The sequence below is a fragment of the Rhodococcus sovatensis genome, from assembly GCF_037327425.1.
Lineage (GTDB): Bacteria > Actinomycetota > Actinomycetes > Mycobacteriales > Mycobacteriaceae > Rhodococcoides > Rhodococcoides sovatense.
Genome location: NZ_CP147846.1, coordinates 1494645 through 1552315, shown reverse-complemented (window position 1 = coordinate 1552315; position 57671 = coordinate 1494645). Strand labels below are relative to the sequence as shown.

The 57671-nt window shown below is 63.4% G+C and carries 56 protein-coding genes and 1 riboswitch (2 of these 57 cut by a window edge); of the genes, 30 read left to right on the top strand and 26 right to left on the bottom strand.

What is annotated here, in order from left to right; all coding sequences use genetic code 11:
- Nucleotides 1-17 carry the beginning of a methylenetetrahydrofolate reductase gene (locus WDS16_RS07275; protein WP_338891619.1) on the bottom strand. It extends 952 nt beyond the left edge of the window, so the window shows 17 of its 969 coding nt (coding positions 1-17); it begins with the start codon at nucleotides 15-17; its stop codon lies off the left edge, out of view.
- Nucleotides 18-243: 226 nt separating this feature from the next.
- On the opposite strand from WDS16_RS07275, the gene WDS16_RS07270 reads away from it, so the two are divergent.
- The 4 genes from WDS16_RS07270 to WDS16_RS07255 all read left to right on the top strand — a co-directional run bounded on the left by WDS16_RS07270 (nucleotide 244) and on the right by WDS16_RS07255 (nucleotide 5646).
- Nucleotides 244-1281 (top strand): polyprenyl synthetase family protein, encoded by a 1038-nt coding sequence (locus WDS16_RS07270; protein WP_338893281.1) that lies wholly within the window; start codon nucleotides 244-246, stop codon nucleotides 1279-1281.
- A gap of 34 nt (nucleotides 1282-1315) precedes the next feature.
- Complete coding sequence (gene crtI, locus WDS16_RS07265) at nucleotides 1316-2881, top strand: phytoene desaturase family protein (protein ID WP_338893280.1); 1566 nt, start codon at nucleotides 1316-1318, stop codon at nucleotides 2879-2881.
- 136 nt (nucleotides 2882-3017) lie between these two features.
- Nucleotides 3018-4658 (top strand): alpha-(1->6)-mannopyranosyltransferase A, encoded by a 1641-nt coding sequence (locus tag WDS16_RS07260; protein WP_338891617.1) that lies wholly within the window; start codon nucleotides 3018-3020, stop codon nucleotides 4656-4658.
- Nucleotides 4651-5646 (top strand): phytoene/squalene synthase family protein, encoded by a 996-nt coding sequence (locus WDS16_RS07255; protein WP_338891616.1) that lies wholly within the window; start codon nucleotides 4651-4653, stop codon nucleotides 5644-5646. The genes WDS16_RS07260 and WDS16_RS07255 overlap by 8 nt, the downstream gene beginning before the upstream one ends.
- Here the strand turns inward: WDS16_RS07255 and WDS16_RS07250 are convergent.
- Nucleotides 5618-5989, bottom strand: coding sequence for an Rv2175c family DNA-binding protein (locus WDS16_RS07250; protein ID WP_338891615.1), 372 nt, complete (start codon nucleotides 5987-5989; stop codon nucleotides 5618-5620). The two genes, WDS16_RS07255 and WDS16_RS07250, sit on opposite strands and share 29 nt — an antisense overlap.
- 150 nt (nucleotides 5990-6139) lie before the next feature.
- Here WDS16_RS07250 and pknB point away from each other — a divergent pair, with 150 nt between their 5' ends.
- Nucleotides 6140-8143: a Stk1 family PASTA domain-containing Ser/Thr kinase gene (pknB, locus tag WDS16_RS07245; protein ID WP_422395765.1), complete on the top strand. Its 2004-nt coding sequence runs from the start codon at nucleotides 6140-6142 to the stop codon at nucleotides 8141-8143.
- 3 nt (nucleotides 8144-8146) lie between these two features.
- Here pknB and WDS16_RS07240 read toward each other — a convergent pair whose 3' ends face one another.
- The gene (locus WDS16_RS07240; RefSeq protein WP_338891612.1) at nucleotides 8147-9535 is read right to left on the bottom strand and encodes a class II 3-deoxy-7-phosphoheptulonate synthase; all 1389 of its coding nucleotides are present in this window, start codon (nucleotides 9533-9535) and stop codon (nucleotides 8147-8149) included.
- A gap of 61 nt (nucleotides 9536-9596) precedes the next feature.
- On the bottom strand, nucleotides 9597-10082 hold the full coding sequence (locus WDS16_RS07235) for a polyadenylate-specific 3'-exoribonuclease AS (RefSeq protein WP_338891610.1): 486 nt from the start codon (nucleotides 10080-10082) through the stop codon (nucleotides 9597-9599).
- Between the two features lie 86 nt (nucleotides 10083-10168).
- Here WDS16_RS07235 and WDS16_RS07230 point away from each other — a divergent pair, with 86 nt between their 5' ends.
- On the top strand, nucleotides 10169-11443 hold the full coding sequence (locus WDS16_RS07230; RefSeq protein ID WP_422395764.1) for a glycosyltransferase 87 family protein: 1275 nt from the start codon (nucleotides 10169-10171) through the stop codon (nucleotides 11441-11443).
- Nucleotides 11444-11449: 6 nt separating this feature from the next.
- Here the strand turns inward: WDS16_RS07230 and WDS16_RS07225 are convergent, their stop codons facing one another.
- The 6 genes from WDS16_RS07225 to WDS16_RS07200 form a co-directional block, all read right to left on the bottom strand.
- The gene (locus tag WDS16_RS07225; protein WP_338891608.1) at nucleotides 11450-12181 is read right to left on the bottom strand and encodes a lysophospholipid acyltransferase family protein; all 732 of its coding nucleotides are present in this window, start codon (nucleotides 12179-12181) and stop codon (nucleotides 11450-11452) included.
- A gap of 115 nt (nucleotides 12182-12296) precedes the next feature.
- On the bottom strand, nucleotides 12297-13271 hold the full coding sequence (locus WDS16_RS07220) for an ROK family protein (RefSeq protein WP_338891607.1): 975 nt from the start codon (nucleotides 13269-13271) through the stop codon (nucleotides 12297-12299).
- 78 nt (nucleotides 13272-13349) lie between these two features.
- On the bottom strand, nucleotides 13350-13811 hold the full coding sequence (locus WDS16_RS07215) for a hypothetical protein (protein WP_338891606.1): 462 nt from the start codon (nucleotides 13809-13811) through the stop codon (nucleotides 13350-13352).
- 15 nt (nucleotides 13812-13826) lie between these two features.
- Complete coding sequence (locus tag WDS16_RS07210) at nucleotides 13827-15041, bottom strand: ArsA family ATPase (protein WP_338893278.1); 1215 nt, start codon at nucleotides 15039-15041, stop codon at nucleotides 13827-13829.
- A gap of 35 nt (nucleotides 15042-15076) precedes the next feature.
- Nucleotides 15077-15514 (bottom strand): SRPBCC family protein, encoded by a 438-nt coding sequence (locus WDS16_RS07205; RefSeq protein ID WP_338891604.1) that lies wholly within the window; start codon nucleotides 15512-15514, stop codon nucleotides 15077-15079.
- A gap of 127 nt (nucleotides 15515-15641) precedes the next feature.
- Nucleotides 15642-16031, bottom strand: a complete 390-nt coding sequence (locus WDS16_RS07200; protein ID WP_338891602.1) for a polyketide cyclase / dehydrase and lipid transport — start codon at nucleotides 16029-16031, stop codon at nucleotides 15642-15644.
- A gap of 132 nt (nucleotides 16032-16163) precedes the next feature.
- Here WDS16_RS07200 and WDS16_RS07195 point away from each other — a divergent pair, with 132 nt between their 5' ends.
- Nucleotides 16164-17981, top strand: coding sequence for a long-chain fatty acid--CoA ligase (locus tag WDS16_RS07195; RefSeq protein ID WP_338891601.1), 1818 nt, complete (start codon nucleotides 16164-16166; stop codon nucleotides 17979-17981).
- 10 nt (nucleotides 17982-17991) lie between these two features.
- Here WDS16_RS07195 and WDS16_RS07190 read toward each other — a convergent pair whose 3' ends face one another.
- The 5 genes from WDS16_RS07190 to WDS16_RS07170 form a co-directional block, all read right to left on the bottom strand.
- Nucleotides 17992-19116, bottom strand: a complete 1125-nt coding sequence (locus tag WDS16_RS07190) for a glycosyltransferase family 4 protein (RefSeq protein ID WP_338891599.1) — start codon at nucleotides 19114-19116, stop codon at nucleotides 17992-17994.
- Nucleotides 19117-19130: 14 nt separating this feature from the next.
- Nucleotides 19131-20447: a hypothetical protein gene (locus WDS16_RS07185; RefSeq protein WP_338891598.1), complete on the bottom strand. Its 1317-nt coding sequence runs from the start codon at nucleotides 20445-20447 to the stop codon at nucleotides 19131-19133.
- Between the two features lie 27 nt (nucleotides 20448-20474).
- Entirely contained in the window at nucleotides 20475-21476 is a 1002-nt protein-coding gene (locus WDS16_RS07180) for a C40 family peptidase (protein WP_338893277.1), read from the bottom strand.
- A gap of 435 nt (nucleotides 21477-21911) precedes the next feature.
- On the bottom strand, nucleotides 21912-22445 hold the full coding sequence (locus WDS16_RS07175; RefSeq protein WP_338891596.1) for a C40 family peptidase: 534 nt from the start codon (nucleotides 22443-22445) through the stop codon (nucleotides 21912-21914).
- 43 nt (nucleotides 22446-22488) lie between these two features.
- Nucleotides 22489-22653: riboswitch (cyclic di-AMP (ydaO/yuaA leader) on the bottom strand.
- A 115-nt stretch (nucleotides 22654-22768) separates the two neighbouring features.
- Nucleotides 22769-23050, bottom strand: coding sequence for a hypothetical protein (locus WDS16_RS07170; protein WP_338891595.1), 282 nt, complete (start codon nucleotides 23048-23050; stop codon nucleotides 22769-22771).
- Nucleotides 23051-23198: 148 nt separating this feature from the next.
- Between WDS16_RS07170 and WDS16_RS07165 the strand changes: the two genes are divergently transcribed.
- Together WDS16_RS07165 and WDS16_RS07160 are read left to right on the top strand one after the other, a co-directional pair.
- Nucleotides 23199-24923 (top strand): DEDD exonuclease domain-containing protein, encoded by a 1725-nt coding sequence (locus WDS16_RS07165; protein ID WP_338891594.1) that lies wholly within the window; start codon nucleotides 23199-23201, stop codon nucleotides 24921-24923.
- A 56-nt stretch (nucleotides 24924-24979) separates the two neighbouring features.
- Nucleotides 24980-25255 carry an Lrp/AsnC ligand binding domain-containing protein gene (locus WDS16_RS07160; protein WP_338891593.1) on the top strand — a complete coding sequence of 92 codons (276 nt, stop codon included), beginning with the start codon at nucleotides 24980-24982 and terminating at the stop codon, nucleotides 25253-25255.
- A 5-nt stretch (nucleotides 25256-25260) separates the two neighbouring features.
- Here the strand turns inward: WDS16_RS07160 and trpD are convergent, their stop codons facing one another.
- Nucleotides 25261-26334 (bottom strand): anthranilate phosphoribosyltransferase, encoded by a 1074-nt coding sequence (gene trpD / locus WDS16_RS07155; protein ID WP_338891592.1) that lies wholly within the window; start codon nucleotides 26332-26334, stop codon nucleotides 25261-25263.
- Nucleotides 26335-26438: 104 nt separating this feature from the next.
- Nucleotides 26439-26912: a hypothetical protein gene (locus WDS16_RS07150; RefSeq protein ID WP_338891591.1), complete on the bottom strand. Its 474-nt coding sequence runs from the start codon at nucleotides 26910-26912 to the stop codon at nucleotides 26439-26441.
- A gap of 151 nt (nucleotides 26913-27063) precedes the next feature.
- Between WDS16_RS07150 and WDS16_RS07145 the strand changes: the two genes are divergently transcribed.
- The 5 genes from WDS16_RS07145 to WDS16_RS07125 all read left to right on the top strand — a co-directional run bounded on the left by WDS16_RS07145 (nucleotide 27064) and on the right by WDS16_RS07125 (nucleotide 32102).
- On the top strand, nucleotides 27064-27675 hold the full coding sequence (locus tag WDS16_RS07145) for a cytochrome c oxidase subunit 3 (RefSeq protein WP_068380990.1): 612 nt from the start codon (nucleotides 27064-27066) through the stop codon (nucleotides 27673-27675).
- A gap of 100 nt (nucleotides 27676-27775) precedes the next feature.
- A complete protein-coding gene (locus tag WDS16_RS07140; RefSeq protein WP_338891587.1) occupies nucleotides 27776-28639 on the top strand; it encodes a cytochrome c in 864 nt (287 codons plus the stop codon).
- Nucleotides 28636-29829 (top strand): ubiquinol-cytochrome c reductase iron-sulfur subunit, encoded by a 1194-nt coding sequence (locus WDS16_RS07135; RefSeq protein WP_422395763.1) that lies wholly within the window; start codon nucleotides 28636-28638, stop codon nucleotides 29827-29829. Before WDS16_RS07140 ends, WDS16_RS07135 begins: the two co-directional genes overlap by 4 nt.
- Nucleotides 29830-29831: 2 nt before the next feature.
- Nucleotides 29832-31544, top strand: coding sequence for a cytochrome bc complex cytochrome b subunit (locus tag WDS16_RS07130; RefSeq protein WP_338891583.1), 1713 nt, complete (start codon nucleotides 29832-29834; stop codon nucleotides 31542-31544).
- 291 nt (nucleotides 31545-31835) lie between these two features.
- A complete protein-coding gene (locus WDS16_RS07125) occupies nucleotides 31836-32102 on the top strand; it encodes a helix-turn-helix transcriptional regulator (protein WP_338891581.1) in 267 nt (88 codons plus the stop codon).
- Nucleotides 32103-32194: 92 nt separating this feature from the next.
- Here WDS16_RS07125 and WDS16_RS07120 read toward each other — a convergent pair whose 3' ends face one another.
- Complete coding sequence (locus tag WDS16_RS07120; protein ID WP_338891579.1) at nucleotides 32195-32611, bottom strand: cytochrome c oxidase subunit 4; 417 nt, start codon at nucleotides 32609-32611, stop codon at nucleotides 32195-32197.
- A gap of 18 nt (nucleotides 32612-32629) precedes the next feature.
- Nucleotides 32630-33709, bottom strand: coding sequence for a cytochrome c oxidase subunit II (locus WDS16_RS07115; RefSeq protein WP_338893276.1), 1080 nt, complete (start codon nucleotides 33707-33709; stop codon nucleotides 32630-32632).
- 224 nt (nucleotides 33710-33933) lie between these two features.
- On the opposite strand from WDS16_RS07115, the gene asnB reads away from it, so the two are divergent.
- Complete coding sequence (gene asnB / locus WDS16_RS07110; RefSeq protein ID WP_338893275.1) at nucleotides 33934-35859, top strand: asparagine synthase (glutamine-hydrolyzing); 1926 nt, start codon at nucleotides 33934-33936, stop codon at nucleotides 35857-35859.
- A 91-nt stretch (nucleotides 35860-35950) separates the two neighbouring features.
- Here asnB and WDS16_RS07105 read toward each other — a convergent pair whose 3' ends face one another.
- The 3 genes from WDS16_RS07105 to WDS16_RS07095 all read right to left on the bottom strand — a co-directional run bounded on the left by WDS16_RS07105 (nucleotide 35951) and on the right by WDS16_RS07095 (nucleotide 38627).
- Complete coding sequence (locus WDS16_RS07105) at nucleotides 35951-36925, bottom strand: carbohydrate kinase family protein (RefSeq protein WP_338891577.1); 975 nt, start codon at nucleotides 36923-36925, stop codon at nucleotides 35951-35953.
- A gap of 182 nt (nucleotides 36926-37107) precedes the next feature.
- Nucleotides 37108-37458, bottom strand: a complete 351-nt coding sequence (locus WDS16_RS07100) for a HesB/IscA family protein (protein WP_019665976.1) — start codon at nucleotides 37456-37458, stop codon at nucleotides 37108-37110.
- A 107-nt stretch (nucleotides 37459-37565) separates the two neighbouring features.
- Nucleotides 37566-38627, bottom strand: a complete 1062-nt coding sequence (locus WDS16_RS07095) for a glycerate kinase (RefSeq protein ID WP_338891569.1) — start codon at nucleotides 38625-38627, stop codon at nucleotides 37566-37568.
- Between the two features lie 111 nt (nucleotides 38628-38738).
- Here WDS16_RS07095 and WDS16_RS07090 point away from each other — a divergent pair, with 111 nt between their 5' ends.
- The 4 genes from WDS16_RS07090 to WDS16_RS07075 are packed head-to-tail and all read left to right on the top strand — an operon-like array spanning nucleotide 38739 to nucleotide 41860.
- Nucleotides 38739-39395, top strand: a complete 657-nt coding sequence (locus WDS16_RS07090) for a DUF3043 domain-containing protein (protein WP_338891567.1) — start codon at nucleotides 38739-38741, stop codon at nucleotides 39393-39395.
- A gap of 14 nt (nucleotides 39396-39409) precedes the next feature.
- Nucleotides 39410-39994, top strand: coding sequence for a bifunctional adenosylcobinamide kinase/adenosylcobinamide-phosphate guanylyltransferase (gene cobU / locus WDS16_RS07085; protein ID WP_338891565.1), 585 nt, complete (start codon nucleotides 39410-39412; stop codon nucleotides 39992-39994).
- Between the two features lie 40 nt (nucleotides 39995-40034).
- On the top strand, nucleotides 40035-41096 hold the full coding sequence (gene cobT / locus WDS16_RS07080) for a nicotinate-nucleotide--dimethylbenzimidazole phosphoribosyltransferase (protein ID WP_338893274.1): 1062 nt from the start codon (nucleotides 40035-40037) through the stop codon (nucleotides 41094-41096).
- Between the two features lie 2 nt (nucleotides 41097-41098).
- Entirely contained in the window at nucleotides 41099-41860 is a 762-nt protein-coding gene (locus tag WDS16_RS07075; protein WP_338891563.1) for an adenosylcobinamide-GDP ribazoletransferase, read from the top strand.
- Between the two features lie 5 nt (nucleotides 41861-41865).
- Here WDS16_RS07075 and WDS16_RS07070 read toward each other — a convergent pair whose 3' ends face one another.
- Both WDS16_RS07070 and gcvT read right to left on the bottom strand, forming a co-directional pair.
- On the bottom strand, nucleotides 41866-42969 hold the full coding sequence (locus WDS16_RS07070; RefSeq protein WP_338891561.1) for a branched-chain amino acid aminotransferase: 1104 nt from the start codon (nucleotides 42967-42969) through the stop codon (nucleotides 41866-41868).
- A gap of 33 nt (nucleotides 42970-43002) precedes the next feature.
- Nucleotides 43003-44103 carry a glycine cleavage system aminomethyltransferase GcvT gene (gene gcvT / locus WDS16_RS07065; RefSeq protein ID WP_338891559.1) on the bottom strand — a complete coding sequence of 367 codons (1101 nt, stop codon included), beginning with the start codon at nucleotides 44101-44103 and terminating at the stop codon, nucleotides 43003-43005.
- 97 nt (nucleotides 44104-44200) lie between these two features.
- Here gcvT and WDS16_RS07060 point away from each other — a divergent pair, with 97 nt between their 5' ends.
- The gene (locus tag WDS16_RS07060; protein ID WP_338891557.1) at nucleotides 44201-45715 is read left to right on the top strand and encodes a leucyl aminopeptidase; all 1515 of its coding nucleotides are present in this window, start codon (nucleotides 44201-44203) and stop codon (nucleotides 45713-45715) included.
- 116 nt (nucleotides 45716-45831) lie between these two features.
- On the opposite strand, the gene WDS16_RS07055 is transcribed toward WDS16_RS07060, so the two are convergent.
- On the bottom strand, nucleotides 45832-46161 hold the full coding sequence (locus WDS16_RS07055) for an oxidoreductase (RefSeq protein ID WP_068381032.1): 330 nt from the start codon (nucleotides 46159-46161) through the stop codon (nucleotides 45832-45834).
- 395 nt (nucleotides 46162-46556) lie between these two features.
- On the opposite strand from WDS16_RS07055, the gene sucB reads away from it, so the two are divergent.
- The 5 genes from sucB (at nucleotide 46557) to WDS16_RS07030 (ending at nucleotide 52036) form a co-directional block, all read left to right on the top strand.
- Entirely contained in the window at nucleotides 46557-48317 is a 1761-nt protein-coding gene (gene sucB / locus WDS16_RS07050; RefSeq protein ID WP_338891555.1) for a 2-oxoglutarate dehydrogenase, E2 component, dihydrolipoamide succinyltransferase, read from the top strand.
- Between the two features lie 149 nt (nucleotides 48318-48466).
- A complete protein-coding gene (locus tag WDS16_RS07045; protein WP_338891553.1) occupies nucleotides 48467-49357 on the top strand; it encodes a TIGR01777 family oxidoreductase in 891 nt (296 codons plus the stop codon).
- A 41-nt stretch (nucleotides 49358-49398) separates the two neighbouring features.
- On the top strand, nucleotides 49399-50163 hold the full coding sequence (gene lipB / locus WDS16_RS07040) for a lipoyl(octanoyl) transferase LipB (RefSeq protein WP_338891551.1): 765 nt from the start codon (nucleotides 49399-49401) through the stop codon (nucleotides 50161-50163).
- 10 nt (nucleotides 50164-50173) lie between these two features.
- Nucleotides 50174-51217 (top strand): lipoyl synthase, encoded by a 1044-nt coding sequence (lipA, locus tag WDS16_RS07035; protein ID WP_422395762.1) that lies wholly within the window; start codon nucleotides 50174-50176, stop codon nucleotides 51215-51217.
- Between the two features lie 54 nt (nucleotides 51218-51271).
- A complete protein-coding gene (locus tag WDS16_RS07030) occupies nucleotides 51272-52036 on the top strand; it encodes a DUF4191 domain-containing protein (protein ID WP_338891549.1) in 765 nt (254 codons plus the stop codon).
- Between the two features lie 30 nt (nucleotides 52037-52066).
- Here WDS16_RS07030 and WDS16_RS07025 read toward each other — a convergent pair whose 3' ends face one another.
- On the bottom strand, nucleotides 52067-52537 hold the full coding sequence (locus WDS16_RS07025) for an RDD family protein (RefSeq protein ID WP_338891547.1): 471 nt from the start codon (nucleotides 52535-52537) through the stop codon (nucleotides 52067-52069).
- 224 nt (nucleotides 52538-52761) lie between these two features.
- On the opposite strand from WDS16_RS07025, the gene glnA reads away from it, so the two are divergent.
- The 5 genes from glnA to WDS16_RS07000 all read left to right on the top strand — a co-directional run.
- Complete coding sequence (gene glnA / locus WDS16_RS07020; RefSeq protein WP_068381061.1) at nucleotides 52762-54198, top strand: type I glutamate--ammonia ligase; 1437 nt, start codon at nucleotides 52762-52764, stop codon at nucleotides 54196-54198.
- A 312-nt stretch (nucleotides 54199-54510) separates the two neighbouring features.
- Nucleotides 54511-55161: an ABC transporter permease gene (locus tag WDS16_RS07015; RefSeq protein ID WP_338891541.1), complete on the top strand. Its 651-nt coding sequence runs from the start codon at nucleotides 54511-54513 to the stop codon at nucleotides 55159-55161.
- Nucleotides 55154-56353, top strand: a complete 1200-nt coding sequence (locus WDS16_RS07010) for an ABC transporter ATP-binding protein (RefSeq protein WP_338891540.1) — start codon at nucleotides 55154-55156, stop codon at nucleotides 56351-56353. The genes WDS16_RS07015 and WDS16_RS07010 overlap by 8 nt, the downstream gene beginning before the upstream one ends.
- 53 nt (nucleotides 56354-56406) lie before the next feature.
- Complete coding sequence (locus WDS16_RS07005; RefSeq protein WP_338893272.1) at nucleotides 56407-57183, top strand: ABC transporter permease; 777 nt, start codon at nucleotides 56407-56409, stop codon at nucleotides 57181-57183.
- Nucleotides 57180-57671, top strand: partial view of a glycine betaine ABC transporter substrate-binding protein gene (locus WDS16_RS07000; protein ID WP_338891539.1) — the 5' end (the start) only. It continues 501 nt past the right edge of the window; the window shows 492 of its 993 coding nt (coding positions 1-492); it begins with the start codon at nucleotides 57180-57182; its stop codon lies beyond the right edge, outside the window. The genes WDS16_RS07005 and WDS16_RS07000 overlap by 4 nt, the downstream gene beginning before the upstream one ends.

Here is a 57671-nt window from a genome sequence, read left to right as displayed (position 1 = left end):
ACGGCATCGAATGTCACCGACTCATCATAGGTTCCCCTGCAGACACCGGCGACGAGGGCCCGGCACCGACGGTGCCGTGCGGCGCCGGACGCTAAAGTTGAACTGCATCTCGCACTTTCGGATCGACTGGAGGATCTCCTGTCCGGGAAACTGACCACGGCTCAATCCACTGACCAACGCGTCCGACTCCTCACCGCTGTCGCGGGTGGCACATCGACACCGCGAGAACTCGTCGAGTCGGCACTGAACGAGTTCTTCGAATCCAGAAGCGAACATGTTGCTGTGGTGGGTGGTGGCTACGCGTCAGCAGTCGAGGAGCTGACCGAATTCGTCCTCCGCGGCGGCAAACGCATCCGACCTGCCTTCGCCTGGACCGCGTGGCTCGGTGCAGGCGGTGACCCCGCGAGCGATCAGGCGGTTCCAGTGATCCGTGCGTGCTCGGCACTCGAACTGGTTCAGGCGTGCGCGCTGATTCACGACGACATCATCGATGCCTCGATCACCCGGCGCGGGTTTCCAACCATCCACATCGGCTTCGCCGACCGCCATCGTAATGCAGGGTGGTCCGGCTCCTCCGCCCGCTTCGGCGAATCCGCTGCGATTTTGCTGGGCGATCTCGCCTTGTGCTGGGCCGACGACATGCTGCGTGAGTCCGGGATCGACTCCGATGCAGCCGCGCGGGTCTCACCTGTGTGGTCGGCGATGCGAACCGAGGTACTCGGTGGTCAGCTGCTCGACATCGAGGCGGAGGCCGGTCTGGACGAGTCGGTGGACGCTGCGATGAGGGTGAACCGCTACAAGACCGCCGCATACACAGTGGAGCGCCCGCTACACCTCGGCGCAGTCCTTGCCGACGCATCCCCCGAGCTCATCTCCGCATACCGCTCGTTCGGCACGGACATCGGTCTCGCATTCCAGCTTCGAGACGATCTGCTCGGAGTGTTCGGCGACCCTACGGTCACCGGAAAGCCATCCGGTGACGACATCCGTGAGGGTAAGCGGACCGTCCTGATGGCGACGGGGATGTCCCGTGCGGACGAGGCCGATCCTCGATCCGCGACGCTGTTGCGGACAAGCCTCGGCGACGCGGACCTCGACGAGGACGGAATCGGCCGGGTACGGGCGGCCCTGACCGAGGTGGGAGCCGTCGACGATGTGGAGCAGCGCATCTCGCACCTGACCGACCGGGCGATGGCGACGCTGGAAGCCGGTGACGTGGAACCGCAGGCAGCGAGTCAGCTGCGCCACATGGCAATCGCCGCAACTCAGCGAACGTACTGACACTTTGACCGGCTCGAAACGACGAAAGGCCGACGTGCGCTCCCTCAGCGGACAGACCGACTCCATCGTGGTGGTAGGGGCGGGCCTCGCAGGGCTCTCGGCTGCCCTGCACCTCATCGGGGCGGGCAGAAAAGTCACCGTCCTCGAGCGGGAGGACACAGTCGGCGGACGAGTCGGGGTGTATCCCGTGCCCGACGACGAAGGTTCCGTCCTCTACGAGATCGACAACGGTGCAAGCGTTCTCACGATGCCCAATCTGATCGAATCGGCTCTCGCCGCCGTCGGAGAGTCCTTCGATACGGTCTCGCCGAAGATCTCGCTGAGTGCGCTGTCGCCGAGTTACCACACGCGTTACGCCGACGGCACCTCCATCGACGTCTATTCCGACCCCGACGCGATGGCCGAGGAAGTCGCAAAGAAGTGTGGCGCTGAAGAAGCAGAGGGATATCGATCGCTTCGGCAGTGGCTGGCATCGATCTTCGATGCGGAGTTCGATCGCTACATCGATTCCAACTTCGACTCTCCACTCGACCTCGTCTCTTCGCCTGCTGCTTTGCGCGACACTCTCACCCTCACCCGGCTCGGTGGTTTCGGCCGACTCGGTCCACGAGTGGAGACGTTCTTGAAGGACGAGCGGTTGCGCCGCGTCTTCACGTTTCAAGCGCTCTACGCAGGTATGGCCCCCGCCAAGGCACTTGCCGTCTATGGGGCGATCGCCCACATGGATACCTCGCTCGGGGTGTACTTCCCGGAAGGTGGCATGGCTTCCATTGCTGCAGCGATGGCCGATGCTGTGACCCGCAACGGTGGGACTGTGATCACCGGTGCATCCGTGTCCGACATTCGGGTCGAGGGAGGGAGAGCAACTGCAGTACGTACGAACGTTGGTGTCGACCACCTGTGCGACGCGGTTGTCCTGACTCCGGATCTACCGGTCGTCGACGCCTTGCTCGACGGTGCGGGTGTGTCGACTCGCGGTCGACGACGTGGATACGGAACCGTGTCACCCTCCGCCGTCGTGTTTCACGGAACGGTCCCCACTCGCATCACCGACACGTGGCCATCGAAATCGCATCACACGATCGACTTCGGTGCGGAATGGGCGTCGACGTTCGCGCGGATCACAGCTCGCCGGGGGCGGGGAGCCCTCATGGCAGATCCTTCGCTGCTGATCACTCGACCCGCAGTGTCCGACGCCTCGCTTCTTCTCGAACGTGGCGGCGAGCCCTGCGAGCCGGTGTCTGTACTGGCACCGTGCCCGAACCTAGGCAGTGCACCATTCGATTGGCCTCGACTGCAGGATCCGTACGTACGCGAACTTCAGCAGGAACTGGAGCGGCGTGGGTACCTCGACGTAACGACCATGACCGTGGATCGCGTGGACACCCCGCAGACGTGGGCCGACCGCGGAATGCTCCTCGGTAGCCCGTTCTCCTCGGCTCACGTCTTCCGCCAGACAGGCCCGTTCCGCAGACACAACATCGTTCCCGGTCTCGACAATGTGGTGCTGGCCGGATCGGCCACGACACCAGGGGTCGGCGTGCCGACCGTCCTCGTGTCGGGCAAACTGGCTGCGGAGCGCATCTGCGGCACACCGTGACATTCCGGCGGTCACCGGGATGGTTCGGATCCACGAGGTCTACCCACTAAACTGACTGCGGCCATCGACTGTGAACCTCCCGTTCATCCGTCGTACGCCATCACCGCGCGAGACCGAAAGGAGGATGAATACCGCGATGTCCTCGGTCCAGGGTCCTGCAGCATCCGGCACGGCCGGATCCGACCCGACTCGCGACACCGCGTCTCCCTCCACAGAACCGAGCAAGTCCTCCCTTCGGCATCTGTCCCTTTTCTTGCGCAGCCCTGAGGGGCACGCCGCGGTTCTGGGAATGGTCGGCGCCGCACTCATCACCTTCGGCGGCTTCGGCGCAGGCAGCGTGAGGCGTCAGGACCCGCTGCTCGAAGCCATGCATCTGTCCTGGCTTCGTTTCGGCCACGGTCTAATCCTGTCCAGCATCCTCGTCTGGCTCGGCGTCGTTCTGATGATCGTGGCCTGGGTCCGACTCGGGCGCGCGACCCTCGGCGGAAGAACCACCGTGCGGGAGATCGGATGGGTCGTACCTGCGTGGACAGCACCGCTCCTGTTGGCAGTTCCCATGTTCAGTCGTGATGCCTACTCTTACCTCGCACAGGGTGCACTGCTCCGCGACGGATTCGACCCGTACGCCGTGGGACCGGTTGCCAACCCCGGAATTCTCCTCGACAACGTCAGCAATGTCTGGACGACGACGACCGCACCGTACGGCCCCCTCTTTCTTCTTCTAGGTCGGGCGATCACGAGCATCACCGGAGACAACGTGATCGCCGGCACGATGCTGCTGCGCATCACCATGCTTCCCGGACTCGCGATGATGGTGTGGGCTGTGCCGAGGCTGGCATCACACATGGGCGGCAAACCCGCGATCGCATTGTGGCTGGCAGTGCTCAATCCGCTCGTCCTCATCCACCTCATCGGTGGAGTGCACAACGAACTGCTGATGGTCGGCCTCATGACCGCCGGGATCGTGCTGGTTCTCGAACGACGGCACGTCGGTGGCATCGCACTCGTGGCCGTCGCAGTCGCGATCAAGGCAACCGCTGGCCTGGCGCTTCCGTTCATGGTGTGGATCTGGATGATTCACGAACGCGACAAAGCCATCGCCGAGAACCGAAAGCCGATGTCGCCCATCCGGTCGTTCGCCAAGACAGCAGGGACCGGTGCGGGCGTGTTCGCCGCCGTGTTCGTGATCTCGTCACTGATCGCGGGAGTCGGAATCGGCTGGCTCACTGCACTGTCCGGGTCCGCCAAGATCATCAATTGGCTGTCGCTACCGACCATCCTGGCGCACCTGGTCACCGTCAGCACCTCGTGGTTCCTCGACTTGCGCCTCGGCCCTGTCCTCGAGGTGACTCGGATGTTGTGCGCGGTCGCACTGGCGATCATCATCGTCGCAACCTGGTGGCTCTACCGCAAAACCGAACGCGACGCGGTCAAAGGGATCGTCATCGCCCTGGTTGCGATCGTGGTCCTGTCGCCCGCTGCGCTGCCGTGGTACTACTCGTGGCCGCTGGCGCTGGCAGCGGGCTTCGCGCTGTCTACGAGGACACTGATGATCGTTGTCGGTCTGTCGACGTGGCTGATGCTCGTCTTCCGTCCAGACGGTTCCATCGGCCTCTATACGGTTGCCCACGTCGCACTGGCCACGTTCGCCGCGGTGGTGGCGGCCTTGTCGTTGACTCGGGTGGACCCGCTTCGACTGCGCGGGAAACCGTCGACGTCGGCCGAACACGACGAGCAACGCGCCGATCAGCGGAGGAGTACGTCCGACCGTGGGTGAACTCGACGCCATCGACCCGTCGCTGCACGGCGCGTACCAGCTGTGTCGCGACCTGAACGCCCGTCACGGAAAGACCTACTTCCTGGCCACCCGGCTTCTGCCGGTGGACAGGCGTGCCGGAGTTCATGCTCTGTACGGATTCGCCCGCATGGTGGACGACATCATCGACGTCGATGTCGACGGTTCGCTCACGGAGACACCCTCATCCGACGTCCATCTCGCCCCGGCCGATGAGCGCGCCGCCGCGGAGGTCGACGCGCTCGAGCAGCGTGTCCGGGCGGCGCTGAACGGCGAGGGCCTCGGAAGCAGTCCCTCCGACCAGGTATTGCGAGCATTCGTCGACACGGTCGAGCGCTATCGCATCCCGCACGAGTACTTCTACGCGTTCTTCCACTCGATGCGGATGGACATCCCAGGCACCGACGTCTTTCGCTCTCGCTACCGCACCATGTCGGAGCTATCCGAGTACATGTACGGATCTGCGGCGGTCATCGGTCTGGAAATGCTCCCGATCCTGGGAGCTACGAGTGTGGATGCCGAAGCGCCCGCAGCCGCACTGGGCGAGGCTTTCCAGCTGACCAACTTCATCCGCGACATGGGAGAAGATCTCGACCGGGATCGAATCTACTTGCCCACCGAGGAACTCGCCGCGTTCGGCGTCGACGAAGAACTTTTGCGGTCCTGCCGTCTTCGCTCCCGGACAGACCAGCGAGTGGACCGCGCCTTGGCACATCTGATCGCACACACTCGCGCGATCTACCGCACCGCCGAGCCCGGTATCGAACTTCTGGATCCACGAGTCCGACCGGGCATGCGCACCGCCCTATTACTGTACGGCGGCATTCTCCGCGAGGTCGAGGACGGCGGCTACCGTGTGTTGTTCGAGCGGGCGCGGGTCTCGCGCGTGCGACGAATGTCGGTGGCCGGTCCCGCTCTCGTAGCCACCGGATGGAACGCTCTCAGAACGCCATCGCTTGCGCGCGCCTGATCACCTCGCGCATGAGATCTCCGTGCATTGCGTCGATAGGCCTACCGGGCAGACTGTCGTCTGATTCGAACAGCCACTTCAGGATCTCTTCGTCTTCGAACCCTCCGTCGTGCAGAACGGCGAGCAGACCCGGAAGACCTTTGACGATCTGCCGGCCCGAGGCGTTCAAGAACACCTCGGGAACGCCGGGCACGCGATTGCGCTTGACGGCGAGCAGTTGGCGTTCGCGCAGCATCTGCTCGACCCTGGACTTGGGAACGTCGAGAATCTTGCTCACGTCGATCAGCTGCAGCAGCGAGACGGATGGATCCAAGACGTCGTCGGAGTAAGGGATTGTGCTCACTGCAGTAACGTTAACGGGTTGGGTCTCGGATACGAAAAGCACTGCCCCGACGCGGAGCGTCCGAGGCGAACGCGATATCTATCCTGGCTACCATCACGTAGGTAGCGCCTCGAATTCCCTGCTCCAGCGTTACCTCAGGAGGTTGAACAAGTGATATCCGGAGGATCCGTGTCTGCGGGTTCGTTGCTGGATCGGCGCTACCGCATCGACGCTCCCATCGCGCGCGGCGGCATGTCCACGGTCTATCGCGCACTCGACACCCGACTCGATCGGCCGGTCGCCGTCAAGATCATGGACCCCAAGTTTGCCGAGGATCCCCAGTTCGTGGCGCGATTCGAATTCGAAGCCAGGGCGGTGGCCAGGCTCAACAATCCCGGACTCGTAGCTGTCTACGATCATGGACGTGACGGCGAGTACGCATTCCTCGTCATGGAGTTGGTCGAAGGCGGGACGCTGCGTGAGCTGCTACGCGAACGCGGGCCCATGCCCCCACATGCGGCCGCAGCCGTCATCCGTCCGGTATTGGACGCGCTCGGCACAGCCCACCGAGCAGGCCTGGTACACCGCGACGTCAAACCCGAGAACATCCTCATCTCCGACTCCGGGGACGTCAAGATCGCCGACTTCGGCCTCGTTCGCGCGGTTGCTGCATCGAACGCCACTTCCAGCTCCGTGATTCTCGGCACAGCCGCGTACCTCTCCCCCGAACAGGTCACAACCGGATCTGCCAACGCGGGCAGCGACGTGTACGGCGTCGGCGTCGTCCTGTTCGAGCTGCTCACCGGTCGAACCCCCTTCAGCGGCGACACGTCCCTGTCCATCGCGTATCAACGGATCGACAACGATGTCGCTCGCCCCAGCAGCCTCATCGCGGGCGTGCCGCACGAGTTCGACGAATTGGTCTCCCGCGCGACGAATCGCGATCCGGCGAGCAGATTCCACAATGCCGATGAAATGGCTCGCGCGCTTCGCGCCGTCTGCGCGCGCCTCGAATTGCCCGCATACCGCGTACCGGCACCGCGGCGATCCGCGGAACACCGAAGCGCTGCCGTCCTCGGCGCGCCGACGGCATTCGCAGGCGATCGCATCGCCGAACCTCCGGCACCGCCGACACAGGCCGTGGCGGCGCCGGTAGCCGCGGACGCCGGGCTGCACCACACCCGTGTGCAAACCGCCCCGACGGCACGCGATGATGCGCCTGCGCCGGACGTGGTTCCGCCGCACACCGTCGGTCGCCGCCATTACGAATTTCCGGACTTCGATGCGGACCGCCAGCGCTCACGCCGGGCAATCGTCATCTGGTTGACCGTCGTGGCGTTGCTTGCCGCGCTCGTCGGAGTCGGCGGCTGGTGGATGGGTTCCGGTCGATACACGACAGTTCCCGAGGTGGGAGGTCTTGATCTTGTCGGCGCCGAAAGCGCTGTGGAGGCAGCAGATCTTGTCAGCGCGACACGGGGAACCTACTCCGACACAGCGCCGCTGGATTCGCTCGTCGGTACCGACCCGACTACCGGCTCTCGGGTTCCTCGCGGTGACACGATCTACCTGCTGGTCTCCCTCGGAGCACCGAGTGTCCCGGACATCGCGCCGGGAATTTCCGTCGGCGATATGCAGGAGCTGTTGCGCGAGCGCACATTCGACCCTGTCGACGGCGGAGAGGCATTCAGCACCACTGCCCCGATCGGCGGAGTAGCGGCGCTCGACCCACCGCCGGGTACCGAACTCTCGGTCGGCGACACCGTGAAGATACTTCGTTCCAAGGGTGCTCCCCCGGTCGATGTGCCTGACATCGCCGGCATGTCGGCCGACGAGGCCGCCGCCGTACTGGCATCGGTCGGGATTTCGGTGGAAGAGACCGACGTCGCATTCGACGAGGACACCGACGGTGGCAAGGTCAGCGGTACCTCACCTGAGATCGGTACGAGCGTGACCGCAGGAAGCAGCGTTCGACTTCAGGTATCCAACGCGATCTCGGTGCCTTCGCTTCTCGGCCGATCGGTCGCATCGGCGCGCGAAACGTTGGAGCGTCTCGAACTCGGCGTGCAAGTGCGGCAGGTGTTCGACACCGACGGCTCGCTCGTCGTCTCGCAGACCCCAGGGCCGGGAAGCCGCGTGGCCCCGGGGTCCACTGTCACAGTCGTGTCGTTGCCCTAACCGTCAGCCCCGAAGCATCTCCGCGACCAGGAATGCCAGTTCGAGTGACTGCTGTGTGTTGAGCCGCGGATCACACGCCGTCTCGTAGCGTCCCGAGAGATCGAGGTCCGAGATCTCTTGCGCGCCACCGAGGCACTCGGTGACATTGTCACCGGTCAGTTCGACGTGCATACCGCCGGGATGGGTGCCGAGGCTGCGGTGGATCTCGAAGAACCCCTGAACCTCGTCGACGATCCGGTCGAAATGCCGTGTCTTGTATCCGGTGGACGCCTCGTGCGTGTTTCCGTGCATGGGGTCGCATTGCCAGATCACCTGGTGACCGGTCGCCTGCACCTTCTCGATGATGGGTGGGAGCAATTCACGGATCTTGCCGTTGCCCATCCGCGAGATCAGTGTCAATCGGCCCGGCTTGTTGGTCGGATCGAGTCGCTCGACGTATTCGACGGCCATGTCGGGTGTGGTCGACGGACCGATCTTGAGACCGATCGGGTTGTGAATGAGTTCCGCGAGCGCGATGTGCGCGCCGTCGAGCTGCCTCGTTCGGTCACCGATCCACAGGAAGTGTGCCGACAGGTCGTACAGCTTGGGATGATCCGCGTCGGCGTTGTCGAGACGGAGCATCGCCCGCTCGTAGTCGAGAACGAGCGCTTCGTGGCTGGCGAAGATCTGCGCGGTGTGCAGATTCGGATCGTTGACACCGCAGGCGTCCATGAACCGCAGCCCGCGATCGATCTCCCCTGCCAAAGCCTCGTATCGAGCACCGGCAGGCGAGCTCTGGACGAACTCGCGATTCCAATCGTGCACCTTGTGCAGATCGGCCATCCCGGCGCCGGTCAGCGCGCGAACGAGGTTCATTGCGGCGCTCGCGTTGGCGTACGCACGCACGAGTCGCGATGGGTCATGTTGGCGCACAGCCTCGTCGGCTACGAGCGAGTTGACCATGTCGCCTCGGTACGACTTGAGACCCAGTGCGTCCACATCGGACGACCGGGGCTTGGCATACTGCCCGGCGATTCGGCCGACCTTGACCACAGGCATGCTGGCACCGTACGTGAGCACGACTGCCATCTGGAGAAGCGTCCGGATGTTGCCCTTGATGTGCGGTTCGGTGTTGTCGACGAACGTCTCCGCGCAATCGCCGCCCTGGAGCAGGAATGCCTCTCCCCGTGCGACGGCCGCGAGCTGATCCGACAGGGACTCGACTTCACCGGCGACAGTGATCGGGGGCACGCTTTCGAGCACCTTGCGCATGTCCGCTGCCTGCTCAGGATCCCAGGAAGGCTGCTGCGCCGCCGGCTTAGCCAGGGCGTCGTCGAGCTGCTGACGCAACACCCCCGGCAGCGGCGGAAGGTCGGGCAAGCGCTCGATGGGTACGTCGACAGTCCAGTTCACAGCTACAGGATATTCGCTGTCTATCCGGTGACAGCGCGCGGCACCCTCGACTCGAGGTCGGTCAGCGCGACGCAGACTCGACGGCTTGGAACTTGGCAAGATTGTGACGAGCATCGGCGAGCGCATCGTGAGCGTCGTCGGGCGCAGGGGGCAAGTACGGACTCCCTCGGTCCTCCCAGTGTTGACGCAGCTCACGGGTGAACCTCGGCAACGAACGCGGCAAGTCGGTCATCGACCCCCACAGTTGGCACAGCGCAACATGGTCGTACGCGGCCACCCATGCCCACAGCTCGACGTCGGCGCCTGGGAACGGGACGAGAAACTCGAGCAGCTCGTCGCGGATTCGTGCTCTGCTCTTCCACAGCGGTGACGAGTACGGTGGCAGCTTGGGCAGAACGTTGCGTCGAACCCATTTTCCTGCGCGCTCGGGGTCGAACTCGGAGGACACAGCATAGAATTCACGCCCGTCCTCGGAGACCACAGCGATCGAGACCAGCTCGATTGTGCGACCATCCTCGATGAACTCGGTGTCATAGAAGTAACGCACGCAGGACACACTATCCCGACGCGACGACTCGACCAGCACGAGTGTCGACCGACACGGGGGCCGAGCCACAAGAAGAAGGAACGACGTTGACGACACCCGGGACGACTGCGCAGGCGCAGGAGACACAACAGGCCCCAAGACACACTCTCCCGCCTGCGGTACTCGCGATCACCTGCGTAGTGATCGCGGTGGCGTCACTGGCGGGCATCGCATACAACATCTTCGGCCTACCGCCGCTCCGAGAACTGACGTCGCTGGGCAACTACTACCGAATCGATCTCGACGTCTACCGACTCGGTGGCGGAGTGTTCGCCGCCGGCTCACCGCTGTACGGAGAAATGCCGCCGACCCAACTGGGCAATACGCTGCCGTTCACCTACCCACCCATCGCGGCCGTACTGTTCAGTTCGCTCTCGGCCGTGACGCTGTACTCGGCGGGCATCCTGGTCACCATTTTGTCGATGGTGCTTCTGTTCGCGACGATCGTTCTCACGCTCCGATCCCTCGGGTACGCACCTCGAACTCTGCTGCTGTGGGCAGCGGGCGGGATCTTCGCCACCGCACTCGTTCTGGAACCGGTGTTCTCCACCCTCGACTACGGTCAGATCAACATCGTGCTGATGGCGTTCGTCGTCGCGGACTGCCTGCCGCGTAAGACGCCCTGGCCCCGCGGCCTACTCATCGGATTCGTCGCAGCCGTCAAGCTGACACCCGCCGTTTTCGTCCTGTTCTTTCTGCTACGCAAAGACTTTCGCTCCGCCGTGATCTCGGGACTGAGCTTCGCCGCGTTCACGGCGCTCGGATTCCTCATAACGTTTTCCGATTCCGTCACGTACTGGACCAAGACCCTCATCGACTCCGACCGAATCGGTCGACCCGCCTACGCTGCGAATCAGAGCATCACCGGCGTACTCGCTCGGTTCGGGCTCGACGACTCGCTACGGTCCGTTCTGTGGATCCTGCTGTCGTGCGGCCTACTTGTGATCGCTGCAGTAGCAATGCGCTCCGCGTTCTCTGCCGGCCAGACTGCGCTCGCCCTCGGTGTCAACGCGATGTTCGGACTTCTCGTCTCACCCGTGTCGTGGTCACATCACTGGGTATGGGCGGTGCCGTTCATCGTTGCCCTCGGCACGCTCGCGTTCCGCCGACGTAGCTATGCCGTGCTGGCATTCGTCGGCGTCGGCGTCGTGTTGCTTCATTTCGCACCGCACTGGCGCCTGGCAGGTGGCCGCGCCTCGGGCCTCGGTTGGCCCGTGTGGGACCAGCTGGCGGCGTCGTCGTATGTCTGGTGGGGTATCGCGGCCCTGTTCGTGGTGGCGTTCGCGCCGTTGCGCAGCGTCTCGCTCGGTACGAAGCCGTAGAACGCGTCAGCTGGCCCGGGTGTCGGGGATGCGCTCGGGACCGTCCTGCGCAGCAGTCGGCGCCGGGACGGTCTTCTTGAGCGAGGCGGCGTAGACGTCTACGTACTCCTGACCGGACAGCAGCATCAAGTCGTACATCACCTCGTCTGTGACAGCGCGTTCGACGAATCGGTTGCCCGCCATCCCCTCGAAGCGTGAGAAGTCGATCGGCTTGCCGATCCTGATCGTGATCTTCGCCGGGCGCCACACCTTCGAGCCGATCGGGTTCATCTTGTCCGTGCCGATCATCGCTACGGGTACCACCTGCACGCCGGTCTTCAATGCCAACCGGGCCATTCCGGTCTTGCCCTTGTACAGACGTCCGTCGGGTGAACGGGTTCCCTCGGGATAGATGCCGAGCAACTTGCCTTTACCGATCACCCGGGCACCGGCGTTGAGCGCGTCCTGCGCTGCATCCGCACCGGTTCGGTCGATCGGAACCTGGCCGACCGCGGTGAAGAACCACTTCTGGAATGCACCCTTGAGACCAGGACCGGTGAAGTACTCGCTCTTCGCCAGAAAGGTGATGCGGCGCTGCACCTTCAGCGGTAGATAGAACGAATCGAGGACGGCCTGGTGATTGCTCGCCAGAATTACCGGCCCCCGCGCCGGAATGTTCTCGAGACCCTCGACAGTCGGTCTACCCAGAGCAGTCAGGATGGGACCGATGAGGACGTACTTGAACAGCCAGTACCACATGGCGTCCTTCCTGATCAGAAAGTGTCAGCGAGCGTTGATCCAGGTGAAACTGTACCTACCGTTTATGACCCCAGCCACAGCAATCGCGGTAAGGCGACAGGGTTCACACTCCGCGTCAGTGTGACGACGTCGAGAACGCAGACCGGGCCAGATCCGCGGCGCCGATCATGCCCGCAGCTTCACCGAGCTGAGTCGCTCGAATCCGGGCGAGCGGACGATGTCCTGCGCCCGTCACCAGGCGGGCACAGTGCTCGGTGGCTTCGTTCAAGAACTGACTCGACGAGGTTGCAACGCCACCCGCGATCACGATCAGATCGGGGTCGTATATGTCACTCACCATCGAGAGTCCGACGCCGAGCCACCGTGTGAAGTCCTGCATCGTCCGCAGCCCGATCTCGTCGCCGTCCTGCGCCGCAGAAGCGATACGACGACCTGTCAACGAACCCGGGTCTAGGAACACGTCTCGGGCTAGGATCGTCGACGACCCTTGATCGGCAGCCAACAATTCAACCGCGGTGTCCACGAGAGCTGTTCCGCTGCAGTACCGTTCCCAACAACCGCGCTTTCCACACGGGCACGCGCGTCCGTCGGGAACCACCTGGATATGTCCGAGTTCCGGTGCGACACCGTAACTTCCGCGATAGATTCGGCCGTCGATCAACAGCGCTGCACCGATGCCCGTACCGATTGCAACCATGACGACGTTTCGACCATCGGCTGCAGCCCCGAACCGGTACTCGGCCCAAGCTGCGGAGTTGGCGTCATGCTCGAGCAACACGGGAAGCCCGATTCGATCGCTCATCCGACGCGCCACCGGACTGTTGACCCACGGCAGGTGCGGGGCGAACCTCACCGACTTCCGGTCCGAGTCGACGAATCCCGCCACAGCCAGACCAACCGCCGAAACAGGATGCCGCTCGGCAAGCTCGCGGACTACTCGCTCGAGCCCTTGTTCGAGTGCCGAAGCCGTATGTGGAGTTGGCGATTGCGTCGAATCGATGACCTGGCCCGACGGGTCGACGACCGAGGCCCGCAAGCTCGTGCCACCGACGTCGATACCGATCGTCAGAGATCCTTGCCGCCGTTTCATTGTCCGACCTTTCTCGGCCGTCCCCCACGGCATAGCGATCATTGCTCCCCCGACCAGCTATCGAACAGGACCTTCTTGTCAGTCCCTTGCGTTCGGCTTTGTCGGTTCTCTCACGGTAACGGTAATCGGTACGAACTTCGCTCGTCGAACTATCGGGTCATCCGTGTCGTGCGCAATATCCGGATCGGAACTATGGAATTCGTCACTTTTCGTGTATCCACTGGTCTCCGGATCAGGGACGTGTGATCCGGGCGGATCAGAGGACGACGACGAACTGGCTGTCGCCTCGGCGTGGTCGCTCATCAATTGACGCAGCAGCGCGACAATGGAAGCGCCTTCCGTTGCCACGAACGTGAGCAGATCGTGCTGCTCCCCGCGCATCAGCGCCGCCAGCGCGCACACCGGGCACCAACTGCACCCTTGTTGCGGACGCTGTTGCTGGTCCTCCACGGCCTGGCGTAGGACGGGCTCGAGTCGCGTGAGCACCGTCTCGGCGAGCGCCCAGAGCTCGGCAGCAACGTCGGAGTGCCGTTCAGTCATATTCCCACCCGCCCCTCACGCCGGCCACACCGCCGGATCCGGGGTGAAGCGAACGACCAGCGTCGCGTCCTCGAAGTCAGCGCCGACCACGATGCACCTACGCAGAACCGACGCCAGACGTACCCGACGACGGATCCCGTCCGCCCCGATGATCACATCGTCCTCAACACGACCGAGGGTCAACGTCGTCGGGTCGACCAGAGGAAGAACCATGGTCATCGTGTAGATCGACTCCAACCCCGTACCCGACTCGTGCGCGACCGCCGGCTCGTTCGCTCCGGTGCTCTCGTGCACCCGTGTGGCGCCCACCCGCGCCGCGAGACTACCCAGACCCGGCAACCCTACCGGCTCGTGCGCAGACTGTTCCACGACGACCAGCGACATCCCCTCTGCCATCGCCTCGACTTCCCGCAGAACTTCTTGCTGCGCCGACCTCCACCCCTCGAACCAGAATACTGCGGGATGGACTCCGACGAGGCCGACCGACGCCGAATTCAGCATGGGCAGAACCTTGTTGACCATGACGGTGTCGACAGGAAGGCCGGTCAGAGCGGCGGCAGACATGGTTCGACGCGCTTCGGCGATGCCGACACGCTCCGGTGTGAGCACAATCGTCGCCGACGTTCTCGCGCGGTCGAACACGAGCTCGCGCACGCTGTCGGCCGAGGCGAAGACGCTCTCCACCATGGCAACCACTACCGTCAACCGCGGGTCGGTTCCAGTACCGGCAACGATCCGATCGTGCCTCGGCCACAGCCGTTCCAGATACCCGCACACGAGATCGGGCAACTGCAGCGTGCGCACCGAGTCCGCCGTCGGAGGAAGATCGACGAATACTGTGTCCCAACGATTTTCATCCACGAGCTCGATGATGCGGTGCAGACCGAGGAGTTCCTGAACCCCGGGTGCACCCACGATCTCGGCAGGATCGACACCGCCGAGTCTGAGGCCGTGTTCATGGCCCGTTCCCGACATCGCCAGAATGTGCGCGAGGGTGGTGTACCTCGCTACTACAAGAGCAAGAGTATCGAGTTCGAGTACGTCCAAACCTTGCTCGATCGTCACAACCTCGGCCATGTCGGCGCGACGGGAGTGCATACCGAGGACCTCCGCCACCGAGTGCGCCTGGTCGAAGGACACGACAAGCGCACGCCGTCCAGACCGAGCGTGGTCGAGCGCAGCTTTGACGGCAAGAGTCGTCTTGCCCGCACCGCCCTTGCCGACGAACAGTCGGACAGCGGTGTGGACCTCGGCGCGGGCCTCGGTCAGCCTTCGACTCGCTTCTTCAGTTCCTTCAGCGCAGTGTCGGTGATGACCTTCTCGGCTTTGCGCTTGAACAGGCCGATCATCGGGATGTTCAAGTCGACGGCCAGTTCGTAGGTGACCTCGGTACCGCCGTCGGCGTTATCGCTCAGCGAGTAGGAACCTGTCTGGGACTTCTGCATGTCCCCTGACACCAATTCCCAGGAGACGGAACTGCCGTCCGGCGCCCACTGATAGCTGAGCTCGTAGGTGTCTTTCACCATTCCTGCGTCGAGCACGAATTTGACGCGCTCCGCGCGCCCATCGGCGCCGGTCGCCAACACCTCCACCGACTTCGCGGCCGAAACCCAGGTCGGATACGCGTCGAAGTCGGCGATAACGTCCATCACACGCGTGGATGGAGCGTCGACCGTGATCGACCTCTGAGTTCTCTCGGCCATCCTGTTACTCGGTGTCCCTTCTGTTCTCGCGGTCTCCCAGCGCCCGGGAACATGCCCGACGCGCCGATCTGTCGTCATTCATCTCACACGATGGCCGATGGAGGCACAACGGGCGCCGCACCGCCGATCAGGGGCGGGCGTGTGGCGGCCGCTCGCCGGCAGCGCGGCCCGCCTCCAGCCCTCGTTTGAGCTCGAACGCCATGACCTTCCCTGCGGCCCGGCGCTGCCTGTTCTCTACGACGAGATCCACCGGGTTCGCGCCCGCAGGCTCGGTGTGAAGGAAGTAGTGAAGGATAACGCCGTCGACTACCGACACAGGTTCGAGCCACACCTCCATCGTCCCCGTCAATGCTCCATCGACCGCCCACCTGATGCCCTTCTCGGCACGATCGTCGGTCACCGAGAGGCGAAGGTCCGGCCACCAGACACGCCAGCGATCCGGATGCGACAGAGCCTCGGCGACCGCCGAACCAGGTACAGCGATAAAGGTCTGATCGGCAACTTGGATACTGCTCATTCGATGAGCTTCACACATCGACCGGTCCTTGCACACACGAGGCGGTCGAACGACCCTCAGGCTCGGGTCTACAGTGAGACGAATCCGAGCTACTCGTGAGTAGAGCTAACCTTTTCTTTCCTGGAGGTCACCGTGCGTGAGTTCACATCGCCCGCCGTATTCGTCGTCGAAAACAGCGAGTCGGCCGTCGACACCGTGTTCACACGCGCATCGAACGCACCCAATTCGATCGCGTTTCGCCGACTGGTGAACGGTTCCTGGTCCGACGTCACCGCCGCGTCGTTCGCAGCCGAAGTAGTCGAGGTCGCGAGGGGGCTCATAGCCGCAGGAGTGCGTCAGGGTGATCGCGTCGCCCTGATGTCGTCGACGCGCTACGAGTGGTCGGTCATCGACTATGCGATCTGGGCGTCCGGCGGCGTCACCGTGCCCGTCTACGAAACCTCCTCGGCAGGCCAGGTGGAGTGGATTCTCTCCGACGCCGACCCCGTCCTCCTCGTCCTGGAGACCGACAAACATGTCGCCGACACCGCCGAGGTCGTAGCCGCCCACTTCCGCCGCTCCACCGGCTCTGCACAAACCTTCCGCATCGACGGCGACACCCCCGATTCCGGTGCCATCGCCGAGCTGGCGGCATTGGGAGCGGACACTTCCGACGAAGAAGTACACGCGCGGGTCGCGGCGCTTCGCTCGTCGGATCCGGCCACCCTGATCTACACATCCGGGACGACCGGGCGACCCAAGGGCGTGCAGCTGACCCACGCGAACCTGCTCGCGGAATCCCGTGGGATTCGTGAGACGTCGTTGAAAGCTCTGCTTCGTCCCGGCAGCCGAACGTTGATGTTCCTTCCGTTGGCCCACGTCCTGGCCCGCGCCGTCACCATCGCAGCCTTCGACGCCGGCACCGCCGTCGGTCATACCAACGACATACCGAACCTCGTCGCCACTTTCGGCACATTTGCACCGGACTTCATTCTGTCGGTCCCACGTGTCTTCGAGAAGGTGTACAACACCGCCAAGCAGAAGGCGCACTCCGACGGCAAAGGCAAGATCTTCGATGCCGCTGCAGATACGGCCGTGGCCTGGAGCGAGGCCCAGGACGGCAGCGCCGGAGTGGTGTTGCGCATCAAGCACGCTGTGTTCGACAAGCTCGTCTACGCGAAGCTACGTGCCGCTCTCGGAGGCCAGTGCCAACTCGCCATTTCGGGCGGCGCCCCACTCGGTGCACGTCTCGGGCACTTCTACCGAGGCATCGGTGTGCCCATCTACGAGGGCTACGGCCTGACCGAGACCAGCGCTGCGTTCGCGGTGAACACGATCGGGAATCAGCGCGTCGGCAGCGTCGGGCGCCCCTTGCCCGGCAACACCGTTCGGATCACTCACGACGACGAGATTCAACTGCGCGGACCGGTGGTCTTTTCGGGTTACTGGCGCAACGACGAGGCGACGGCAGAGTCCCTCGACGACGGGTGGTTCCGCACCGGCGATCTCGGATCGCTCGACGAAGACGGCTACATCACCATCACTGGCCGCAAGAAGGAGCTCATCGTCACAGCAGGCGGAAAGAACGTGTCGCCCGCTGGGCTGGAGGACCAGCTGCGGGCGCACGCGTTGATCAGTCAAGCCATCGTCGTCGGCGACCAGAAACCGTTCATCGGCGCACTGGTGACACTCGACGAGGATGCCTTGTCGGGCTGGAAAGCCGCGCACGGCAAACCGGCCGACGCCACCGCCGCCGATCTTGCGAAGGACACAGATCTCATCGCCGAGATCGACGCGGCAGTGGCCGAGACCAACATGTCCGTCTCACATGCGGAAGCTATCAAGAAGTACCGCATTCTTCCTGGCGATTTCACCGAAGAGTCCGGCGAAATGACGCCGACGATGAAGCTCAAGCGCAACGTGATCGCCAAGTCGTACGCGAACGAGATCGAGGCGATCTACGCCAAGTGATGCCGCAGCACTAGAGCAGCCCGCGCAGCTTTCCCGCCAGAACATCCCAGCGCCAACTGTTCTCGACCCAACTGCGACCTGCGTTGCCCATCGACGCCGCCAGTGCACGATCGGACAGAATTCGTACGATCGCATCGGTGATCTGCTCGACGGATCGACCATCGACCACCAGCCCGGTCTTGTTCTGCTGGACTGTTTCCGGCGCCCCACCGGACAGCCCGGCGACAACCGGGATCCCACACGCGGACGCCTCGAGGTAGACGATGCCGAGCCCTTCGACGTCCAAACCTGCTCCGCGCGTCCGGCTCGGCATGGCAAACACGTCGGCAATGGTGTGATGGGCAGCCAATTCCGCAGACGGCACCGTGCCGGTGAAGATCACGTGGTCGTCCGCACCTTCTTTTCGGACCAACGCGCGAAGAGCTCCCTCGTAGGGCCCACCTCCTACGATGACGAGCACTGCGCCATCGACCCTCGCGCGTATGCCCCGGATCGAGCGGATCAGATAGTCCTGCCCCTTACGCGGCACCAACCGCGACAGGCACAGCACCGTCGGACGATCTCCCAAGCCATAACGCGCCCGCAACTCTGCCCGGGCCGAAGCGTCGGGCTTGAATCTGTCGGTGTCCACACCGGGTGGAACGTGTTCCAGAGCGGCTCGCGGGCCGAAAGCTGAGGCGAAACGTCCGCGGGTGTACTTGCTCACATACGTCACTGCATCGACGGAATTGCCGATGGCGCGCAGGGTCCCCCGGCCGCCGGGCACCATCGACCAGCCCACTTCATGGCCATGTGTACTGGCGATCACGACATCGGCCCCAGCTCGACGCACGACCGGCGCCATCACCGCCAGCGGTGCTGCCGCTCCGAACCACACCGACTCGCAGGCGAACGACTTGACCAGCGAGGCTGCCCGTCTCGCAACCAATGGTGTCGGCAGCATCAGTGTCGTCGGGTGGCGGACGACCTCGAACGGCTGGCGTGCGTCGAACTTTCGATGACTGTCGCCGCGCCACCGTGGTGCGTAGACCACCAACTCGTCGGCCGGAAATCTCGTGGCGAAGCTGTGGAGATACGACTGGATTCCACCAGGACGCGGCGGGAAATCGTTCGTCACCAGCAGTGTCCGATGCATGGGTCCACCGTAGGTCAGGACGACTGCCGAAGTACCCACGCCCCCCAGGCCTGCAGAAACTCTCCGGTACTCATTCCGGTCACCGATCTCAGTCCGCTGTCGACCTCGGATGCGGTCTTCGGACCCGTGGCAAGCTGCGCGTAGAGGCTTCGCAGCGCCGGTTCACCGAACTGCGCGGCCGCAAATGCGAACACGGACCACGCGGACTCGTACGCAAGCGTGGACCGCACACCTCCCGCACTGAAATCGGAGTCCTCCGGAAAAACCGTAGGGGCCCCTCCTTCGGTGACTACGCGGCTCAAAGTCGGAGCGACACGACCGAAATCGGCCCCTGAGCCCCGGTAGCCGGAGTAGTCGGCAAAGCCCTCGAGAACCCAGGTCGGCGAGCCGTCGACCGTGGCGGCGCGTGCTGCCACATGCGTCAGCTCGTGGCGAAGGACCGATCGAGTCGTCATGTCTGTCAACCGGTCCTGCGCTGCTGGACTGAACACCACTCGTTGGCCTGTGACGGTCTGTCCTGGGACGACCGAGTCGGACACGGAGACCGCCGCTACGTCTGTCCCGGCCGTGCCGGCACCAGCGGACGCCGCGAATTCCTCGACGGATCCGGAAGTGAAGATCAGTGCGGCCCGCGACCAGCCGTCCCCGTAGAAGTCCGACACGGCATCGACTGCCGACGGCAATTCGCTCGCCACCCGGTCGACCAGCAACAACTGATCCGGATGTCCGAGAACCACCGATGTCCCCCCGGCAGTCGACACCGATCTCGCGATCATGGGACCGAAGTCCCACGGACCACGCCATGTCGTTCGTTCGACGCCCGCAATCTCCGTGTCCGAGACGATGCGCCACTCGTCGTCACGCTTCGCGAGCACCAATGCCACCGGTCGGCGAGTGGGCGTCGTATCAGGTCCGGTCACCGCGTATCGGAGTACGACCGATGGCGCCCAGACGTCGGCAGCGTTCAACGGAGTCGCGACCGAGGAGGGAACCGGAACTTCGGGCTCGTCGACGAGCTCGTAGCCCCAATCCGCGAGCGGGACGGACGCAAGATTGGCAGCCCGACGCATTTCGGACCGGAGGAACTCCGGAGAGGCGGCTGGGTCGATCGTCTTCTCGAGTGCAACCACGTCGTTCGAACGGACAGCATCGGCCCACCTGCGCAGCAAGTCCTCGACGCCGAGGCGACGCTGTGCCTCGTACGGATTGACCGCGGCGGTCGTGGTGGACCCCGTTTCCGTCACCGGATCGGCGCTACACGCGGACAGCCCAAGCAGAACGCTCAGTACAACGACAGTCAGGCGTGTCCGACGCGGCTTCTCAGCAGTCATCTCACCGCGGGTCGACAGCACCGAATTTCAGTAGCGACGCGCGCCGTAGTACGGGAACGACGCCATGGACTGCACCTTCACCGGAACCCCGAAGGTCGATGCATGGAGTACGTTGCCGTTGCCCGCGTACAGCCCGACGTGGGATGCATCCGGGTAGAACAACACGACATCGCCCGGCTGAAGATCTTTCTGATCGATCGGTGTTCCGCCCGACGCCTGCGCCTGGCTCGATCTCGGGAGCGTCTTACCGACCTGCTTGTACGCCCACACAACCAGACCGGAGCAATCGAACCCATCGGGGCCTGTCGCGCCCCACACGTAGGGCTTCCCGATCTGTGTCAGACCAGCCTGCAGCGCTCCGGACCCCGAACCCGGAATGAGGTTCGACAAGATCTTCGACAGGTCGAAGCCCGGAGGCAACGGCGAACCCGCGAGCTCGGCCTGCTCGGACCCCGACAGCGCGTTGAAACTCGCGATGACTTCGGCCATCTGTCCCTGCAGTTCGCTCTGCTTCGCTTGCAGGCCGTCGCTGACGACCTTGGCTTGTTCGGCAGCAATCCTGGCGGTTTCGGCTGCGGTACGCGCCGCGTCCTCGGCGGCGGCGGCATCGGTTGTGGCCTGTTTGAACTGCTCCACCTGACGCGCGGTTTCCGCCGAGATGATGTCGAGAGCCGACATCTGATCGAGCAACTGCTGAGGTGAATCGCTGACCATGACGGCGAACAGTCGATTGGTGCGCCCGCCCTGATAGTTGACGTTGGCGACTTTGTCGACGGCCGGCTTCAGTTCCGCGAGTGCAGCCTGCGCACGCGTGAGTGCTTCCTGTTGCGTACCGACAGCGGCCTCGGCGTCCCGTTGAGCCGCCGCCTTCGCGTCCAGATCGATCTGGGCGTTGTGCAATGCCTCGGTAGTCTGCTCCGACTCACGGGACAGATCTGCCAGACGCGTCTGCGCATCGGACGAACTGTCGACGCCCGGCTGCGCGTTGGCCGGGATGGTCGGGCCGAGCACGAGACACGCCGCAAGCATTGCGGCTGCGAGAACGCTCCGCTTGGAGCGGGTGACGCGCTTGACTGTCGGTGTCGCCACGAGAAAGTGTCTCTCCGTTCTTGCTGTGAAACCGGCCGAGGTGATCAGCGCAACCGAATGGACGCGATCGAACTGCTACCGGTGGAACTTGACTTCTGGCGGTCAGCCACCCGGCTGGGCGACGATAACGAGTGGAAAACAAACCCTACCCATCAGTAAGGCTTGCCGGGGAGAAATCGAGTCGTAAAACTCGGACATTTCTCGACGATCCGGTGGCTTTGCTCGACCAACGGACTCGGCCAGGTTACGGAACGGTATCGCGAGAGTCCATTCGAGTGAATGACGGCCGACCATCTCGGCCCGAAACGACCGACAGCACCAGGCGCGCCGAAGACGGCTGCAACCTGATGCTGTCGGAAAGGCCGATCATGGAGATCAGTAGCGACGCGCTCCGTCGGAGGGCATCGACGACACTGGAGCGACCTTCACAGGAACACCCGATGTCGATGCATGAATGACGTTGCCGTTGCCTGCGTAGATTCCAGAGTGCGAGCCGCCGTAGAAGGAGACGACGTCGCCCGGCTGGAGGTCCGACATGGACACCGGCGTACCGGCAGCAGCCTGGTCGTAGCTGGTACGAGGAAGGCTGACTCCGGCCTGCTTGTAGGCCCACTGCACCAGACCTGAGCAATCGAACGAGCTCGGGCCTGCTGCACCGTAGACGTACGGGGCACCGATCTTCGACTCGGCTGCCTGTACAGCCTTGGCGGCCGGCGTCACCTGAGGTGCAATAGGGGCAGGCGCGCCTGGCATCCCTGGGATCTCGGTGGGCAGTGGAGGAAGACCTGGGATTTCCGGAACCTCGAATGTGCCGACTCCGGGGATTGTGATGGGAGCCGCCATTGCGGGGGCAGCGGGTAGAACGACCGCACCCGCGGCGATCGCACCAGCTACGAGAATTCGACGCATTTGACGGGTTGAAGTATGTGACGCCACGAGAAGGGGTTGCTCCGTTTCTTCCGTTCATCCGCCGACCGAGTTAGCTGACGGGTTCGGGCTGGGAAGATCAGCCCTACCCGCGTCGTCGCTGTCGCGACTCGGCGGGATTCACCCCAATGGAAATCGGGTTCCCGGTACGGGCGCTCATACAAGCGTCCCGATTAGGCGGTGCCCTGCGACGCCACTCCGGTTTGGATTGGCGAGACTCCGCAAGGTCTCAGGAAGGTTACGAAATGGCATACCCCTGTGTCGACCCCAACGCGCCGACTACTTCGATCAAGTTCGATTCCGCGCTAGATCGCGCGGCGATCGGCCCGAGTGTCACGGGGTGATAACGACCCACCGTCGGAGGCCTCGTCACCGTCTGTCACAAGACGCAGACGCGGTACGAGACCACCCTCTGCAAGGATGTCCATTGCACCTAGTTCCTCCTGGTCGAGGGCAATTCGAGGCGGCCTCGAACCGACCTGCACACCGCCACTCGCCGGAAACCCCGGAGCCCCGAGGAGGACCGTCACAACACAGTCGGCGCACGAGATGTCGCGCACCCTGCAATCACCGCAATCGACGATCATGTGATCCTCGTCTCTTTCGTAGGTCAGCTCGCGTTTTCGTTCGCTCGTCCCGAACCTAACGGTGCACTCCGACACATTTCCTTCGGCCGGTGCGCCGACGGATCACCGCGCAACTTCCTGTCGGTATGCGGGGCTACCGTCCTCAGTCGTGAGCCTGCCGATCCAACTGAGCTTCGATGAACTCGACACTCCGTTGCACGAGACCACGTTCGTCGTGGTCGACCTCGAGACCACTGGGGGCAGCGCCGACACCGAGGCGATCACCGAAATCGGCGCAGTCAAGGTCAGAGGCGGGGAAGTCATCGCCGAGTTCGCGACGCTGATCGATCCGGGCCGATCGATCCCCCCGTATATCGTGGAGTTGACCGGCATCACCACCGCAATGGTCATCGGTGCACCACGGATCGAACGCGTGCTCCCAGGTTTCCTGGAATTCGCCCGCGGTTCGGTTCTCGTTGCCCACAACGCTCGGTTCGACACCGGGTTCCTCCGGGCGGCCGCCTCACGGCTGGACATCGCCTGGCCCAAGTTCCAGGTCCTGTGCACCGTGAAACTTGCCCGACGAGTACTCACTCGAGACGAAGCACCGTCCGTCAAATTGTCCGCGCTCTCCTCCCTGTTCCAAGTCAGCACCCAACCGACGCACCGCGCACTCGACGACGCCAGAGCCACCGTCGACGTATTGCACGCGCTCATCGAGCGCGTAGGCAACCAAGGCGTCCACAGCTACGCAGAGCTCGTCGACTACCTGCCGACCGTCTCCGCCGGACAACGCGCCAAACGCTCGCTCGCGGCCCAGTTGCCCCGTACCCCCGGCGTGTACCTCTTCAAGGGGCCCGGAAACGAGGTTCTGTACGTCGGAACCTCCACCAACCTTCAGCGCCGCGTCCGCAATTACTTCACCGGGTCCGAGACCCGCGGTCGCATGAAGGAAATGGTGGGCCTCGCTGTAGCGGTCGATCACGTCGAATGTGCACACGCACTCGAAGCCGGCGTACGAGAACTCCGGCTCCTGTGCGCCCACATCCCGCCGTACAACCGACGATCGAAGTTCCCCAAGAAGGGATGGTGGATCACGACGACCACGGATGCGTTTCCGCGCCTGTCCGTGATACGAACTCCCGCACCGGACTCGATCGGCCCGTTCACTGTTCGGGCCGATGCAGCCGACGCGGCTGCCCTCATCGCCGAGTTCTACGCCATCCGCACGTGTACGCGGCGGATTCCCAAATCCGCGGTGCACGATTGTGAACCGACAGCTGTCGGCGGATGCGCCGCGGCCAGCGCCGAGCCGATCACTCTCGAGCAGTATGCGCCTGCGCCCGAGCGCTTCCGTGCCCTCGCGCGCGGGACCGAAGCCAGTGCCCTCCACGCCATCAGAGACAGAGTCACCGCCCTCGCCGATGCCCAGCTCTTCGAATCGGCAGCACGGCTACGCGATCGGCTCGCCGTTCTGGCCGACGTATTGCGGCGGCTGCACCGTCTCGGTGCGATCGCTGCCATTGCCGAGCTCGTGGTCGCACGAAGAGCCACTGACGGCGGGTGGGAACTGGCGGTCGTGCGTTACGGCAGGCTCGCTGCGGCCGCGACCACATCACGCCGTGTGCACCCTATGCCGGTAGTCGAGGCCATCGTCGCCGCTGCGGAGACCGTCGTTCCCGACAGCACACCATTGCGCGGCGCGTCCCCGGAGGAAGTCGGACTCGTCGCGCGGTGGCTGGATTCGGACGGGGTCAGAATCGTGCGCACGACCGACGGGTATGCCGAACCCGTTCACGGCGCGGGCGGATGGAAACAATGGTGTGCGACCGCCCGCACGGTGGCGGGGCTCGAACACGGCACGCACGACGAGCCGATCGGACGGGCGCTCTAAACTCGAACTCCATCACGTGGTCGAGCTGCGTGCCACCGAGGTAGTGAAGGAGCCCCATGATCAACGCCATTGTCATGATCGACGCCGAGGCTCATGCGATCCCGGAGACCGCCCAGGCGGTGGCAGACGTCGACGGCGTCACCGAGGTGTACTCGTGCGCCGGAGACGTGGACCTGATCGCCATCGTCAAGGTGCGGGATCACCAGCAGATCGCCGAGGTCGTCACGCAGCGGATCAACAAGGTACCGGGGGTCGTCAACACCGCAACCCACATCGCTTTTCAGTCCTACTCGAGCGCAGACATCGAAGCCGGCTTCTCGATCGGCGAATAGCTGCGTCAATCGAGCTGGTTCGACCTAGTGACCCACCGGTCGAGGAGCTCGGTAGTGGCGCCGGAATCGAGGGCAGCCGCGCCGCGCTCCAATCCGCGCGCCATCAGCGGCATCAGATCATCGGCGTCGATGCCCCCGGAAATGCCGTCGAGCGCGGTGAGCGCGGCCGCAGCGTTGAGCAGAACAGCGTCGCGGACCGCACCGTGTTCGCCCCCGAACACCGAACGGGCAACGTCGGCGTTGAAGGCAGCGTCTCCTCCCTTCAACGCTTCGATAGGGACGTAGTCGAGACCGAAATCCTTCGGATCGATCTTCGTGACGGTCACGGAACCGTTCGACACGATATGAACAGTGGTGGTCGTCGACATCGTGATCTCATCGAGCCCATCGTCGCCCCGCACGATCAGCGCGCTCGATCCCCGGTCGGCGAATACCTGGGCGACGACAGATACCAGAGATTCGAAGGCACACCCGATCAGACCTGCCCGAGGCCGTCCGGGGTTGGTCAGCGGGCCGAGGACGTTGAACACGGTAGGGATGCCGATTTCCTTACGCGGTGGGCCCGCGAAGCGCAGCGCCGGATGGTAGATAGGGGCGAAACAAAACCCGATACCCACCTCGCGGACTGTGGTCGCCACCCCTTCCGGCCCCAATCCGAACTTCACCCCCAGCGCTTCGAGCACGTCTGTCGTCCCGCTCTGCGACGACGCCGCCCGGTTGCCATGCTTGACGACGCGGCCACCCGCCGCCGCCACGACCACCGCGGTCATCGTGGAGATATTGACCGTATCGGCACCGTCACCTCCGGTCCCCACCACGTCGACGGCGTTCGGTTCACTGTCGACCAACGTCGCATGCGCCAGCATCGAATCGGCGAGTCCGCGCACTTCCTCCGGGGTCGGCCCCTTCATCTTGAGAGCGACACCGAATGCGGCGATCTGCGCTGCTGTGGCGTTGTCGGACATGATCTCGTCCATCGCCCAACTCGTGTCGGCACTCGAAAGGTCGGCATTCGACGTCAACGCACCGAGTACCTTCTTCCACGTCCTGCTCGGCTCACCGATCTTCGATTCGATCATGTTCTCCCCGTACCTTCCTCGACATCGGACAAGCCGACCAGGCTAGGAGGTCGGCCGCGACACGCGCTCGCAAAGCCTAATCAGCGACGTCCGCTCAGGCCGTGTCAGGTTGAGGCGGCATCAGGTTGAAGAGCATCCCACCCCACAACGACGCCGCCACGACGCTGAGCCAGTCCGGCCATCCGGGACCGTTCCTGGGAAATATGCAGGGCATCGATGACCTGTACGCGCTGCAGTGTCACCTCGACTCCGTCGACGACGTTCATGCGATAGCCGGCAGCGGGCACTTCCGGTTTCGGCCAAGACCCTTCCGCAACCTCGTATCGGTCCTGGGACGCGATGCTCGCAGCGTCCTCGACGGTCTCGGCGGGCAAGACCAGGTGGTGCCGAAAGACAGTTTCGGCCTCCGAGTTCCATCCACCGGTGCTCGCGGCTCGCTCCAACGCGGAGGACGCAGATTCGGCGTCGTCGAACGATGATGCGACTACCACCAAATCTGACCGTGCGGGGTCCAGAGGGGCCGACTTCGATCGCGCAAAAAGTCGCCGGAACCAGGACGGGCCACCGTTCGTTGACATGAGGCAAGCCTTCCACGGCGTGCGGCACCAGGTCCGATCAGGGGTCCTGACCTGGACATATTCCGTGCCGCCCATGGGAGGCTGTTCGGGCGACGCGCCAACAACAGACCCGGGTATGCCTTCGGTACTACGAGCAGTCATACTTCTTTCTGTGACGAGCGCTGTAGGGACTCAAGGATCGGCAATCACCCAACGCGTGCACTCGCTGAACCGCCCGAATATGGTCAGCGTCGGCACGATCGTGTGGCTGTCTAGCGAACTCATGTTCTTCGCCGGACTTTTCGCGATGTACTTCGTCGCGAGAGCCCAGGCCAACGGAAACTGGCCACCGGAACCGACCGAGCTCAACCTTGCGCTCGCCGTTCCGGTCACCGCTGTACTTATCGCGTCCTCCTTCACCTGCCAGCTCGGGGTTTTCGCCGCCGAGCGCGGTGACGTCTTCGGACTGCGCCGCTGGTACATCATCACTCTGGTCATGGGCGCCTTCTTCGTCGCCGGCCAGGGCTACGAGTACTACCACATGGTCCACGAGGGTACGACGCTGTCGTCGAGCGTGTACGGATCGGTCTTCTACATCACGACCGGCTTCCACGGGCTCCACGTCATCGGCGGTTTGATCGCCTTCGTATTTCTGATCACGCGAACACTGGTCAGTAAGTTCACTCCTGCCCAGGCAACGGCCGCGATCGTCGTGTCGTACTACTGGCACTTCGTGGACATCGTGTGGATCGCACTGTTCGCCACCATCTACTTCATTCGCTAGTGCACGTAAGAAATCAAGTGTTTTCAGCTCTCGACCAGCAGTGGACGTTCGGTATCAGCCCCCGACGTTCAGTCCGTCCCGACACGACAAGGGATAGAAGATGAGTTCATCTCCCCCAGCAGCACCCGGTGACAGCACCAGTGGATCCGTGTCTGCCGCCACGAGTCGGCGGAAGCGCAAGACGCGTCGCCGAGTTACCGGCGCACTAGTACTGATGATGGGTCTTCTCAGCGCGGGTTTCCTCGCGTCGGCCCTCACTCCGACGCCTCAGGTTGCGACCGCCGACCAGGATTCGGCCGCGTTGATCCGCGAAGGCAAGCAGTTGTACGACACCTCGTGTGTCACCTGCCACGGAGTGAATTTGCAGGGCGTGCAGGATCGCGGCCCAAGCCTGATCGGCGTCGGCGAAGCCGCCGTCTACTTCCAGGTTTCGACGGGTCGTATGCCTGCAGTTCGCAACGAGGCTCAGATCATGCGGAAGCCACCGAAGTTCGACGACAAGCAGATCGATGCTCTCGGTGCCTACATCCAGGCAAACGGCGGCGGGCCGACCGTACTTCGAGACAGCAACGGCGAAGTCGCCCAGTCCTCGTTGGCCGACGGCGATATCGCTCGCGGTAGTGAGCTGTTCCGTCTCAACTGCGCGTCCTGCCACAACTTCACCGGTGAAGGTGGCGCACTGTCCTCGGGCAAGTTCGCTCCTGCACTGGGCCCTGCCACCGAGCAGGACATCTACACGGCAATGATCACCGGACCGCAGAACATGCCTAAGTTCTCGGACCGCCAGCTGACGCAAGAAGAGAAGATCGACATCATCTCCTACGTCAAGTCGGCCCAGGACACCAAGGCGCCCGGCGGCTGGGGCCTCGGAGGCTTCGGCCCAGCTACCGAAATGATCGCAATCTGGGTCATCGGAATCAGTGCCGTTGTCGGCGCAACACTGTGGATCGGAGCAAGGTCATGAGCGACGCTGATTCCGGGCGTACCGACAGCGGCCACGGCGACGGCGACAACGCCGACAAGGTGGATGTGAACAAGAAGTACACGGACGAGGAACTCGCTGGTATGACGCGCGAGCAGCTCGTCGAACTGGGAACCAACCTCGACCACGTGGATGTCGCCTACCGCCGCGACCGTTGGGCAGTGGAGGGCACTCGCGCCGAGAAGCGTGCCGAGCGAAGCGTGGCGTTCTGGTTCGCACTGTCCGGTGTCTCCGCAGTTGCCTTCATCGCGATCTACCTTTTCTGGCCCTGGCAGTACGCCGGGATCGGTGACGAAAAATACGACGCATACTCGCTCTACACCCCGCTTATCGGCTTGACCATGGGCCTGGCGATTCTTGGTGTCGGAGTCGGCGCAGTGCAGTACACCAAGAAGTTCATTCCCGAGGAAGTGTCGATCCAGGACCGGCACGACGGCCAGTCGTCCGAGGTCGACCGCAAGACGCTCGTCGCGGAACTCGGCGACTCCTTCGATACCTCGACCATTGCTCGCCGCAAGGTGATCAAGCGTTCGCTGTACTTCGGCGGCGGCGCATTGGGAATCATGGCGATTCTGCCCCTCGGTGGCCTCATCAAGAACCCGTGGGCCGAAGGCGATAAGTCGCCGCTCTGGGTCTCAGGTTGGACACCGCGCTACCCTGGAGAAACGATCTACCTTCGGCGCGACACAGGACGTCCCCACGACGTCGTTCTGGTTCGTCCCGAGGATATGGATGCTGGAGCCATGGAGACTGTGTTCCCGTTCCGCGAAGCCGACCGCGACGACGATCACGCACTTCTCGCATCGCTACGTGGAATTCGTAACTCCGTGATGCTCATTCGCTTGCGCACCGAGGACACCGCCAAGGTGACCAAGCGCAAGGGTCAGGAAAGCTTCAACTACGGCGACTACTTCGCGTACTCCAAGATCTGCACGCACCTTGGTTGCCCGACGTCGCTGTACGAGCAGCAGACCAACCGCATCCTCTGCCCGTGCCACCAGTCGCAGTTCGATGCGCTGGAGTACGGCAAGCCGATCTTCGGTCCGGCAGCACGCGCACTGCCACAACTTCCGATCACCGTCGACGAGGATGGATTCCTTGTCGCCGACGGTGACTTCATCGAAGCACTGGGACCTGCCTTCTGGGAGCGCCCCACCGGTAGGGAGAGCTGATCATGAGTCCCTCACTCCAGACCCTGGCTGCCAAGCAGGCAAATGACGTCGACAGCCGGTATCACCTGGCACCGGGTCTACGTCGCCAGATCAACAAGGTCTTCCCGACGCACTGGTCCTTCCTCCTGGGCGAGATCGCGCTGTACAGCTTTGTCATCCTGCTCATCTCGGGTGTGTTTCTGACGCTGTTCTTCGACCCTTCGCTCAGTGAAGTCGAGTACAACGGCATCTACGAACCACTCCGCGGCGTCGCGATGTCCCGTGCGTACGAGACCACTTTGAATATCTCGTTCGAGGTGCGCGGCGGCCTGTTCATGCGTCAGATTCACCACTGGGCAGCATTGATGTTCGCGTGTTCGATCATCGTGCACATGCTGCGCATCTTCTTCACCGGTGCGTTCCGTCGCCCGCGTGAGGCCAACTGGGTCATCGGCTGCCTGCTGCTGATCCTGGCGATGTTCGAGGGCTTCTTCGGTTACACGCTTCCCGACGACCTCCTTTCCGGAACCGGTCTTCGAGCCGCATTCTCGGGCATCACGATGAGTATCCCGATCATCGGAACGTGGATGCACTGGTTGATCTTCGACGGTGACTTCCCTGGCACGATCATCATTCCGCGCCTGTACGTAGCGCACGTGCTCCTACTGCCCGCCATCATCCTTGCGCTGATCGCGGCTCACCTTGCGCTCGTCTGGTACCAGAAGCACACGCAGTTCCCCGGACCGGGCCGCACCGAGCAGAACGTCGTCGGCGTACGAATCCTGCCGGTGTTCGCGGTCAAGTCCGGCGCATTCTTCGCCGTGACGTTCGGCATCCTGGCTCTGATGGGTGGTCTGTTGCAGATCAACCCGGTCTGGAACTTGGGTCCGTACAACCCTGCACAGGTTTCTGCGGGCTCGCAGCCGGACTTCTACATGATGTGGACAGACGGTCTTGCCCGACTCTGGCCGGCGTGGGACATCTACATCGGAACCCGATACACGATCCCCTCTGTGTTCGCCGTCGCCCTGATCATGGGGCTGGTCTTCACCGTGATGATTGCGTATCCATGGATCGAGAAGCGGCTGACCGGCGATACCGCCCACCACAACCTGCTTCAGCGTCCGCGTGACGTCCCGGTCCGCACCGCAATCGGCGCAATGGTATTGGCGTTCTACATCGTGCTGACGCTGTCCTGCATCAACGACATCATCGCGTACAAGCTCGATATTTCACTGAACGCGATGACCTGGATCGGTCGCATCGGAATGTTGGTCCTGCCTCCGATCGCGTACTTCGTGGCCTACCGCTTCTGCATCGGCCTGCAGCGCAGCGACCGCGCGGTCCTCGATCACGGAATCGAAACCGGCATCATCAAGCGTCTGCCGCACGGTCAGTACGTGGAGATCCACCAGCCGCTCGGACCAGTCGACGACCATGGGCACCCGATCCCGCTCGACTACCAGGGCGCTGTCGTCCCGAAGAAGATGAGCAAGCTCGGTTCGGCCGGAAAGCCCGGTTCGGGATCACTGTTCCGCCCGGACCCAGTAGCGGAAAGCAAGGCCCTGGAGGAAGCAGACCACCACGGTGAGATCGAACAGCTGACCATGCTGAAGAACTACCAAGCCTCGATCTACGGCAATGGGTCGAACGGCCACTCGAAGGGCACTGGCCACTCGAACGGCACCGGCTCCGACAGCTCCCCTGCACGGCAGGACAGCGACAGCGAGCACTGAGTAACTGACATACGAAAAGGGCGGCACCTCTGCAGGTGCCGCCCTTTTCGTATGTCCCCTTCCCACCCGTCGAACTGTGCCCGCCGTGCCCCACTCCCCCACCGACGGAGTCCTCAGGCCATCACAGTGTCAGTACACAAGGCGTCGATGTCACAGACACACAAGGCCATCGACACAGAAGGCGCCCAGGATCGACAAGGACATCCGAACGACTCGCTCCCGACTCATAGGTATCGGCCACCACGTGCTCGACCCGAATACTCATTCTGGCGCAGTATTACTATTGGTCCCATGGTGCGAATCCCCCTCGGCCCCGAGGAATTGTCCCGAGGTCTACGGCTAGGCGAACTCCTCAGGTCGACTCGAGGGCATCGGACGATGAGCGACGTGGCAACCGAGGCCGGGATTTCCGTCGAGACTCTGCGAAAGATCGAGAGCGGCAGAATCCCCACTCCGGCGTTCTTCACCGTCGCTGCGCTGTGTAGAACACTGGACCTATCGTTGGACGACGTCGCAGAGGCAACGGCGCGCAAGCCCGATCGAGCTGATGCTTCCTGAACGTAGACGAGCTCCTACCGACAAACGAAGAGAGCGCCGATCTCCCCTGAGGGAATCGGCGCTCTCTTCGTTGGAGCTGGTGAGCTACTGAATCAGTGCTTCTCGGGTCCGAGGTGGTACTCGAACACCAGGCCTGCAGCCGCCGCAAGAATCAGAACAACACCGAACGCGATGAGCCACCACAGGAAGAACGCGAACCCGATGGCTGCGACCGATGCAGCACCTGCGAGAAGGATAGGCCAGAAACTCCCCGGGCTGAAGAAGCCCAGATCCCCTGCCCCGTCACTGATCTCTGCATCGTCGAAGTCTTCCGGACGCGTATCGAGGCGACGAGCCACGAAGCGGAAGTACGTGCCGATGATGAGGGTCAGGCCGACCGACAGTGCGATGGCCGTGACGCCTGCCCATTCCACACCGGTGCGCGAGAATCCGGTGAACAGGGCGTAGACGATCCCGACGAGAAGAAAGAAGACAGTCAGGACCTCGAAGATCTTGGCTTCGATTTTCATTTCAGCATTCTTCCTGGGTCAGTTGCCGTCGGCGACGGATTCGGACTTCTGCGTGCGATCCGTGGTGAACGGGTGGGTGCTGGTGGCAAGCGGCGACTGGCCGATCGCTTCCAACGCCTGGGCGTTGGTCAGACCCTCGCCCCCATCGGATTCTGGCTTACGAAGATCGATGTACTCCTGGAAGTCCTCCGGGGATACCGCACGAACTTCGAAGTTCATCATCGCGTGGTACGTGCCGCACATTTCGGTGCAGCGACCGACGAAAGCGCCTTCTCGTTCGATCTCGGAAATCTGGAAGACGTTGTCCGAGTGGTTTTCTTTCGGGTTGGGCAGAACATCGCGCTTGAACAAGAATTCGGGAACCCAGAAACCGTGAATGACGTCCGAGGACGCGAGCACGAATTCGATGCGCTTGCCGGTCGGAAGCACGAGCACCGGGATTTCGTTGCTGGTTCCGACTGTCTCGATCTTGTTGTAGTGCAGGTAGGACAGGTCCTGCGGGCTGACACCGTGGATTGCTCCGGGAACGAACTCGCCGTCCTCGCTGCCCTCTGCCTCGCCCCCTGGAGGCGTTGCAGCAACTTCGGCGGCGGCCTGAGCCTCGAGGTCGGTGCCCTCGTACTTTCCTTCGCCGTCCTTCAGATCAACCGTCTGGTACCCGAACTTCCAGTTCCACTGGTACGCCGTCACATCGACGGTGACGTCCGGGTTCGGCTCCTTCTCGTCGACGTAGTTCTGAACTACGACCGTGAAGTAGAAGAGCACGGCGATGATGACGAATGGGACTGCCGTGTAGAAGAGTTCCAAGGGAACGTTGTACGCAGTCTGCCGCGGGAACTCCGGCGAGTCCTTCTTCTTACGGTGGAAGATGACCACCCAGAAGATCAGTGCCCACACGATGATGCCCATGACCAGGGCCGCCACCACGGACCACGTCCACAATTCGCGAATCGACCTACCCTGGGGAGTAATGCCCGACGGGAAGCCGAAGCGAAGGACATCATTGTCGATGGAACAGCCGGACAGCAGCAACGCGGCTACGCCGAGAAATACTGCAAGCCCAGCTCGCCGAAGGATCCGACTCTGCGCCACGTTCACGCCTTCCTGATCGCTCACCACTGAAGAATGAGGGCCATGCGGTTGCCCTAGTACTACGCAGCGTAGACCAAAGCCGCCGCAACACCACTGTCGGGTCGCCTGCGTTTCGTCGACCGTGTCTGCGGCATACTCGATACTTTCCGTGCCGCCACGGCGTGACCTACGCGTGCTCCATGCAACACGGCGGCACCATCTCCCAATCGCGAAACGAGGTAGTAGACGCTGTGTGTGGACTACTGGGTGTTCTGACGTCGACCGGTACCGACGCTGCGGGAGTCGACCTCGTCTCTTCCGCCATGCATTGCATGCGCCACCGCGGGCCTGACGAACCGGGTACCTGGCACGACGACGACGTGATCTACGGCTTCAATCGCCTGTCCATCATCGACATCGAGCACTCCCATCAGCCACTCCGCTGGGGTCCACCGGAGAACCCGACACGGTATGCGCTCACGTTCAACGGCGAAATCTACAACTACCTCGAACTTCGTGCGGAGCTGAGCCGCGAGCACGGGGCCGAGTTCCTCACCGAGGGTGACGGTGAGCCGATCGTCGCTGCATTCCACTACTGGGGTACCGACGCCGTGCGTCGACTCCGCGGGATGTTCGCCTTCGCCATCTGGGACACCGACACACGTGAACTGTTCGTCGCACGCGACCCGTTCGGCATCAAGCCGCTGTTCATCGCCACCGGACCGGGAGGCACTGCGTTCGGCAGCGAGAAGAAGAGTCTGCTCGAACTGACAGGCCTCATCGGCATCGGGACCGATCTCGACCCGCGGGCAACCGAGCACTACACGGTGCTGCAGTACGTTCCCGAGCCCGAGACACTCCACCGCGACATCAGAAGAGTGGAGTCGGGGTGCTACGCGACTCTCTCCCCCGGCACGGCGCCGAAGGTCACGCGGTACTTCACACCGAGGTTTGCTGTCGAGCCGTTCGCACCACGATCGGAGGCTTCCCGCTATCAGGAGATCGCGGAGGCGCTCGAGGACTCGGTGGCCAAGCACATGCGCGCCGACGTGACGGTCGGGTCGTTTCTGTCCGGCGGGATCGACTCGACTGCCATCGCGGCTCTGGCGATGCGGCACAACCCGAACCTGATCACGTTCACGACCGGGTTCGAGCGAGAGGGCTACTCGGAGGTCGACGTCGCCGCGGAGTCCGCCGCGGCCATCGGCGCGCGGCATGTCGTCAAGGTCGTCGGCCCCGAAGAGTTCGCGGCATCGATCCCCGAAATCGTCTGGTACCTGGATGATCCCGTAGCCGACCCTGCCCTGGTCCCGCTGTACTTCGTTGCCAAGGAGGCCCGCAAGCACGTCAAGGTCGTACTGTCCGGCGAGGGCGCCGACGAGCTCTTCGGTGGATATACGATCTACCGGGAACCGTTGTCACTCAAGCCTTTCGAGTACCTACCGAAGAGCGTTCGCCGGGCCGCAGGCGCACTCAGCGAGAAGATACCCGACGGGACCCGCGGCAAGAGCTTGCTCCACCGAGGCTCGATGACCCTCGAAGAGCGCTACTACGGCAACGCCCGTAGCTTCGGGGACGCCCAGCTGAGAGCAGTGTTGCGAGACTTCAGGCCCGAGTGGACACACACGGACGTGACGGCACCTATCTACGCCCAGTCCGAGGGCTGGGATCCCGTCGCTCGGATGCAGCACCTCGATCTGTTCACCTGGCTACGCGGCGACATTCTCGTCAAGGCGGACAAGATCACGATGGCAAACTCACTGGAACTGCGTGTTCCGTTCCTCGACTCCGAGGTCTTCGCCGTTGCGGAGAAGTTGCCACTGGAGCAGAAGATCACGAAGGACACCACCAAGTACGCATTGCGAAAGTCGCTCGAGGGAATTGTTCCGGGCCACGTTCTGCACCGTGCGAAGCTCGGATTCCCGGTGCCCCTACGCCACTGGCTACGCGGCACAGAACTCTTCGACTGGGCACACCTGCAGATTGCCGAGTCGGAGACCGATCACATCCTGAACAAGGCAGCGATCACCGCAATGCTCAACGAGCACCGCGAAGGCAAATCGGACCACAGCCGACGGTTGTGGACGGTTCTGATCTTCATGGTGTGGCACGGCATTTTCGTCGAGAAGCGCATCGTGCCGCAGATTGCCGAACCGACCTATCCGGTCGATCTCTGACGATCTGAGCGTGCACTGAAAGCGGAGCGTGCACTGAAAGCGGAACGGGCCACGGCGATGCCGTGGCCCGTTCCTACGTTCAGCGGATAGGTCACGCAGGTAGCAGCGCGCCGATCTCTTCGGCTGCAGTCGAACCGTACGCGGCGCCAAGACGCTTCAGCGCATCATCGCGGTTGAACGTCCATTCCTGGGTTCCGGTCGTCTCGAGCACCAACACCGCAACGAGCGAGCCGAGTTGCGCTGCGCGCTCGACCGACGCTCCGGCGAGGTGCGCGACGAGGAAACCCGCACGGAAGCCGTCGCCGACGCCCGTTGGATCGACCTTGCTGTTTTCCGGTACGACGGCGGTGTGGGTGCGTGTGCCGTCGGCGGTGACGATCTCGACGCCCGACTTTCCGAGAGTTCTGACCCGAACGCCGACCTTCGCTGCGATCTCGGCCTCGGAGAGCCCTGTCTTCTGGCGGAGCAGACCCCATTCGTACTCGTTCGTGAAGAGGTAGGCCGCGCCTTCGATGAGTTCCGTTGCCTGCTCACCGCTCAGCCGCGCCAACTGCTGTGACGGGTCGGCCGCGAACGGGATCCCAGCGGCACGACACTGTTCGGTGTGGGCGAGCATGGCGTCGGGATCGTTCGCACCGACCAAGACCAGTTCCAGAGGATCTTTCGACGTCAGCTCCCCGATCGAGATTTCCCGAGCCTCGCTCATCGCGCCTGGGTAGAACGATGCGATCTGCGCCATGTCCTCGTCGGTTGTGCAGACGAATCGTGCGGTATGGGCCGTGCTCGACACGCGAACACCGCTGCAATCGACGCCGTTGGCCTCCAACCACGAGCGGTACTCGGAGAAGTCCGATCCGACGGCTCCGACCAGAAGTGGCGATCCGCCGAGCACGCCTAGTGCGTAGGCGATGTTTCCGCCGACTCCGCCCTTGCGAATCACGAGATCGTCGACGAGAAAGCTCAACGAAATGTTCGACAGCTGATCTGCTACCAGCTGGTCGGCGAACTTGCCCGGAAATCGCATGAGGTGATCGGTGGCGATCGAACCCGATACCGCGAGAGTCACGTACTTGAGCCTTTCGGATTTTGTCGGCTGTGCAGCAAAACGGTGCGCGCATGGTCTGGCAAAGAACTCATCCTACTGCGCGGTACCCCACCCGCAGTGCCGCCAAGCATATCGAGGTAGACACAACTCTGACCGGTATCCGCAAACGCGGATACCGGTCAGAGTTGGCTGTTGCTACAACCTCAGTTGAACGAATCACCGCAGGCACACGAGCCTGTGGCGTTCGGGTTGTCGATCGTGAATCCCTGCTTCTCGATGGTGTCCACGAAATCGATGGATGCACCTTCTACGTACGGAGCGCTCATCCGGTCGACTGCCAGTGTGACTCCGTTGAAGTCCACTGCGAGGTCGCCGTCGAGGCTACGGTCGTCGAAGAAGAGCTGGTAACGCAAGCCAGCGCAGCCACCGGGCTGAACAGCGATGCGCAGCGCGAGGTCGTCGCGGCCTTCTTGATCCAGCAGCGCCTTGGCCTTCGACGACGCAGCTTCTGTCATCGTGACCTTGTGCGTGATGGTCTCGTTCGAGACGGTCATGGGCTCTCCCTGTCAGTCGTACCAAACCCGTGAACGTCTCAACCGTACTCCGCATGTGGATATTCCTCACTGTCCACCTGCCGGCCATCGACGCCACCTGCCGGCAATCAAGGTCGGATTGCGGAATATTCCTCTGCAGCGTGCTTCGCAAGCAATTCCAGTTGGTGTTCGGCGTCGGACATCGACTTCTCCACCGAACCGGCGAATTCCGTGACCGAATACGCCCGCACGATTCCGGTGGACTCCAACTGCGACGGGTCGAGTTGCACCTGACCAGCAATGACTATCGTCTCGACGCCCGAACCGGCACCGGCCTCAGCGAGTCGCGTGACGAGCTTGCCACGCAGCGATTGACTGTCGAACTTCCCTTCGCCGGTGAGGACCAGGTCCACCGACGACAGCACTGCAGGCTGGTCGGTGACCTCCGCCACTACGGACGCACCGGATTCACTGCGTCCACCCAGGGCGAAGAGCGCCGCGCCGATCCCGCCTGCTGCACCGGCTCCGGGCATCTCAGCGACGTTCTTGCCGCACTGAATCTCCAGGACGGTGGCCCAGTCCCGGTTGAGATCCTCGAGCATCTCGACCAGGTTCGAATCAGCGCCTTTCTGCGGACCGAACACGTGCGCCGCACCACCCTCGCCAAGGAGGGGGTTCTCGACATCCGTCGCAGCAACCAAGTCGATGTGCTGGAGACTCTGCGCGGCCATCGCCAGACCGCCCAGCGCTCGGATCATGCCACGGCCACCGTCGGTACAGCTGCTTCCGCCTAGTCCGACGTAGATCCTGTCGACTCCGTCCACCGCCAGCGCTACCGCGATCAACTGGCCGACGCCGTAGCTCGACGACTTCAGCGCAGTCTGCGTCGTCGGCGGCCCGCCGAGAAGGCTCAGTCCACACGCTCCCGCCGCTTCGATGTAGGCAGTGGAGCCGTCGAGAAGCCAGCGGGCTCGGACTGCGTCACCCAATGGCCCGTCGACGTCCAGAACCTGAATCGTGCCCAGCCGCGTGGAAAGGACATCCACGAATCCGGGACCACCGTCCGACTGGGGCGCGATGACGAGCTCGTCCGACGAACGGGCCTGTCGCCAACCCCGACCGATCGCATCGGCAGCCTCGGTGGCCGTCAAAGTGTCGCCGAACGAATCGGGCGCAACCATCACTCGCATCGTCGAAAGTGTAGGGCGCACGCCTCCGGTCGGCATGTCCACACGATCGGAGGGACCTGCTCCGACGTGGCCGGTGTTCGAGTTCGCGCTGCCATCCCATAACCTGGTCGGGTGAAGTTGCTACGCCGCGGAAACTCTGACGATTCGGACGGAGACGATTCGAAGTCGGTCGAGTCGTCCACCACGAACCAGCCCTCGTCCACCGAGGCCGTCGGCAAGGGTCGGCCCACGCCCAAGCGCCGTGAGTCCGAGGCCCGACGGCGTGGCCCAGTTGCGCCGCCGCCGATGACGGGCAAGGAAGCCCGCGAGCGACGAAAGGCCAACAAGGGGTCCAAGACGGACCGTAAGCAGGCCTCCGCCGAACGTCGAGCTGCGTCGGCCGACCGCCGCGCGCGCATGCTCGCGGGCGAAGACAAGTATCTTCTCCCCCGCGACAAGGGCCCAGTCCGCGCGTTCGCACGTGATCTCGTCGATGCTCGACGCAACCTCGTCGGCTTGTTCATGCCGTTGGCGCTGCTGTTGATCTTCGCTCTGTTCCTCAGTCCTGCAGTGCAGGCATTCGTCACGCTCGCGATGTTCGTCATGATGCTGTTCATGGTCATCGAGGGCATCTTCATCGGCCGGCAGATCAACAATCGCGTCCGCGAGCGGTTCCCGGACACGGCCGACGGTGGCTTCAAACTCGGTTGGTACGCGTTCGTGCGTGCTTCGCAGTTGCGCAAGATGCGTGCACCGAAGCCCCGCGTCGACCGCGGTGCCGCGGTCTGACATCGTTCGCATCCGTGACACTGCCGCTACGCACACTCGTTCTCGGCGGCACACGGTCGGGTAAATCGGCGTTCGCCGAAGCGCTCGTCGATGGCTCGCATCCAGTCCGATACGTCGCAACCGGCAGACTCGACCCAACTGATGCAGATTGGGTCGAGCGCATCGACGCCCACCGGCGGCGCAGGCCGTCGCACTGGACCACCGTCGAGAGTCCGGCAAACCTGGCGCAGGCCCTGTCGGCTGAAATCGGTGGCGCCACCATCGTCGACGACGTCGGGACGTGGCTCACCGGCGCACTCGATGATCGGCAGGCCTGGGATCTGCCCCGCGGCACGATCACACCCGCCACCGATGCGCTGGTGCAGGCGGTCGCACACTGCACGACCCCGGTGGTGCTGGTCAGTCCGGAAGTCGGGTGGGGCGTGGTTCCAGCTACCCGGTCGGGCCGGTTGTTCCAGGACGAGATGGGCACCCTCAATCGACAATTGGCGACAGTGTGCGACTCGGTCGTCCTCGTGGTTGCGGGTCTGCCACTGACGTTGAAGACGCCGACGTTGCACGCACCGACAACAGTGCCCGACACCGATGGTCCATCATGATGAAAGGTCCTCAGTGACAGCCGCTTCGGAACCGTCCGAGATTTCGACGCCCCTTCGTCCGGTGCCTCCGCCGTCCGCGGACGCGCGGATACAGGCCGCGACGCGCCAACTGTCGCTGACCAAGCCCGCCGGAAGCCTGGGTCGCCTCGAAGCGCTCGGTGAGTGGGTCGCCGCGTGCCAGGACCGGTGTCCACCCGCGCCGCTCTCCCGACCGCGCGTTGTCGTGTTCGCGGGCGACCACGGCGTCTCGGCGCATGGAGTGTCGGCGTACCCAGCAGAGGTCACCGCACAGATGGTTGCCAACTTCGTTGCAGGCGGCGCAGCCGTCAACGCGTTGGCCCAGGCGTCGGGGGCGTCGGTCCGCGTCGTCGATATCTCTGTTCAGGTGGACACCGATCCGTCGGTGAGCAGCCACAAGATCAGGCAGTCGAGCGGTTCGATCGACCGTGAAGATGCGCTCACCCAGGCCGAGGTGATTGCCGCGATCGACGCCGGTCGGGCCATTGCCGACGAGGAAGTGGACGGCGGTGCCGACCTGTTGATCGCAGGCGACATGGGCATCGGAAACACTACACCGGCGACTGCCTTGATCGCCGCTCTCACCGATACCGAGCCTGTCGCGGCGGTAGGTCGCGGCACCGGTGTCGACGATGCCGGGTGGATCCGCAAGACCGCGGCGATCCGCGACGCGATGCGACGCGCGCGTCCTGTCGTCAAAGATCCCATCGCGCTTCTCCGGGTCGCCGGAGGTGCTGACATTGCCGCAATGGCAGGTTTTCTCGCGCAGGCGGCACACCGTCGGACACCGGTCGTCCTGGACGGTCTCGTCGTGACGGCTGCAGCGCTCGTGGCCGAGGAATCAGCTCGGGGCGCGCGCGAGTGGTGGGTGGCGGGCCACCGGTCGACGGAGCCAGCTCACTCGATCGCCCTGCGTCACTTACGAATCGAGCCACTTCTCGAGCTGGACATGCGTCTAGGCGAGGGATCGGGTGCAGTGGTTGCGCTGAACCTTGTACACGCTGCGATCGCTACGCTGACCGGAATGTCGACCTTCGCCGACGCCGGAGTCAGCACCGAGACCACAGCGACGTCGGCGCACTGACCGTGCGCGCAGCGCTCGTCGGTCCACGGTTGGCCTTGTCGTGGCTCACCGTCCTGCCTGTCCGCGGTCCGCATTCGATCGGCAGGGACGAGAGCCGACAAGCGATTGCGTGGACTCCGGCAGTCGGCGCGTTGCTGGGTTCCGTATCGGCAATCCTGCTGTGGTTGTTCGACTTCGCGTCGTTGCCGAGCCTCGTCGCCGGTCTCGTGACAGTCGCTTGTCTCGCGCTTCTCACCCGAGGGATGCATGTCGATGGGCTCGCCGACACCGCTGACGGGCTCGGTTGTTACGGTCCGCCGGAACGCGCCCGGGAGGTGATGCAGTCCGGCAGCGCTGGCCCGTTCGGCGTCGCGACGGTCGCACTGGTACTCGCGATCCAAGCGGCCGGCCTCGGCCAACTGGCCCACGAGAGCGCTTGGGTGTCAGTGCTTCTCGCTATCGTGGTCGGACGCGTAGCGGTGGTCCTCGCGTGCCGTCGCGGCATTCCCCCGGCGACGACGACCGGCTTCGGAGCGCTGGTTGCCGATTCGCAATCACGGGTCGTCGTCGCAGCCTGGACACTGGTGACTCTGGCCGTATCAGTCCTAGCGGTACAGGAACGATGGTGGCAGGGTCCGGTAGTGACGGTCGTGGCTCTGAGCGCTGCAGCGCTCGGTATCCGACATTGCGTCCGACGCTTCGGCGGTGTCAACGGTGACGTGCTGGGCGCAACAGTCGAAGTGACCACGACCATCACCGTCGTCGGACTTCTGCTCGGCGGGTAGGCCGGTCAGCCGAGCTTGGTCATCCAACCATGAGTATCGGCGAACGTACCGCGCTGAATACCGGTGAGCGTGTCACGCAGGGCGAGGGTGATCTCTCCGGGTTCTCCGTCGGCGATGGCGAACTCGCCGTCCGCGGACTTCACTCGTCCGACGGGGGTGATGACCGCAGCGGTCCCGCACGCGAACACCTCGGTGATCTCGCCCGACTCTGCACCCTTCTGCCACTCCTCCGTCGAAATCCGACGCTCCTCGACGGGAATGCCGGCATCCGTCGCCAGTGCCAGCAGCGAATCCCGAGTGATCCCGGGGAGCAACGACCCGGACAACGAAGGCGTGACGAGGCGCGCATCCGATCCTGAACCGAGGACGAAGAACAGGTTCATGCCACCCATCTCCTCGACGTAACGACGTTCGATGGCGTCGAGCCAGACAACCTGATCGCACCCCTCGTCGCTGGCTTGCGCCTGTGCGAGTAGAGATGCTGCGTAGTTTCCGGCGAACTTCGCCGCACCGGTACCGCCAGGGGCTGCACGCACGTACTCGGTCGAGAGCCAGACGCTGACCGGCTTGACGCCGCGCGGGAAGTAGGCACCGGCAGGCGACGCGATGAGCATGTAGCGGTAGTCGTCGGCCGGGCGAACTCCCAGCCCTGCTTCGGTGGAGAACATGAACGGCCGTAGGTACAGCGCATCCTCGCCGCCCGCCTCGGGAACCCATTGGTGGTCGACTGCGAGCAGCTGTTCGATCGAAGCAACGAAGAGCTCCTGTGGGAGCTCCGGCATTGCCAGTCGCCGTGCCGACGACTGGAACCGCTCCGCGTTGGAACGAACCCGGAACGACGCGAACTCGCCGCCCGGCTGCCTATAGACCTTCAGACCTTCGAAGATGGCTTGGCCGTAGTGCAGAACCATTGCCGCAGGATCGAGCTGGATCGGACCGTACGGTGCGACCGTCGGGTCGTACCACCCCTTGTCCGAGGTGTAATCGATGATCACCATGTGATCGGTGAAGTACTTCCCGAACCCAGGCGCAGCCAATACGGCGTCCCTGGCCTCTGACGGAGCCGGGGACGGATGCTGCACGCGGGCGAATTCGGGGAGGCCAGTCATGGGGCGAATCTTATCCAACCCGGTCGGGCTCGCTCACTTGGTGTTCACCGACACGAACGGTGGCGCGACTATCTCGCACTTCAGCGCACGCCCGCGAACGTTCACCGCCACGATGTCTCCCGGCGAAATACCTGCGCTCGAATCGACGAGCGCGAGGGCTATTCCAAGTCCCAGCGAGGGCGAGAACGTCCCCGACGTGGTGATACCGATTTCAGCGCCGTCGCGCTCGACGGTTTGTCCCTGGCGGAGAACTCCGCGGTCTAAGGCCTTGATGCCCCGCAGTATCCGAGTGGGCCCTGCTTCCTTCTCGGCAACAAGAGCGTCCTTGCCCCAGAACCGCTCCTTCTTCCAGCCGACTGCCCAGCCGCATCGAGCCTGAAGTGGGGAGATGTCGAGCGACAGTTCATGACCGTGCAGGGGATACCCCATTTCGGTACGCAATGTGTCACGTGCACCGAGGCCGGCGACTTGTCCGTCTGCAGCCCGTACTGCGTCGACTAGGGCACGAAAGAGCGCCTCGGCGTCGGACCAGGCGGGGATCAACTCGTAGCCGTGCTCTCCGGTGTAACCGGTGCGACACACACGTACGGGAACTTCACCCCACCGCGCGTCCTCGAACGCCATGTACTCCATGTCGACGGGCAGTCCGAGTTGTTCCACGATCGCCCGCGAACCCGGCCCCTGCACCGCCAGCACACCGAAATCTCGATGCTGGTCCACCACTGTGATGCCCTCCGGCGCCTCGGCAGCCAGCGCGGCAACCACTGCCGCCGTGTTCGCAGCATTGGGCACGAGGAACACCTCGTCCGGGCTGACGAAGTACGCGATCAGATCGTCGACGACTCCTCCGGATTCGGTGCAGCACAACGTGTACTGCGCCTTGCCGGGCCCGACCCTACCGAGATCGTTCGTGAGAGTGGAGTTGACGAAATCCGCTGCGCCCGGTCCGCTGACGAGTGCCTTGCCGAGATGGCTGACGTCGAAAACACCGACGGACTGTCGTACGGCCTTGTGTTCGGCCACCACCCCGGCATACGACACCGGCATCTCCCAGCCGCCGAACGGAGCGAACGTAGCCCCAAGCTCGACGTGGACGGCGTGTACGGGACCGCGGAGAAGTTCGGCTTCGCTCATGGACGCCAACGCTAGCGGACCACGCCCGCCCGGTACCGATCACTACGATCGAACCCGACCCACACGTTTCGATTCCAATCCTCTAGGAGCAACACTCGTGCCCTCGACTTCATCGCGCACCCTCGGACCCGAATTGGTGCTGGCCGGCCGCATCGGCAAGGACGTCGACGTTCTCGTCGTTGCGCTCAGCACCAGCGAGGACGGACTCGAACTCGTCGTCACCGACGACATCACCGACGCTGACGCCTCTGCCCTGCTCGACTCGTTCGAGGCCGTCGGAGCGACCGGCAAGGCCGACGAACTCACCCGAATCCCGGCTCCGGCATCCCTCGGGGTCACAAGCGTCCTCGCTGTCGGTTTGGGCAAGTCCGCCTCGATCGACACCGAGCGAATCCGTCGTTCCGCAGGCACCGCAGCCCGGTCCCTCGCCGGAACGGAGACTGCCGCGACGACACTCGGTTCCCTCGATCTCGGTGCAGCCGCCGAAGGCTTCTTTCTCGGTGCGTACACGTTCACCGAATTCAAGTCCGCTCTGTCCGCGCCGGGTCCCGACGCCGGTCCGCTCCGCCGTGTCGAGCTCTTGGTCCCCAGCACCAGGGCGCGCGAACCGAAAGCAGAACTCGCTCGATCGATCGCCGTCGCGGAATCCGTGGCCATCGCGCGCGATTTCGTCAACACTCCACCGAGCCACCTGTACCCCGAAGAGTTCGCCGCTCGCGCAAAGCAGCTGGGCATCGATGCCGGATTGAGCGTCCAGATCCTCGACGACAAGGCTCTGGAGAAGGGCGGCTACGGCGGAATTCACGGTGTCGGAAAGGGCTCGTCGAGGCTCCCTCGGTTGGTGCGATTGACTCATTCCGGTGGCAAGCGGGAGTCCAAGAAGGTCGCGCTCGTCGGCAAGGGAATCACCTTCGACACCGGCGGCATCTCCATCAAGCCTGCGGCGGGAATGGAGAACATGACCTCCGACATGGCGGGCGCAGCGGCCGTCATCGCGACGGTGATCCTGGCTGCCAAGGTCGGGCTGGAACTCGACGTCGTCGCCACCGTCCCTATGGCCGAGAACATGCCGTCCGGCACTGCCCAGCGCCCCGGCGACGTGCTGACCCAGTACGGCGGAATCACCGTCGAGGTCATCAATACCGACGCCGAGGGCCGCCTCGTACTTGCCGACGCGATCGTCCGCGCATGCGAAGACAACCCCGACTACCTCATCGACACGGCAACCCTGACCGGCGCGCAGGTGGTGGCTCTGGGCAATCGAACCCCAGGCGTCATGGGCACCGACGACTTCCGAGATCGCGTTGCCGAGCTCTCCCAGGCAGTCGGTGAAAGCGGCTGGGCGATGCCGCTGCCGAGCGAGATTCGCAGCGAGCTCGATTCGAAGGTCGCCGATCTGGCGAATGTCACCAATGGCCGCGCGGGCGGCATGTTGGCGGCAGCGTTGTTCCTGAAGGAGTTCGTCGCCGACGGCGTCGAATGGGCACACATCGACGTCGCCGGACCGGCGTACAACACCGCAGGACCGTTCGGCTACATCGGCAAGGGCGGCACGGGCGTGCCGGTGCGGACGATGTTCGCGGTGCTCGAAGACATCGTGGAGAACGGCTAGACGCTCCGCGTCAGCAACACAAGACGCTCCGCGTCAGTGGCACGGTTGAGTGCACTGGAGTGCACTCAACCGTGCCACTGCGGCGGAGCCGCTATTCGGACACTGCGGCGGAGCCGTTATTCGGCCGCACGACGTTTGAGGATCTTCTGGCGAGCGTCGTAGTCGCGCATTCGCTGCGGGTAGCGCGTCTTTCGGACGTCGTAGACGGGAATCTTCAGGTCGGGACCGAGTTTTCTCAGGTCCCGTTCGTCGACGGCGCGCCGAGTCCACTCACCGTCGTTCGCAACGAGAACCACTGTGACAGGGGTCACTGTGGTCTTCGGTTCGACGTATGCCTCGACCCCGATCCGTGCCACTGTCCAGTCGGCGAGATACTGCGCCGTCGACCCCTCTTTGGCACGTCTACCTTTGCCACCGCGTCGTGCGAAGCGATCGAACAACCCCACTGCGCTCACTCCTGTCATCGATGCGTCTCACTGACTTCGCTGTTCGCGCACCCCGTGTTACTCACCAGTTTGCCAGCGGCGTCAGCGCCCTCGGGGAACGCGCTCACCCGCGGGATGGAAGGATGACGGTAGAGGGTTCAACTCTCTCGTTGTCGAGAACGATTGCCGACCATGAAAGAAGGGCGCCGACGTGCCAGCTGGATTCAGCCGACCATCGTCGAGCGCTCGTATTTCCGCACGCGGTTCGGACGCCCGACCCCGGACGTCCGCAGCGCTGATGGCCGCAATTAACGCAAGTATCGTCCGCGAACCCAGCAACGCCAGCACAATGGTCTACGACCACAAGTCGTAAGAACTGAATTTACCCGCATACAACTGTCGAGGAGTCAACAGACATGGCCTTCTCCGTCCAGATGCCAGCTCTTGGTGAGAGTGTCACCGAGGGAACTGTCACGAGGTGGCTCAAGCAGGAGGGCGACACCGTCGAGGTCGACGAACCGTTGCTCGAAGTATCGACGGACAAGGTCGATACCGAAATCCCTTCCCCCGCTGCTGGCGTTCTGACGAAGATCGTGGCTCAGGAAGACGACACCGTCGAAATCGGTGGGGAACTCGGCCAGATCGGTGAAGCAGGCGAAGCATCTGCACCCGCCGCCGAGGAAGCCCCCGCCGAGGAAGAACCGAGCACCGAGGAAGAGCCGGTCCCGGCGGCCGAGCCTGAGCCGCAGGCCGAAGAGGAAGCACCGAAGCAGGAAGCGCCGGCTGCGAAGTCGGACTCCAGCGGTTCCGGAACACCGGTCACGATGCCGGAACTGGGCGAGTCGGTCACCGAGGGAACTGTCACCCGCTGGCTCAAGGCAGTCGGCGACGAGGTCGCAGTCGACGAGCCTCTGCTCGAGGTCTCCACCGACAAGGTCGACACGGAGATTCCGTCGCCTGTCGCCGGCACGCTCCTCGAGATCACTGCCGAGGAAGACGACACCGTCGAGATCGGCGGCCAGCTGGCCGTGATCGGGTCCGGTGCTCCCGCCGAAAAGGCACCGGAGCCCGAAAAGGCACCCGAGCCCGAGAAGCCCGCTCCCGAGCCCGAGAAGCCCGCTCCCGCACCTGAACCCAAGGAAGCACCGAAGGCCGAAAAGCCCAAGGAATCACCGAAGGCAGAAGCACCGAAGGCAGCTCCCAAGCAGGAAGCTCCCAAGGCTCCGTCGGGCGACGCGACCCCGTACGTCACCCCCCTCGTCCGCAAGCTCGCCGCGGACAACGACGTCGATCTGTCGACGGTCAAGGGAACCGGCGTCGGTGGACGCGTTCGGAAGCAGGACGTACTCGCCGCCGCCGAGGCCAAGAAGGCTCCGGCAGCAGCTCCGGCCGCTCCCGCAGCGGCAGCTCCCGCAGCTTCTGCGTCTGCCGGTGTACGGCCGGAACTCGCGCACCTGCGTGGTACGACCCAGAAGATCAACCGCATTCGTCAGATCACCGCGAAGAAGACCCGTGAGTCGCTGCAGACGTCTGCACAGCTCACGCAGACCTTCGAGGTCGACGTCACCACGATCGCGGCATTGCGTACAAAGGCGAAGTCGACGTTCGCCAAGAACGAGGGCGTCAACCTGACGTACTTGCCGTTCTTCGCAAAAGCGGTGGTGGAGGCCCTCAAGGCGCACCCGAACGTCAACGCGAGCATCGACGAGGACAAGAAGGAGATCACCTACCACGCCGACGTCCACCTCGGTATCGCCGTGGACACGGAACAAGGGCTGCTCTCCCCTGTCATCCACAACGCAGGCGACCTGTCGCTCGCCGGACTGGCTCGCGCGATCGCCGACATCGCGTCACGTGCGCGAACCGGTGGGCTCAAGCCCGACGAACTGTCCGGTGGCACCTTCACCATCACCAACATCGGCAGCCAGGGCGCACTGTTCGACACCCCGATCCTGGTTCCGCCGCAGGCGGCAATGCTGGGAACGGGTGCAATCGTCAAGCGCCCGGTCGTGGTCAAGGATTCCGCAGGCAACGAGTCCATCGGCGTTCGATCGATGGTCTACCTGCCGCTCACCTACGACCACCGTCTCGTCGACGGCGCGGACGCGGGCCGCTTCCTCACCACCATCAAGCAGCGACTGGAAGAAGCGTCGTTCGAAGCGGATCTGGGTATCTGAAAAGGCACGCAGTCGGCGTCGTCTGTATCGTGAAGTCAGAGCCGAAAGCTTGATCGGTCCCCGAACGTACGGGGAGTAACACACAGTCGGGGCACCATTCGCATCGCGGGTGGTGCCCCGTAAGTGTCGAGGAGGGGCGTCAAGAAGTCATGCGCGTCGTGATTGCAGGTTCTTCAGGGTTGATCGGTACCTCGCTCGTAGCGTCGCTGCGAGGCAAGGGCCATGAGGTGTCGAGGCTCGTACGCCGTGCGCCGGCGGGCCCCGACGAATTCCGATGGGATCCACCGAACGGCAGCATCGACGAAAAAGCGTTGCGCTCGGCCGATGCTGTGGTGAACCTGTGCGGAGTCGGAATCGGTGACAAACGATGGTCGGGTGCGTACAAGCAGCAGGTTCGCGACAGCCGCATCACTCCGACCGAGGTACTGGCCGACGCATGTGTGAAGTTCGGCGTTCCGACGCTCGTCAACGCCAGCGGCGTCAACTTCTACGGGGACACCGGTGACCGAGTCGTCGACGAATCGGACGGCGTCGGTGCAGGTTTCCTCGCTGAGGTGTGCCGCGATTGGGAAGGTGCGACGACGGCGGCGAGCGAGGCTGGAGTGCGCACAGTTCTATTGCGCAGCGGCGTCGTGTTGTCTCGTCGCGGCGGAATGATGGACAAGCTGCGCCCGCTGTACCTGCTGTGTCTCGGGGGCCGCCTCGGGAGTGGGCGTCAGTACTTCCCGTGGATCTCACTCGACGACGAGATCGGCGCGATAGTCCACGGGTTGGAAAACGACACCGTGCGCGGTCCCGTGAACATGGTGGGTCCGGCTCCGGTCACCTACGCACAGTTCAACAGTGCATTCGCTCGTGCAATCAAACGTCCTGCACCGTGGGTCGTACCTGGATTCGCTCTCAAGTTGGTCATCGGTGAGTTCGCCGAAGAAGCGGTTCTGACCGGGCCACGGGCGATACCCAAGGTCTTGGAAGACACCGGCTTCGCGTTCACGCATCACACCGTCGGTGAGGCACTGCGGGCGGTAGTCGGGAACTGACGTTGCCGAGCCGTGCAACGCCTGGCGTAACGTCGTCACCTATGGACACTGCTGGAATCTCTGCTCGGGAGAGTTCTGATCCGATCGACGTCCAGGAGATCGGTTCGATCGACTACCTGGAAGCTCTGGACCGTCAGCGAGAGCTCGCCGACATGCGCGCCGACGGCAGAGGCCGAGACACACTTCTACTTCTCGAGCATCCTTCCGTGTACACCGCTGGGCGACGCACGTCCCCCGAGGATCGCCCGACGGACGGAACACCGGTCATCGAGGTCGATCGTGGTGGCAAGATCACCTGGCACGGTCCCGGCCAACTTGTCGGATACCCCATCGTGAAGCTGGCGCAACCGATCGACGTGGTGCGCTATGTGCGGCGAATCGAGGAAGCGTTGATCGCGGTGTGCACCGATCTCGGCATCGACTGCGGTCGTATCGACGGCAGGTCGGGCGTATGGCTCGCCGCCGGTACGAAGAACGGCGCGACGGTCCCCGAACGCAAGATCGCAGCGATAGGCGTCCGCGTCCAGCGCGGAGTGACGCTGCACGGCTTCTCGTTGAACTGCAATTCTTCGACGTCCGGATTCGATGCAATCGTCCCGTGTGGGATCGCCGATGCAGGGGTCACCTCACTGTCGAGCGAGCTCGATCGCGATGTCACGGTCGCGGAGGTGATTCCGGCTGTCGTGTCCGCTGTCGAGGCCGCACTCGACGGCAGCCTCGAAGTCGCCGATCACCCGGTTGCGCGTGTGGACGTGGTAAAAGCAGCGAGTAGCCCGCAGTTCACGACGATGAAGTTCGGCGCGTAGCATCGAAATTGTGACTGTGGCCCCAAAAACACCCCCCGACGCTGCGCTCGCCCCACCCGGACGCAAACTACTTCGCCTCGAGATCCGAAACGCGGAGACCCCGATCGAACGCAAGCCCAGCTGGATCAAGACCAAGGCAAAGATGGGCCCCGAATACACCGAGCTCAAGGGTCTTGTGAAGCGCGAAGGCTTGCACACCGTGTGTGAGGAAGCTGGCTGCCCCAACATCTACGAATGCTGGGAAGACCGCGAGGCGACCTTCCTGATCGGCGGTGAGCAGTGCACCCGCCGCTGCGATTTCTGCCAGATCGACACGGGCAAACCCGAAGATCTCGACCGTGACGAGCCCCGTCGTGTTGCGGAGAGCGTTCAGGCTATGGGCTTGCGCTACTCCACCATCACCGGCGTGGCACGTGACGACCTCGAAGACGGCGGTGCGTGGCTCTATGCAGAGACCGTGCGGTACATCAAGAGGCTCAACCCGAACACTGGTGTCGAACTCCTGATCCCCGACTTCAACGCCAAGCCGGATCAGCTTGCCGAGGTGTTCTCCTCTCGGCCCGAGGTACTCGCGCACAACGTCGAGACCGTTCCTCGGATCTTCAAGCGGATCCGACCCGCATTCCGCTACCAGCGTTCGATGGATGTCATAACCGCTGCGCGTGACGACGGCCTCGTCACCAAGTCCAACCTCATCCTCGGAATGGGCGAGACCCCGGAAGAGGTTCAGGAAGCGATCCGCGACCTGCACGAGGCAGGCTGCGACATCCTTACCATCACTCAGTACCTTCGTCCGTCTCCTCGCCATCATCCGGTCGAGCGCTGGGTCAAGCCCGAGGAGTTCGTCGAGCACTCCGACTACGCCACCGAGGTCGGTTTCGCAGGCGTGCTTGCCGGGCCGTTGGTCCGTTCGTCCTACCGAGCCGGTCGGCTGTACGCGCAGGCAATGGCGCATCACGGACGGGTGCTGCCGGAGAGCATGGCTCACTTGGTCGAAGGCGGCGAGGCGTCGCAGGAAGCCAGTTCCTTGATGGCTCGGTTGGCTGCTCGCTGAGTCACTTCCGGCGCGGTGCAGATCACGGTCGACACGGGCCGTATCCTGTGAAGCATGGCGAACGGCAGTAAAGCGGGCAAAGCAGGCAAAGCAGGCAAGCCCAGCAAAGAGGCAAAAGCAGCAGCAAAGGCTGCGCGCAAGAAGGCATCCAAGGAACGTCGCGGCCAGCTGTGGCAGGCGTTCCAGATGCAGCGGAAAGAAGACAAGCTGCTTCTCCCGCTGATGATCGGTGCCATCGTCGGGATCACGCTCGTTGCGTTCCTGATCGGCCTGATCTTCGGAGTCGAGTGGTTCTTGTTGCCCTTCGGTCTCTTGATCGGTGTGCTCGTCGCGTTCATCATCTTCGGACGCCGAGTGCAGAAGTCGGTGTACAAGAAGGCCGACGGCCAGGCAGGCGCCGCAGCCTGGGCACTGGACAACCTGCGCGGATCCTGGCGAGTGAGCAATGCCGTCGCCGGGACCACCCAGCTCGATGCGGTTCATCGTGTCATCGGCAAGCCCGGTGTGATCCTCATCGCCGAGGGCGCACCTCAGCGCGTGAAGGCTCTTCTCGCGCAGGAGAAGAAGAAGACTGCCAGGCTCGTCGGCGACACCCCGATCTACGACATCGTGATCGGAAACGGTGACAACCAGATCCCGCTGTCCGGTCTGCAGAAGTACCTGACCAAGCTGCCGAACAACATCGACACCAAGCGCATGGACACCATCGAATCGCGCCTGGCAGCACTGGGCACGAAGGGCGGTCCGGCAATGCCGAAGGGGCCGATCCCCGGTGGAGCAAAGATGAAGGGCGTTCAGCGCACCATCAGGCGTCGCTGATCGGTCGCAGGACGACGACCGGCGCGCGGGTCAGCGTCCGCGCACCATCGCGGTTCCCGTCGCCCGGTCGTGCATCCCGCGGCCATCCTGGTCCGAGATCACGGCCGGGACGACGAACATGAGAAAGAATGTGCGGACGAGCGCCCGGACGAATCCGACTCGCGCCTGGGCGTCGACCCGCGCCACCTGGATTCCGGCGATCAGCTGACCCGGCGTGAACGAAAAGACGGTAACGGTCCCGACTCCGAGTACGAACCACACGAGCAACGTGATGGTCGACATCGACATTTGAGTTCCGGTCACGCTGACGATCAATGCCGAAATTCCCATCGACATCAACCAGTCGACCACCAGCGCACCGGTGCGCCGGCCGAGACCGGCCAATGCGCCTGGACCGTTCGACGGCAGCCCTAGTCGCTCACCGGGAAAGTTCTGCTCCGTGCCGTCCTCCGGCAAGGCAGAGTTCGGTCCGGACAACCAGGAGCCTGTCATTCGTGCCATGGACACCAGGATAGGCGCCGACGTCCACCCGTCGCGAAGTCGTCACCGTAGTGTGTGCGGAAGAGCACGGCACATTCGTATCGCATCGCGAATCGGACATGCCGTCGCTCGACGGCTGTGTGCATAACGCACGACGTGTAACACGGGCGAAACACAGCCTTGACTGGCGGGCAACACCAAGTCCATAACGTGCAGGTCGACGGACTCAACAAAGGAGTAACAGCGTGGCTTTCACCACGGCCGAAGAGGTCATCAAGTTCATCGCCGACGAGAATATCGAATACGTGGATATCCGATTCACGGATCTCCCCGGCATTCAGCAGCACTTCTCGATCCCGGCGTCTGCGTTCACGCAGGATGTCTTCGAAGACGGCCTTGCATTCGACGGTTCGTCCGTCCGCGGGTTCCAGTCCATTCACGAGTCGGACATGATGCTCCTGCCCGACGTGACGACCGCGCAGGTCGACCCGTTCCGCGCCGCGAAGACCCTCAACGTCAACTTCTTCGTCCACGATCCGTTCACTCGCGAGTCCTACAGCCGCGACCCGCGCAACGTGGCTCGCAAGGCCGAGGAATACCTGGTGTCCACCGGCATTGCCGACACCGCGTTTTTCGGCGCCGAGGCCGAGTTCTACATCTTCGACTCGGTTCGCTACGACTCCGGCATCAACAGCGCGTTCTACGAGCTCGACTCCATCTCGGGTTCCTGGAACACCGGTGTCGAGGCCAACGCAGACGGCAGCCCCAACCTCGGCTACAAGGTCCGCCCCAAGGGTGGATACTTCCCCGTCGCACCGTACGACCACTACGTAGACCTGCGTGATGAGATCTCTACGAACCTGCAGAACGCAGGCTTCGAGCTCGAGCGTGGCCATCACGAGGTCGGCACCGGCGGACAGCAGGAGATCAACTACAAGTTCAACACGCTGCTTGCCGCTGCAGATGATCTGCAGCTGTTCAAGTACATCGTCAAGAACACAGCATGGAAGGCAGGCAAGTCCGCCACCTTCATGCCGAAGCCACTCTTCGGTGACAACGGCTCGGGCATGCACGTCCACCAGTCGCTGTGGAAGGACGGCAAGCCACTCTTCCACGACGAAGCCGGATACGCCGGACTGTCGGATCTGGCCCGCCACTACATCGGCGGCATCCTGCACCACGCACCGTCACTGTTGGCGTTCACCAACCCGACGATCAACTCGTACCACCGTCTGGTGCCGGGCTACGAGGCCCCCATCAACCTCGTCTACAGCCAGCGCAACCGCTCTGCGGCAGTGCGTATCCCGATCACCGGCAACAACCCGAAGGCCAAGCGCCTCGAATTCCGCGCGCCGGACAGCTCGGGCAACCCGTACCTGAACTTCGCTGCCCAGATGATGGCAGGCCTGGACGGAATCAAGAACAAGATCGAGCCGCAGGCTCCGGTCGACAAGGACCTCTACGAGTTGCCGCCCGAGGAGGCCAAGAACATTCCTCAGGCTCCGACCTCGCTCGACGCCGTGATCGATCGCCTCGAAGCCGACCACGAGTACCTCACCGAGGGTGGCGTCTTCACAACCGACCTCATCGAGACCTGGATCTCGCTCAAGCGCGAGCAGGAAATCGCTCCGGTCAACCTCCGTCCGCACCCGTACGAGTTCCAGCTCTACTACGACGTGTGATCGGTACATATCGCTGGTAGCTCCAGCAGTACCAACGAACGAGCCCATCCGAGCCGCAGTTTTCCACGCGGCACGGGTGGGCTCGTTCGTGCGTATCCCCACTTCGCTTGCATGTCGCACCGCAGCTATCTACGCGTATGGATGGACCATTCAAGCGATGGGGTGGCCGGTCGACCCACCGAAAGTTGTGTACAGCAGGCAACGAAATTCACGAAAAGGGGTTTACTTCTCCGCCAAGTCAGCCACTCTCAAGCTGTCGGTCTGCGCGCGCAGTCGGAAGCCGTACTCGGGAAGAGGGTGGGTTTACCCGCAATGGACGCACTCTGGAGCTTTGTCTCGGTCCGGCGACAACAGCTACTCACGGACTCTTATCTCCACGTGTCCGCGGTCGTGCAGTCGATCATCATCGCCACGATCTTCGCGATCGTCATCGGAATTCTCGTCTACCGCTCCCCCGCCGGCTCGGCGATTGCCACCGCGCTGGCCAGCACGATACTGACGATCCCTTCGTTCGCTCTGCTGGGCTTGCTGATTCCGATTCTCGGACTGGGCGTGGCCCCGACCATCACCGCATTGGTGCTGTACGCGCTACTTCCGATCATCCGAAACACCATCATCGGTCTCGCATCGGTGGACCCCGCCGTCACCGACGCAGCCAAGGGCATCGGCTTGAACCGGGTGAAGATCCTCACCAGGATCGAAATGCCGCTCGCATGGCCGTCGATTCTCGCCGGCATGCGCGTGAGTACCCAGATGATCTTCGGCATCCTCGCAATCGCCGCGTACGCGAAGGGCCCCGGACTCGGCAATCTCATCTTCTCCGGTCTGTCCAGGGTCGGCAGCCCCAACGCCGTCCCGCAGGCGCTCGTCGGCACCGTGCTCATCGTCGTCCTCGCTCTCATCGTCGACGGCATCCTCGTCCTCGTCGGCCGTCTCACAACCTCGAGGGGTATCCGTGACTGAACCTGTACGCAACCAGAACGTTTCCGGAGTCGACATCGTGCTCGACTCCGTCAGCAAACGCTATCCGGGGCAGAAGGACGCTGCGGTCGACAACGTGTCCCTGACGGTGCCCGCAGGCGAGACCGTGGTGTTCGTCGGTCCGTCGGGCTGTGGCAAGACGACCACGATGCGGATGATCAACCGGTTGATCGAACCCTCCTCGGGGAAGATCACGATCGGCGGCAAGGACGCACTGTCCATCGATCCCGACGAACTGCGGCGCGGAATCGGCTACTCGATCCAACAGGCAGGACTCTTCCCACACCTGACGATCGCAAAGAACGTCGGCACCGTTCCCGGACTGATCGGGTGGGACAAGAAGCGGATCGCCGCCCGCACCGACGAGATGCTCGACCTCGTCGGACTCGACCCCGATACCTACCGAAACCGCTATCCCCGGCAACTGTCCGGCGGACAGCAACAACGCGTCGGAGTTGCCCGCGCACTCGCGGCCGATCCCCCGGTTCTGCTCATGGACGAGCCCTTCGGCGCGGTCGACCCCATCACCCGCGGACTGCTGCAGGACGAGCTGATGCGGCTGCAGTCCGAACTCGGAAAGACCATCGTCTTCGTCACGCACGACTTCAACGAGGCCGTGAAGCTCGGTGATCGAATCGCGGTGCTGGGCGATCGATCCTCGATCATGCAGTACGACACTCCCGAAGCAATCCTTGCCAATCCAGCGAACGACACGGTGGCCGGCTTCGTGGGTGCGGACGCGTCGCTGAAGCAGTTGACGCTCACTAGGATTCGCGACGTCCGCCTGCTGCAGTGTCCTACTGCGAAGGAGAGCGATCCGGTGGACGAGATCCGCTCGAAGATCGCCTCGCGTAAGTGGCAGTGGGGTTTGATCCTCGACGATCGAAGCCGCCCGCTGCGGTGGGTCTCCCCCGGTCATCTTGCAACCGCGTCGACGCTCCGCGGGCTCGGAGTCCCCATCGGTGAGCTCGTGTCGATCCAGTCAACCTTGCAGGACGGTCTGGAAGCCCTTCTCGCCGAGAGCACCGCGTCCACCGTCGTCACCGGTAGTCGCGGCGAGTATGTCGGGCTGATCTCGATCGACACCCTCGTGGGACATCTCCAGAAGATGAGGGAAGCACACGCGCACGATCATGACGACAGCGACAGCGATTCCGACAAGGCGCCGGCATGACCACCTCCGAAAAGCCGTCGCCCACCGGGGTGCCCGACATCGAGACACCCGACATGGAGGCAGTGCCGGATCAGGGTGCATCCGAACGCGGCGCGGCCAAACGCGCCGAGCGGATGCGGTTACTGGTCCAGCCGGCCATTGTCGTAATTCTTGTTGCGGGCGTGCTGATCTGGGCGTTCAACCGTGAGCTCACCGCAACGCAGCAAGGCAGCATCAGCATGTCCAATATCGCGACGTTGACGTGGCAGCACGTACTGCTGACGGCCGCCGTCGTCGTAATCGTCGTGATCATTGCCGTTCCGCTGGGAACACTGCTGACCAGACCGGGTTACACCAGACTGGCGCCTGTCTTCGTCGGCATCGCCAATATCGGGGCCGCCGCACCAGCGATCGGTCTCCTCGTGCTGTTCTATCTTGCGACACGGCAAACCGGGTTCTGGATCGGTGTTCTTCCAATTGCGTTCTATTCGCTGCTACCGGTGCTGCGCAATACGATTCTCGGCTACCAAGAAGTGGACAGGAGCTTGATCGACGCAGGCCGCGGGCAGGGCATGTCGGCGATGACGGTGCTGCGGAAAGTCGAGTTCCCAATGGCGGTCCCGTACATCCTTGCCGGCTTGCGCACGTCGCTGGTGCTGGCAGTCGGAACGGCGACGCTGTGCTTTCTGGTCAGCGCCGGAGGGCTGGGAATTCTGATCGACACCGGCTACAAGCTACGAGACAACGTGACGTTGGTGGTCGGCGCTGTGCTGGCTGTGTCGCTCGCTCTGTTCATCGACTGGCTCGGCGCTCTCGCCGAGCAGTTCCTCGGACCGAAGGGGCTCCGATGAAAGCCCCTGCCCGACAGACGTTCGCCCGACGGCTGTTCGCCCTTGCCCTGTCGGCGGCGGTGCTCGCCGGATGCGGTCTCGAATCCGGCGGCGCAGTGCCACTGTCCGTCGGTCCTGGCAGCATCGAGCCCGTACCCGAACTCGACGGCGTTCGGATCACGGTAGGTTCGAAGGACTTCACCGAACAGATCACGCTCGGCTACATCATCGAGTTCGCGATGACAGCTGCTGGCGCAGACGTTCGAGATCTCACCAACATTCAGGGTTCCAACAGCACTCGGGACGCTCAACTCGACGGCCAGATCGATCTCACCTACGAGTACACCGGCACGGGATGGATCAACTACCTAGGCAACGAGACCCCGCTGCCGGACTCTCAGGAACAGTACGAGGCGGTCCGGGATGCCGATCTCGAGGCGAACGACATGGTGTGGGCAGTTCCGGCTCCCATGAACAACACCTACGCAATTGCGATGAATCGGCAGACG

Excerpts from the sequence above, each read along its gene's own strand:
- WDS16_RS07260 (WP_338891617.1), top strand. The coding sequence starts at position 3,018 with ATGTCCTCGGTCCAGGGTCCTGCAGCATCCGGCACGGCCGGATCCGAC.
- WDS16_RS07225 (WP_338891608.1), bottom strand. The coding sequence starts at position 12,181 with ATGTGGTACTGGCTGTTCAAGTACGTCCTCATCGGTCCCATCCTGACT.
- WDS16_RS07220 (WP_338891607.1), bottom strand. The coding sequence starts at position 13,271 with ATGAAACGGCGGCAAGGATCTCTGACGATCGGTATCGACGTCGGTGGC.
- WDS16_RS07215 (WP_338891606.1), bottom strand. The coding sequence starts at position 13,811 with ATGACTGAACGGCACTCCGACGTTGCTGCCGAGCTCTGGGCGCTCGCC.
- WDS16_RS07205 (WP_338891604.1), bottom strand. The coding sequence starts at position 15,514 with ATGGCCGAGAGAACTCAGAGGTCGATCACGGTCGACGCTCCATCCACG.
- WDS16_RS07200 (WP_338891602.1), bottom strand. The coding sequence starts at position 16,031 with ATGAGCAGTATCCAAGTTGCCGATCAGACCTTTATCGCTGTACCTGGT.
- WDS16_RS07190 (WP_338891599.1), bottom strand. The coding sequence starts at position 19,116 with ATGCATCGGACACTGCTGGTGACGAACGATTTCCCGCCGCGTCCTGGT.
- WDS16_RS07185 (WP_338891598.1), bottom strand. The coding sequence starts at position 20,447 with ATGACTGCTGAGAAGCCGCGTCGGACACGCCTGACTGTCGTTGTACTG.
- WDS16_RS07180 (WP_338893277.1), bottom strand. The coding sequence starts at position 21,476 with ATGCTTGCGGCGTGTCTCGTGCTCGGCCCGACCATCCCGGCCAACGCG.
- WDS16_RS07175 (WP_338891596.1), bottom strand. The coding sequence starts at position 22,445 with ATGCGTCGAATTCTCGTAGCTGGTGCGATCGCCGCGGGTGCGGTCGTT.
- WDS16_RS07170 (WP_338891595.1), bottom strand. The coding sequence starts at position 23,050 with ATGATCGTCGATTGCGGTGATTGCAGGGTGCGCGACATCTCGTGCGCC.
- WDS16_RS07160 (WP_338891593.1), top strand. The coding sequence starts at position 24,980 with ATGATCAACGCCATTGTCATGATCGACGCCGAGGCTCATGCGATCCCG.
- trpD (WP_338891592.1), bottom strand. The coding sequence starts at position 26,334 with ATGATCGAATCGAAGATCGGTGAGCCGAGCAGGACGTGGAAGAAGGTA.
- WDS16_RS07150 (WP_338891591.1), bottom strand. The coding sequence starts at position 26,912 with ATGTCAACGAACGGTGGCCCGTCCTGGTTCCGGCGACTTTTTGCGCGA.
- WDS16_RS07140 (WP_338891587.1), top strand. The coding sequence starts at position 27,776 with ATGAGTTCATCTCCCCCAGCAGCACCCGGTGACAGCACCAGTGGATCC.
- WDS16_RS07135 (WP_422395763.1), top strand. The coding sequence starts at position 28,636 with ATGAGCGACGCTGATTCCGGGCGTACCGACAGCGGCCACGGCGACGGC.
- WDS16_RS07130 (WP_338891583.1), top strand. The coding sequence starts at position 29,832 with ATGAGTCCCTCACTCCAGACCCTGGCTGCCAAGCAGGCAAATGACGTC.
- WDS16_RS07125 (WP_338891581.1), top strand. The coding sequence starts at position 31,836 with ATGGTGCGAATCCCCCTCGGCCCCGAGGAATTGTCCCGAGGTCTACGG.
- WDS16_RS07120 (WP_338891579.1), bottom strand. The coding sequence starts at position 32,611 with ATGAAAATCGAAGCCAAGATCTTCGAGGTCCTGACTGTCTTCTTTCTT.
- WDS16_RS07100 (WP_019665976.1), bottom strand. The coding sequence starts at position 37,458 with ATGACCGTCTCGAACGAGACCATCACGCACAAGGTCACGATGACAGAA.
- WDS16_RS07095 (WP_338891569.1), bottom strand. The coding sequence starts at position 38,627 with ATGCGAGTGATGGTTGCGCCCGATTCGTTCGGCGACACTTTGACGGCC.
- WDS16_RS07070 (WP_338891561.1), bottom strand. The coding sequence starts at position 42,969 with ATGACTGGCCTCCCCGAATTCGCCCGCGTGCAGCATCCGTCCCCGGCT.
- gcvT (WP_338891559.1), bottom strand. The coding sequence starts at position 44,103 with ATGAGCGAAGCCGAACTTCTCCGCGGTCCCGTACACGCCGTCCACGTC.
- sucB (WP_338891555.1), top strand. The coding sequence starts at position 46,557 with ATGGCCTTCTCCGTCCAGATGCCAGCTCTTGGTGAGAGTGTCACCGAG.
- WDS16_RS07045 (WP_338891553.1), top strand. The coding sequence starts at position 48,467 with ATGCGCGTCGTGATTGCAGGTTCTTCAGGGTTGATCGGTACCTCGCTC.
- lipB (WP_338891551.1), top strand. The coding sequence starts at position 49,399 with ATGGACACTGCTGGAATCTCTGCTCGGGAGAGTTCTGATCCGATCGAC.
- WDS16_RS07030 (WP_338891549.1), top strand. The coding sequence starts at position 51,272 with ATGGCGAACGGCAGTAAAGCGGGCAAAGCAGGCAAAGCAGGCAAGCCC.
- WDS16_RS07025 (WP_338891547.1), bottom strand. The coding sequence starts at position 52,537 with ATGGCACGAATGACAGGCTCCTGGTTGTCCGGACCGAACTCTGCCTTG.
- WDS16_RS07015 (WP_338891541.1), top strand. The coding sequence starts at position 54,511 with ATGGACGCACTCTGGAGCTTTGTCTCGGTCCGGCGACAACAGCTACTC.
- WDS16_RS07005 (WP_338893272.1), top strand. The coding sequence starts at position 56,407 with ATGGAGGCAGTGCCGGATCAGGGTGCATCCGAACGCGGCGCGGCCAAA.